General features: G+C 50.6%; 46 protein-coding genes and 1 pseudogene. 13 read left to right on the top strand and 34 right to left on the bottom strand.

Features of this window, described 5'->3' with window-relative positions:
* Positions 1-75: 75 nt before the first annotated feature.
* Entirely contained in the window at positions 76-1,275 is a 1,200-nt protein-coding gene (locus A6395_RS14100) for a multidrug efflux MFS transporter (RefSeq protein WP_071399531.1), read from the top strand.
* 28 nt (positions 1,276-1,303) lie between these two features.
* Here A6395_RS14100 and A6395_RS14095 read toward each other — a convergent pair whose 3' ends face one another.
* Both A6395_RS14095 and A6395_RS14090 read right to left on the bottom strand, forming a co-directional pair.
* Complete coding sequence (locus A6395_RS14095) at positions 1,304-2,620, bottom strand: PhoH family protein (RefSeq protein WP_071399527.1); 1,317 nt, start codon at positions 2,618-2,620, stop codon at positions 1,304-1,306.
* 32 nt (positions 2,621-2,652) lie between these two features.
* The gene (locus A6395_RS14090; protein WP_071399526.1) at positions 2,653-3,102 is read right to left on the bottom strand and encodes a PNPOx family protein; all 450 of its coding nucleotides are present in this window, start codon (positions 3,100-3,102) and stop codon (positions 2,653-2,655) included.
* A gap of 113 nt (positions 3,103-3,215) precedes the next feature.
* Between A6395_RS14090 and A6395_RS15805 the strand changes: the two genes are divergently transcribed.
* On the top strand, positions 3,216-3,416 hold the full coding sequence (locus A6395_RS15805) for a YlaI family protein (protein ID WP_083273976.1): 201 nt from the start codon (positions 3,216-3,218) through the stop codon (positions 3,414-3,416).
* 36 nt (positions 3,417-3,452) lie between these two features.
* On the opposite strand, the gene A6395_RS14085 is transcribed toward A6395_RS15805, so the two are convergent.
* Entirely contained in the window at positions 3,453-3,785 is a 333-nt protein-coding gene (locus A6395_RS14085; RefSeq protein ID WP_071399530.1) for a YlaH-like family protein, read from the bottom strand.
* Between the two features lie 102 nt (positions 3,786-3,887).
* Complete coding sequence (gene typA, locus A6395_RS14080; RefSeq protein ID WP_070327588.1) at positions 3,888-5,732, bottom strand: translational GTPase TypA; 1,845 nt, start codon at positions 5,730-5,732, stop codon at positions 3,888-3,890.
* A gap of 164 nt (positions 5,733-5,896) precedes the next feature.
* Here typA and A6395_RS16120 point away from each other — a divergent pair, with 164 nt between their 5' ends.
* On the top strand, positions 5,897-6,073 hold the full coding sequence (locus A6395_RS16120; RefSeq protein WP_167615659.1) for a DUF5325 family protein: 177 nt from the start codon (positions 5,897-5,899) through the stop codon (positions 6,071-6,073).
* A gap of 35 nt (positions 6,074-6,108) precedes the next feature.
* Here the strand turns inward: A6395_RS16120 and A6395_RS14075 are convergent, their stop codons facing one another.
* The 3 genes from A6395_RS14075 to A6395_RS14065 form a co-directional block, all read right to left on the bottom strand.
* Entirely contained in the window at positions 6,109-7,362 is a 1,254-nt protein-coding gene (locus A6395_RS14075; RefSeq protein WP_071399525.1) for an inositol monophosphatase family protein, read from the bottom strand.
* 78 nt (positions 7,363-7,440) lie between these two features.
* Complete coding sequence (locus tag A6395_RS14070) at positions 7,441-7,629, bottom strand: hypothetical protein (protein ID WP_015881266.1); 189 nt, start codon at positions 7,627-7,629, stop codon at positions 7,441-7,443.
* Between the two features lie 247 nt (positions 7,630-7,876).
* Positions 7,877-8,143 (bottom strand): UPF0223 family protein, encoded by a 267-nt coding sequence (locus A6395_RS14065; RefSeq protein WP_070327590.1) that lies wholly within the window; start codon positions 8,141-8,143, stop codon positions 7,877-7,879.
* A gap of 184 nt (positions 8,144-8,327) precedes the next feature.
* Between A6395_RS14065 and A6395_RS14060 the strand changes: the two genes are divergently transcribed.
* Positions 8,328-9,809, top strand: a complete 1,482-nt coding sequence (locus A6395_RS14060) for an aminotransferase class I/II-fold pyridoxal phosphate-dependent enzyme (RefSeq protein WP_071399524.1) — start codon at positions 8,328-8,330, stop codon at positions 9,807-9,809.
* A 106-nt stretch (positions 9,810-9,915) separates the two neighbouring features.
* On the opposite strand, the gene A6395_RS14055 is transcribed toward A6395_RS14060, so the two are convergent.
* Positions 9,916-10,236 carry a DUF3055 domain-containing protein gene (locus A6395_RS14055; protein ID WP_070327592.1) on the bottom strand — a complete coding sequence of 107 codons (321 nt, stop codon included), beginning with the start codon at positions 10,234-10,236 and terminating at the stop codon, positions 9,916-9,918.
* A gap of 75 nt (positions 10,237-10,311) precedes the next feature.
* Here A6395_RS14055 and aac(6') point away from each other — a divergent pair, with 75 nt between their 5' ends.
* Complete coding sequence (gene aac(6'), locus A6395_RS14050; protein ID WP_071399523.1) at positions 10,312-10,755, top strand: aminoglycoside 6'-N-acetyltransferase; 444 nt, start codon at positions 10,312-10,314, stop codon at positions 10,753-10,755.
* 16 nt (positions 10,756-10,771) lie between these two features.
* Here aac(6') and lpdA read toward each other — a convergent pair whose 3' ends face one another.
* The 4 genes from lpdA to pdhA form a co-directional block, all read right to left on the bottom strand.
* The gene (lpdA, locus tag A6395_RS14045; protein WP_071399522.1) at positions 10,772-12,184 is read right to left on the bottom strand and encodes a dihydrolipoyl dehydrogenase; all 1,413 of its coding nucleotides are present in this window, start codon (positions 12,182-12,184) and stop codon (positions 10,772-10,774) included.
* A gap of 4 nt (positions 12,185-12,188) precedes the next feature.
* Entirely contained in the window at positions 12,189-13,481 is a 1,293-nt protein-coding gene (locus tag A6395_RS14040; protein WP_071399521.1) for a dihydrolipoamide acetyltransferase family protein, read from the bottom strand.
* A gap of 76 nt (positions 13,482-13,557) precedes the next feature.
* Positions 13,558-14,535 carry an alpha-ketoacid dehydrogenase subunit beta gene (locus tag A6395_RS14035; RefSeq protein WP_070327596.1) on the bottom strand — a complete coding sequence of 326 codons (978 nt, stop codon included), beginning with the start codon at positions 14,533-14,535 and terminating at the stop codon, positions 13,558-13,560.
* Positions 14,536-14,538: 3 nt separating this feature from the next.
* A complete protein-coding gene (gene pdhA, locus A6395_RS14030) occupies positions 14,539-15,624 on the bottom strand; it encodes a pyruvate dehydrogenase (acetyl-transferring) E1 component subunit alpha (RefSeq protein WP_070327597.1) in 1,086 nt (361 codons plus the stop codon).
* 332 nt (positions 15,625-15,956) lie between these two features.
* Here pdhA and def point away from each other — a divergent pair, with 332 nt between their 5' ends.
* Positions 15,957-16,496, top strand: a complete 540-nt coding sequence (gene def / locus A6395_RS14025; protein WP_071399520.1) for a peptide deformylase — start codon at positions 15,957-15,959, stop codon at positions 16,494-16,496.
* Between the two features lies 1 nt (position 16,497).
* Entirely contained in the window at positions 16,498-18,123 is a 1,626-nt protein-coding gene (locus A6395_RS14020) for an alpha/beta hydrolase (protein ID WP_071399529.1), read from the top strand.
* Positions 18,124-18,295: 172 nt separating this feature from the next.
* On the opposite strand, the gene A6395_RS16030 is transcribed toward A6395_RS14020, so the two are convergent.
* From A6395_RS16030 to rnjA, 3 genes are all read right to left on the bottom strand, one after another.
* The gene (locus A6395_RS16030; protein WP_158625496.1) at positions 18,296-18,469 is read right to left on the bottom strand and encodes a hypothetical protein; all 174 of its coding nucleotides are present in this window, start codon (positions 18,467-18,469) and stop codon (positions 18,296-18,298) included.
* 43 nt (positions 18,470-18,512) lie between these two features.
* Positions 18,513-19,970: a phospholipase D family protein gene (locus tag A6395_RS14015; RefSeq protein WP_084813095.1), complete on the bottom strand. Its 1,458-nt coding sequence runs from the start codon at positions 19,968-19,970 to the stop codon at positions 18,513-18,515.
* Between the two features lie 61 nt (positions 19,971-20,031).
* Positions 20,032-21,699 carry a ribonuclease J1 gene (rnjA, locus tag A6395_RS14010; RefSeq protein ID WP_070327600.1) on the bottom strand — a complete coding sequence of 556 codons (1,668 nt, stop codon included), beginning with the start codon at positions 21,697-21,699 and terminating at the stop codon, positions 20,032-20,034.
* 208 nt (positions 21,700-21,907) lie between these two features.
* On the opposite strand from rnjA, the gene A6395_RS14005 reads away from it, so the two are divergent.
* Entirely contained in the window at positions 21,908-22,696 is a 789-nt protein-coding gene (locus A6395_RS14005) for a Cof-type HAD-IIB family hydrolase (protein WP_173647404.1), read from the top strand.
* Between the two features lie 29 nt (positions 22,697-22,725).
* Here the strand turns inward: A6395_RS14005 and A6395_RS14000 are convergent, their stop codons facing one another.
* From A6395_RS14000 to A6395_RS13980, 5 genes are all read right to left on the bottom strand, one after another.
* Positions 22,726-23,388: a potassium channel family protein gene (locus A6395_RS14000; protein WP_071399517.1), complete on the bottom strand. Its 663-nt coding sequence runs from the start codon at positions 23,386-23,388 to the stop codon at positions 22,726-22,728.
* A gap of 107 nt (positions 23,389-23,495) precedes the next feature.
* Positions 23,496-24,527: a cytochrome d ubiquinol oxidase subunit II gene (locus tag A6395_RS13995; protein ID WP_071399516.1), complete on the bottom strand. Its 1,032-nt coding sequence runs from the start codon at positions 24,525-24,527 to the stop codon at positions 23,496-23,498.
* A 14-nt stretch (positions 24,528-24,541) separates the two neighbouring features.
* Positions 24,542-25,930 carry a cytochrome ubiquinol oxidase subunit I gene (locus A6395_RS13990; protein ID WP_071399515.1) on the bottom strand — a complete coding sequence of 463 codons (1,389 nt, stop codon included), beginning with the start codon at positions 25,928-25,930 and terminating at the stop codon, positions 24,542-24,544.
* A 267-nt stretch (positions 25,931-26,197) separates the two neighbouring features.
* Complete coding sequence (locus A6395_RS13985; RefSeq protein ID WP_071399514.1) at positions 26,198-27,319, bottom strand: N-acetyldiaminopimelate deacetylase; 1,122 nt, start codon at positions 27,317-27,319, stop codon at positions 26,198-26,200.
* A complete protein-coding gene (locus A6395_RS13980; RefSeq protein WP_070327606.1) occupies positions 27,316-28,194 on the bottom strand; it encodes a transcriptional regulator CcpC in 879 nt (292 codons plus the stop codon). The genes A6395_RS13985 and A6395_RS13980 overlap by 4 nt, the downstream gene beginning before the upstream one ends.
* 110 nt (positions 28,195-28,304) lie before the next feature.
* On the opposite strand from A6395_RS13980, the gene A6395_RS13975 reads away from it, so the two are divergent.
* Positions 28,305-28,694 (top strand): disulfide bond formation protein B, encoded by a 390-nt coding sequence (locus A6395_RS13975; RefSeq protein WP_071399513.1) that lies wholly within the window; start codon positions 28,305-28,307, stop codon positions 28,692-28,694.
* Positions 28,695-28,745: 51 nt separating this feature from the next.
* On the opposite strand, the gene nadE is transcribed toward A6395_RS13975, so the two are convergent.
* The 7 genes from nadE to A6395_RS13940 form a co-directional block, all read right to left on the bottom strand.
* Positions 28,746-29,561 carry an ammonia-dependent NAD(+) synthetase gene (nadE, locus tag A6395_RS13970; protein ID WP_071399512.1) on the bottom strand — a complete coding sequence of 272 codons (816 nt, stop codon included), beginning with the start codon at positions 29,559-29,561 and terminating at the stop codon, positions 28,746-28,748.
* Positions 29,562-29,676: 115 nt separating this feature from the next.
* Complete coding sequence (locus A6395_RS13965; protein ID WP_233589608.1) at positions 29,677-30,522, bottom strand: BsuPI-related putative proteinase inhibitor; 846 nt, start codon at positions 30,520-30,522, stop codon at positions 29,677-29,679.
* A gap of 101 nt (positions 30,523-30,623) precedes the next feature.
* On the bottom strand, positions 30,624-30,818 hold the full coding sequence (locus A6395_RS13960) for a hypothetical protein (protein WP_035386520.1): 195 nt from the start codon (positions 30,816-30,818) through the stop codon (positions 30,624-30,626).
* Positions 30,819-31,058: 240 nt separating this feature from the next.
* On the bottom strand, positions 31,059-32,150 hold the full coding sequence (locus A6395_RS13955) for a virulence factor (protein WP_071399511.1): 1,092 nt from the start codon (positions 32,148-32,150) through the stop codon (positions 31,059-31,061).
* A 70-nt stretch (positions 32,151-32,220) separates the two neighbouring features.
* Positions 32,221-32,460 carry a hypothetical protein gene (locus A6395_RS13950; RefSeq protein WP_070327611.1) on the bottom strand — a complete coding sequence of 80 codons (240 nt, stop codon included), beginning with the start codon at positions 32,458-32,460 and terminating at the stop codon, positions 32,221-32,223.
* A 67-nt stretch (positions 32,461-32,527) separates the two neighbouring features.
* Positions 32,528-33,799 carry an alpha/beta fold hydrolase gene (locus tag A6395_RS13945; protein WP_071399510.1) on the bottom strand — a complete coding sequence of 424 codons (1,272 nt, stop codon included), beginning with the start codon at positions 33,797-33,799 and terminating at the stop codon, positions 32,528-32,530.
* Positions 33,800-33,801: 2 nt separating this feature from the next.
* Positions 33,802-34,368, bottom strand: coding sequence for a GNAT family N-acetyltransferase (locus A6395_RS13940; protein ID WP_070327613.1), 567 nt, complete (start codon positions 34,366-34,368; stop codon positions 33,802-33,804).
* 151 nt (positions 34,369-34,519) lie between these two features.
* Here A6395_RS13940 and A6395_RS13935 point away from each other — a divergent pair, with 151 nt between their 5' ends.
* Both A6395_RS13935 and A6395_RS13930 read left to right on the top strand, forming a co-directional pair.
* Positions 34,520-35,251 carry a hypothetical protein gene (locus tag A6395_RS13935; protein ID WP_071399509.1) on the top strand — a complete coding sequence of 244 codons (732 nt, stop codon included), beginning with the start codon at positions 34,520-34,522 and terminating at the stop codon, positions 35,249-35,251.
* Positions 35,252-35,523: 272 nt separating this feature from the next.
* Positions 35,524-35,811 carry a hypothetical protein gene (locus A6395_RS13930; protein ID WP_070327615.1) on the top strand — a complete coding sequence of 96 codons (288 nt, stop codon included), beginning with the start codon at positions 35,524-35,526 and terminating at the stop codon, positions 35,809-35,811.
* Between the two features lie 13 nt (positions 35,812-35,824).
* On the opposite strand, the gene A6395_RS13925 is transcribed toward A6395_RS13930, so the two are convergent.
* Genes A6395_RS13925 through A6395_RS13910 form a run of 4 tightly spaced genes read right to left on the bottom strand, consistent with a single transcriptional unit; the run spans position 35,825 to position 37,672 of the window.
* Positions 35,825-36,016, bottom strand: coding sequence for a hypothetical protein (locus A6395_RS13925; RefSeq protein ID WP_071399508.1), 192 nt, complete (start codon positions 36,014-36,016; stop codon positions 35,825-35,827).
* Positions 36,013-36,537: a hypothetical protein gene (locus tag A6395_RS13920; protein WP_159429468.1), complete on the bottom strand. Its 525-nt coding sequence runs from the start codon at positions 36,535-36,537 to the stop codon at positions 36,013-36,015. Before A6395_RS13920 ends, A6395_RS13925 begins: the two co-directional genes overlap by 4 nt.
* Positions 36,538-36,542: 5 nt before the next feature.
* Entirely contained in the window at positions 36,543-37,127 is a 585-nt protein-coding gene (locus A6395_RS13915) for a phosphatase PAP2 family protein (protein WP_071399506.1), read from the bottom strand.
* Positions 37,127-37,672, bottom strand: a complete 546-nt coding sequence (locus A6395_RS13910) for a phosphatidylglycerophosphatase A family protein (protein ID WP_071399505.1) — start codon at positions 37,670-37,672, stop codon at positions 37,127-37,129. Before A6395_RS13910 ends, A6395_RS13915 begins: the two co-directional genes overlap by 1 nt.
* Positions 37,673-37,846: 174 nt before the next feature.
* Here A6395_RS13910 and A6395_RS13905 point away from each other — a divergent pair, with 174 nt between their 5' ends.
* Entirely contained in the window at positions 37,847-38,356 is a 510-nt protein-coding gene (locus A6395_RS13905) for a YjcG family protein (RefSeq protein WP_071399504.1), read from the top strand.
* Positions 38,357-38,358: 2 nt separating this feature from the next.
* On the opposite strand, the gene A6395_RS13900 is transcribed toward A6395_RS13905, so the two are convergent.
* Both A6395_RS13900 and fabI read right to left on the bottom strand, forming a co-directional pair.
* A complete protein-coding gene (locus A6395_RS13900; protein WP_016510315.1) occupies positions 38,359-38,547 on the bottom strand; it encodes a hypothetical protein in 189 nt (62 codons plus the stop codon).
* Positions 38,548-38,630: 83 nt separating this feature from the next.
* A complete protein-coding gene (gene fabI, locus A6395_RS13895; protein ID WP_071399503.1) occupies positions 38,631-39,404 on the bottom strand; it encodes an enoyl-ACP reductase FabI in 774 nt (257 codons plus the stop codon).
* A 149-nt stretch (positions 39,405-39,553) separates the two neighbouring features.
* Between fabI and A6395_RS13890 the strand changes: the two genes are divergently transcribed.
* Positions 39,554-40,720, top strand: coding sequence for an FtsW/RodA/SpoVE family cell cycle protein (locus tag A6395_RS13890; RefSeq protein WP_071399502.1), 1,167 nt, complete (start codon positions 39,554-39,556; stop codon positions 40,718-40,720).
* A gap of 41 nt (positions 40,721-40,761) precedes the next feature.
* Here the strand turns inward: A6395_RS13890 and A6395_RS13885 are convergent.
* Positions 40,762-40,949: pseudogene (locus tag A6395_RS13885) on the bottom strand (RluA family pseudouridine synthase); the annotation flags it as partial.

The following is a 40,949-nucleotide window of genomic DNA, read 5'->3' as shown; positions in this document are numbered from 1 at the left end:
GGACTTTTTACTTCACAAAGTGTAACATGTGTGATATCGAAATATACTCTATGTAGAAAGGGCGTGACGCTTACGATACCTTTATGGAAAAAGAACTTGATCATCGTTTGGATCGGCAGCTTCTTGACGGCCGCCTCGATGAGCCTCGTCTTGCCGTTCCTGCCCTTATTTATCGAAGAGCTCGGCGTGACCAACCCTGACCACGTCGTCACCTGGTCCGCCGTCGCTTTCGGCGCCACTTTCCTCGTGGCCGCCATCGTCTCCCCGCTTTGGGGCCGACTCGCTGACCAGAAAGGGCGCAAGCTCATGTTGATTCGGGCGAGCCTCGGAATGGCCGTCGTCATGTTCTTGATCGGCTTCGTGCAAGACGTTTATCAACTCGTCGGTTTACGACTCATCATGGGTGCCGTCTCCGGATTCATCTCGGCCGGCATCACTCTCGTCATCTCACAGACACCAAAAGAGAAAAGCGGCTGGGCGCTCGGCACGTTGTCGACCGGTGGCATCACCGGCGGACTCCTCGGTCCATTGATCGGTGGATTGCTCGCAGACTGGATTGGGCTTCGACCCGTTTTTCTCTTTACCGGCAGCGCACTCTTCGTCACGTTTTTAATCACACTCTTGTTCGTGAAAGAAGATTTCGTCCCGGTGGCGCGCGAGCGACTTGATTCGACAAAGTCGATCATTGCCTCGCTCCGTCATCCTCAACTCGTCTTCAGCTTGTTTTTGACGACGTTTTTAATACAGTTTTCAACGCAGTCAATCGGACCACTGTTGACACTGTACGTCCGTGAACTGAACCCGTACACGACTTCCCTCGCGTTCATCGCGGGGATCGTCGCTTCAGCACCGGGGGTGGCCGCCCTCCTGTCCGCGCAACATCTCGGACGGCTGTCAGACCGGCACGGTCCGGAACGGATTTTGTTTTGGGCGCTCATCGTTTACACTGCGTTCTTGATTCCTCAGGCGTTCGTGACGTCGACGACGCAACTCGTCATGTTGCGCTTCGGCCTCGGTTTCGCGACCGCGGCACTCATGCCGTCGGTGCAGTCGCTGCTAAGGAAACATACACCGAGTCACGCGACAGGACGGATTTTTTCTTACAACCAGTCGGCCCAGTTCATGGGCAACCTGCTCGGACCGTTGTTCGGCTCACAAATCGTCGCCCACTTCGGCTTCTCCGCGCTCTTCATCGTGACCGGTTTGATCATGTTGACGAACGCGTTGCTTGAGAAAGCGAACGTCCAAGTTTTGCTCCACCCAAACACAAAATAGACGTCGAGCTTACGCTCGGCGTCTATTTCTATAGCAAATCGGCCGCCAACCGGGCGAGCGACGAGCGTTCGCCTTTGATGAGTTGGACGTGACCGAATACGTTTTGCCCTTTGAACCGCTCGACGGCGTACGAGAGTCCGTTCGAATATTCATCTAAATACGGATGATCGATCTGATATGGATCGCCGACGAGAACGATCTTCGAATTCTCCCCGACCCGGGTCAAAATCGTCTTAATCTCGTGCTTCGTCAAGTTCTGCGCTTCATCGATGATGATGAACTGATCCGGCATACTTCGCCCCCGAATATATGTGAGCGCCTCGAGCTGAATCGATTTGATGCCGGCGAGGATATTTCCGAGCTCGTCTTTCGAGTTGGCATTAAACAAGAATTCAAGATTGTCATAGATCGGCTGCATCCACGGACGAAGCTTATCTTCCATCTCACCCGGCAAGTATCCGATGTCGTTGCCCATCGGCACGACCGGACGCGCCACGACGAGCTTGTTAAAGCGACGTTCGTCCTCGACGAGGGCAAGCCCCGCCGCGAGAGCGAGGAGCGTCTTCCCGGTCCCGGCTTTCCCGAGGAGCGTCACGAACGGAACATCGTCACGAAGCAGTAAATCGAGCGCCATTCGTTGTTGCACGTTCCGCGGATGAATGCCCCAGACGTGCTCGGCGTCGAGCGATAACGGTCGAACGATCGGTTGTAACGGATCGACGACCGCGAGTGCGCTCGCTTTCGAAACGTTACTCTTTAAGATGACAAATGAGTTCGGGTACAGTTGGTTTTTTGAAAAAGCCGACGTCGGTAGCTGGCGAACTTGATAGAATTCATCAATTATCGCCTGATCGACCTCGATTTCTCGATAGCCGGCGTACAGATTCGTCGTGTCGACGATATGGTCTGTCAAATAATCTTCGGCTTCGATGCCGATTGCGTCCGCTTTGACACGGACCAGTATATCTTTTGAGACGACGACGACTTTCCGGTTGTGATCATGCTCATACTGTTTCATCAAGCCGAGTGCGACCGTCAAAATCCGGTTGTCATTCGTCATGACGTCAAACGGGAAGTCGACTGTATGTTCATGGCCGATTTCAACAAAGAGATGGCCGCCATTCTCGAGCGGCACCCCGTCATGAAGTTTGCCGGTCGATCGGAGCTGGTCAAGCACACGCGCCGTTTCTCGGGCGTTACGGCCAAGCTCGTCCATGTTTCGTTTTTTTCCATCGAGTTCTTCTAGGACGATGGCCGGGATGACGACGTCATGCTCATCGAATTGAAAGAGTGAGAGTGGGTCGTGTAGAAGTACGTTCGTATCGAGCACATACGTTTTTTTCATAAAGTTTGCCGCCCCTCGAAAATTGTTGGTGTTCAAGAGTTCAAGCTTTCCTTCACTTCTCGGTCCAATTTTTCCGCCGCTTCGATATCGTACGTCTTGACGATGTCCGGTTGCCCGAACGTCGCCCCGTAAAAGGAGATGTTGCGGACTTCTTCGACCGAACCTTTAAAAAAGCGAAGGTGCAGTCCAGGTTTCACAGTCGGTTCAAATTCATGGACGTGCGAGAGCGTCACACTGTAAGCGAGACCGTCCTCTAAAAAGATGAGCCCCGCCGTCTTTTCGCTTGTCAACAGCGTAATCAGATGCGAGTTTTTTGTCAGGGCAAATCGGACTGTCTGTCGATCGGTCGCCTGCACCCAACTGATGGCGTGGGTGGTCGGCCACCGCTTCGCTTCATCAAACGCGACGAGAAACGTCAACGGCATCTCGTTTAACGTTTCTTGTTGCGCCCGGGAAAGTTCGAACGTTGCTTTACTCGCCATGCACTCCCCTCCTTCTTAAACGGGTATATGAAATGGATTCGCCCTTAATGACTTCTTTCCCTGCTTTTCTATCTGGAAATCATGCTATAATCAACGGAGAGGAAGGTGAGACCATGCGCGTAAAGTGCTCTCTTTGTGATAAAGTCGATACGATTGATTCGTGGTCGTTCGAAGCGAAACGACTTCGCAATAAACCTGCTAAAACTTACATGTGCCAAGAGTGTCATGCACGCATTACGGAACGAACGGCTGAGCGTGCGGCAACAGGCCAATTCCACCTATATCCATCGTTTCGCCAAAAGCGAAGATGGTAACAAAAATGGACGTCCCGTCAACGGGGCGTCCATTTTTTAGGTTGGTTCATTGACTTGGTCTTGACGGCGGTTCCACCAGAGGCGGCCCCGATAAATGGCTAGGACGACCGCCATGACAACCAATACTTCCGGGATCGGCCACGTGAAGAAGACGAGCGCCATCGTCCCCGCTCCGAGCGCGAGAATGATGTAGACGATGAGCGCTTTCCACCACGCGAGTTGTTTGGCAAAACCTAATTTAAAGACGAGCAACGTCAATAAGATGACCGTGATGATCAAGGCGTTAAAGCCGACCGAAAAGTCGTCCGCGTCACTGCCGACACCTAATAGCGAGGCGATCCACGGAACGTCGATTTGGGTAATGTCCATCGTTTGAGAAGCTTTCAAGGCAAATAATCCCCCTTTGTTTCCTACACGTCTATTCTACACGAATCAAAATAAAAGGGAACGCCTCGGCGCTCCCTTTTCTACTTATTCTTTACCAAGTTTACGACGCTTGTCAGCTTTTTCACGTTCGTTCTTGTTCAAGACCTTTTTACGGAGTCGAATCGAGAGCGGTGTGATTTCGCAGTACTCGTCATCGTTCAAGAACGTAAGCGACTCTTCAAGCGAGAAGACGCGCGGACGTTTCAAGACTTGTGTCGAGTCTTTCGATGATGCACGCATGTTCGTCAACTGTTTCCCTTTGACGGCGTTGATCGCGAGATCGACGTCACGGTTACATTCACCGATGATCATGCCTTCGTATACATCTGTACCTGGTTCGATGAAGATCGTCCCACGGTCTTCGAGTGCACCGATTGAGTAAGCCGTTGACTTACCAGCTTCGATACAAACCATGACACCGCTGCGGCGACCGCCGATGTCAGCAGGAATGAACGGACGATACTCTTCGAACGTATGGTTCAAGATTCCGTATCCGCGTGTCGCCGATAAGAACTCGTTACGATATCCGATGAGACCACGTGAAGGAACGATAAATTCCATACGAGTTTGACCGTTATCGTTCGTGTTCATGTTCGCGAGTTCACCTTTACGGAGACCGATCGATTCCATGACTGAACCTGTGTACTCTTCCGGTACGTCGATGATGACGCGCTCGAAAGGCTCAATTTTCGTACCGTCTTCAGCTGTACGGATGATAACTTGTGGTTTCGAAACTTGGATCTCGTACCCTTCGCGACGCATGTTCTCGATCAAGATACCGAGGTGAAGTTCACCGCGTCCTGATACGACCCATTGGTCAGGCGAGTCTGTGTTTTCGACACGGAGCGAAACGTCCGTCTCAAGTTGTTTCATCAAACGCTCTTCGATTTTACGCGCTGTCACGAAATCGCCTTCGCGTCCTGCAAATGGAGAGTTGTTCGTCATGAAACGCATTTGAAGCGTTGGCTCATCGATGCGAAGAAGCGTAAGCGGCTCTTCTTTACCGACCGGTGTGACCGTTTCACCGACGTTGATGTCTTCCATCCCGGCGATGGCGATCAAGTCACCAGCTTTAGCTTCTTCGATTTCAACACGTTTGAGTCCGAAGTAACCGAATAGCTTCGTGACGCGAAGTTGTTTGATCGATCCGTCCGTTTTGCAAAGTGAGACTTGGTCTCCGACTTTGATTTTCCCACGGAAGACGCGACCGACTCCGATACGACCAAGGTAGTTATCGTAGTCGAGCATCGTGACTTGGAACTGAAGCGGCTCATCCGAGTTGTCGATTGGTGCCGGTGTGTTCTCAAGAATCGTATCGAGTACGTGCGTGATTGTATCTTCTTGCTTCTCAGGATCAGGATCGAACGAACTTGAACCGCTGACTGCAGACGTATAGACGACAGGGAATTCAAGTTGATCTTCATCTGCTCCGAGGTCGATCAACAAGTCTACGACTTCATCGACGACGTCGAGCGGACGGACCATCGCTTTGTCGATTTTGTTGACGACAACGATTGGGCGAAGTCCTTGGTCAAGTGCTTTCTTCAATACAAAGCGTGTTTGTGGCATACAGCCCTCACGTGCATCGACAACAAGAATAACGCCATCAACCATACGCATGATCCGCTCAACTTCACCACCGAAGTCGGCGTGTCCTGGCGTATCTACGATGTTGATGCGAGTATCTTTATAATCGATTGCCGTGTTTTTAGCGAGGATTGTGATCCCGCGCTCACGTTCGATATCGTTCGAGTCCATGGCGCGCTCTGCTACCATTTCGTTTGTCCGGAAAGTACCAGACTGTTTCAATAGTTCATCGACTAACGTTGTTTTACCATGGTCAACGTGGGCGATGATGGCTACGTTACGGAGGTTAGTTCTTAAATTCATGTAGTTATTCCTCTCTTATTTGAAAAGTTTCAACTTTGTATTCAACTTAAAGAGTATAGCACAGGTGCTACCACCTTTGTCACGTTATATAGTCTGTTACCGTTTCCAATTGCGCTGATTTTGCTTACAATGGGATAGAGCCAAGAAAAAAAGGGGGAATCTCGATGCAACTCATGTTCGTCTTGATCGCAATCGCCGTCGTCGCCGGTTTTGTCGGTATCGGCATCGGTGTCGCCGAAGCGAGTACCGCCATCATCGTTGGCAGTCTCGCGTTGAGCGCGGTCGCTACATTCTTCGGCATCAACTTGCGCCGCCGTGTCCTAGCAGACCGGCGTCCATAACGAACAGGCCCGAGGCGAGCGCCTTGGGCCTTGTTTTATAGTTCTCGCGTCAAGCAGATGCGGTCTCGCAACACGAGGCCGTCTTCTTCGATCGCCTCGTAGCCATGGTTCGAAAAATAATCGCGTTCGACAGAAGCAAAACGGAATCCGGCTTGTTGATAGAAGCGTAACTGGACGATGCTTGAGTTGCCCGTGCAGACGAGCAGTTCGCTCGCACTTCCGCTAGCCGCCCGACGGATGGCGTCTTGGAGCATCCGTTGCCCGATCGTTTGGTTTTGACGATCCGGTTTGACGGCGATGTTGACGAGTTCGACCGATTCCGCACTGCGACGGACGAGCATATACGCCCCGACGAGTTCCCCGCCGAGTAAAGCCTCAAATGTCGTGCCCTGTGCGTATTGCGCTTGCACCATCGCCTCGTTCGGATTCGCCAAGACGAGCAAATCACGCACACGGTCGTACGTTTTGTTCGGTTCGATCGCAAGGTCTGGCCTCACTTCAGGCGTCACGTTTTTGGCGATGACGTAATGTTTGATGACGTCCTTGACGAACGTCTCGCTCCCGCCGAGGACCGATGTCTTCCCTTTATAGCTGACGGGTTCACCGTATAAAGAGACGACGCGGCCCCCGACTTCTTCGACGAGTAGTTTTCCGGCCGCGTAGTCCCACGGCATATTGCGCATCGTGATATAGCCATCGACCCTTCCGGCCGCAACCCAAGCCAGTTCGAGTGAGGCGGCCCCGTGCGCTCGTGTCCCGACAGCGTCACGGACGATCGGTGCCAACACTTCCGGTGCAATCTGTTGGTTCGGAGTCACCCACGTCGCATTCATACTCAAAAATGCGTCACGGACGTGATGTTCATGAAGCTGCGGCAACTTCCGTCCGTTGAGCGTCGCCCCATAACCACGCCGTGCAACGAACAGCTCGTCAGCCATCACATCATAGACGAATCCATACTCGACGACCTCATCGACCATAATCGCAATCGAGATGGCGAACATCCGTTTTTGATGAATAAAATTGAGCGTCCCGTCAATCGGATCGACAAACCAAACCGTCCCTGTCAACTTGTCAGGCTGTGTCGAGATGCCTTCTTCTCCGACAATCTGATGCTCCGGATACGCCGCTCGGATACGGTCGACAATCAGTTGTTCGACCGCTCGATCGATTTCAGTGACCAAGTCCCCTTTACCTGTCTTCCGCTCGATCCGATAACTTTCATCGATTTGTTGACGGATATATTCCCCTGCTTGTTTGATTAGATCAATCGCAAACCATTCCAACATATTTATCACCTCTCTATGTATTATAGCAAACAAAAACCAGCATTCGCGTGGAATACTGGTTGAATGAGAGGTTGTGGGTCAGGCTTCGAGACGCAAAAGTTCTTGGCGGTACTTCTCTAACCGATGCTTGCTAGCCTGGACAGTGGCATCGTCTTGTGACGCCATTGCATCGAAGAGTGTTGCCAATTCATAATCAATCTCTAGGCGCAGCACCGGAATCCGTTTTTCTGCGTCTTTTCTTTTGAATGCCTCAATCACTTGTTTCATGAGATGCCACACTCCTTTTTGTTGGGCTACAAGTTACGGTTTAGTAAGTTGAATTGAGTATATCAGATGAGATTCAAAAAAGAAGAAAATTGTCTGACTATTTTGAATTTTTTATCTTAGTGGATATATTCCCACTTCAACCGGTCCTAAACCTTAAATAACCTTTAGTGATATGTACCCTATTTCTTAAGGTACTAACTAAAAAAAGCAGCAACCGACAGATTCGTCGGTTCCTGCAATTCATTTGTTACAACCTGATAATCTTAGTATTTGATTTCAAGGCCGCTTGGACCGTACGATAGGTAGAGTATCCGGTCTGCTCATCGTGGACAGCGCTCAGTTGCTTCTCTTCTGACTTTGATGTCACGATTTGTTTGAACGACCGATACGTTGCTAAAAATTCTTCCCGATCGACGCCGCCTTCGTTGGCGAGTGCGACTTGATTATAGAACTCGACGACTTCGATCAGTTCTTCTGTCGTCCAGTCCGGATTGATTGGATAGTTGATTTGCATATTCTTCACCTCGACAACCATTGTATCAACAAAAAAAACTATTGCAAGTTGACTTGGAAATCTCTATAGTTTTTTTGTTGCATCGTTTTTCTGCATAGCAGACCAATCATTCATCGGGTAAAGAAACTTAGTATACGTAAACGACCGATCCCATACAAACGCTGACTTCAAGGAGGGCTTACTATTGAAAATTAAAGGGTCTACACAGCTCGACACGCCGCTATTTGAGACGTTGCTCAAACACGTCAACACAAATCCGATTGCGTTCCATATTCCTGGTCATAAAGGCGGAAAAGGAATGGATCCCGAATTTCGTGACTTCATCGGCGAAAACGCTTTAAAAATCGATTTGATCAACATCGCTCCACTTGATGACTTGCATCATCCGAAAGCTTCGATTGCTGAAGCCGAGCGTCTCGCTGCTGAAGCGTTCCGTGCTGACGAGACATTTTTCTCGGTCCAAGGCACATCGAGCGCCATCATGGCGATGATCATGGGCGTCGTCGGGCCGAACGAAAAAATTATCGTCCCGCGTAACGTGCATAAATCCGTCATGTCAGCGCTCGTCTTGACCGGAGCCCATCCTGTATTCATTCATCCTGAATATGATGAAACGTACGGGATCGCACACGGCATCACGGCAAGCGCTGTCGAGCGCGCGCTCGAGCTGCATCCTGACACGAAAGCCGTCCTCGTCATCAACCCGACGTACTTCGGTGTCGCTGGTGACCTCGAACGTATCGTCGCCGTTGCTCACGCTCAGGACGTCCCTGTACTCGTTGACGAAGCGCACGGTGTCCACTTGCCATTCCACGACGAGCTCCCTCTGTCGGCGATGCAAGCGGGCGCAGACGTCGCTGCGACGAGCGTGCATAAGCTCGGTGGCTCGATGACAGGTAGCTCGATTTTGAACGTACGCCGCGGTCTTGTCTCTCCAGAGCGGATCCACGCGATGCTCTCGATGATTACGACGACGTCGACGTCTTACCTACTTCTCGCCTCGCTCGACGCAGCCCGGCGCCAATTGGCGACAAAAGGTGAGGCCATGAACGAACGCGCCCTCACGCTCGCACGAATGGCACGCGTCGCCATCAACAACATGCCGCATTTATCGGTCTACGGCCACTCTGAGCTCCATTCTGAGTCGACGTACGCCTTAGATGAGACGAAAGTACTCGTATCGGTTCGTGAGCTTGGAATTACCGGATTTGAAATCGAGAAATATTTGCGCGAACATCACCGCATCGAAGTCGAGATGTCCGACTTATTGAACGTCCTCTTCATCGTGACGAGTGCCGACGATGAGTCGACGATTCAAGCACTTGTCGATGCGATGCACGATGTCGTATCGGTGTATAAGCAGTCTGGGAACGATTCTTTATCGATCATGCTCCCCGAGATCCCACCACTCGCGCTCAGCCCACGCGACGCGTTCTACGAAGAGACGGAAACGATTCCGCTCGAGAACGCTGTCGGACGAATTTCGGCTGAGTTCATCATGGTGTATCCACCAGGGATTCCGATCATCATTCCAGGAGAATTGATCACGGCGTCCACTCTCGAATACATCACGGCCAACATCGAAGCCGGCTTACCGGTCCAAGGCCTTGAAGACGAGTCGCTGCAAATGATTAAAGTTATCCAACAAACGAAAGCAATCCGCTAAACGAAAGCGAGCCGGTCAATTTGACCGGCTCGCTTTCGTACCATCAGAAGAAAAGATGCTTATGATGATCGAATTGCTTCCCCTACTATTCATTATAAGAAAACGCTTACATTTTTTCAAGAGGTGACTCTGAAGTTTTTTCGTCTTTTGTCCCTTCCTCGAGACAAAGACGCAAAAATTCAGCCACATGGTCCGTGTCGTACAAATTGATTCCAAGCATCGGGTAAAGCTGCCTTGGTTCTTCGAGCGCATGCATATCGAGAAGGGCTGACTGTCCGGTCTGCATGCAGACCACGAGTACTTTCCCCATGAACTGGTGCGTGTAGACAAATCCGAAATCATAACGAGACGTCTCGGTTTCAATGCCCGTAAAACGAACGCGGCTCGTCTCGGAAACGGTATATAATAACTCTTCATCAAACGCCATGATTATTCCCTCCTTTCTGACTTCATAAGTTATTTTCCTTTATACTGAACTTATGAAACCTAGGGAGGACGATGCATGCAGATTAGAAAAGCAAACGCACGGGACGAAGCGGCACTATTGAAACTCATGCAAGCGCTCTGGCCCGACGCCCCGTTGATCGAGTTGACGGCAGAACTACGGCTCGGATTGCGTTCCGGCAAGATGCATTATTTTTTGGCGACCGACAACACGGCGGTCGGATTTTGCCAGCTCAGCTTCAGGCACGACTACGTCCCCGGCGCCACCTCTTCCCCGACCGCGTTCTTAGAAGGCATATACGTTGACGCGTCCTTACGTGAACAGGGCGTTGCGACCCGGCTCGTCGAGGCTGCCGCATCATATGCTCGCTCAAAAGGCTGTGATGAACTCGCCTCCGATACGGAGATTGACAATAATGGTAGTCAACATTTCCATGAACGAATCGGTTTTCAAGAAGTCGAGCGCACGGTTCACTACATGAAAAAACTCTCTCGCGAGTAGCGAGAGAGTTTTTGTGTTACTTGACGACGTGGATTGGCATACCCATTGCGATTTCTGCCGCTTCCATTGCCATCTCACCGAGTGATGGGTGAGCGTGGATTGTAAGCGCGATATCTTCAGCTGTCATGCCTGCTTCGATGGCGAGACCAAGCTCGGCAATCATATCAGAAGCGCCTGTACCCGCGATTTGAGCACCGATCAAAAGACCGTCCTCTTTACGCGTGATGAGCTTCATGAAGCCGTCTGGCTCGTCGAGAGCGAGGGCACGACCGTTCGCTGCGAATGGGAATTTCGATACTGTGAAATCGAGTCCTTCTTCTTTAGCGAGCGGTTCTGTGTAACCGACTGTCGCAAGTTCAGGGTCAGTGAAGACGACCGCTGGGATTGCTGAGTAGTCGAGGTAAGCCGGCTTACCTGCAGCTGCCTCCGCTGCAACTTTTGCTTCGTAAGAAGCTTTGTGTGCGAGCGGTGGTCCTGGTACGATGTCCCCGATTGCATAAATGTTTTCGTTCGACGTCTTGCACTGGTCGTCGATCTCGATGATGCCGCGGTCGCTGATTTTAACTTCAGCATTCTCGAGGCCGATGTCGCCAGTGTTCGGACGGCGTCCGACTGTGACGAGGACGTAGTCCGCTTCAACAGTCTGTTCTTCGCCGTTCACTTCAAACTTCACGATAACGCCATCTTCCGTTTCCTCGACACCTTTTGCAAGAGCGTTCGTGTGAATCGTGACGTTGCCTTTTTGTTTGAGTTTCTTTTTGACGATTTGCGTCATTTGTGGCTCGAAGCCAGACAAGATGTCGCTTGCGCCTTCAACGACTACGACTTCAGTATCGAAGTTCGCATACGCTGTCCCAAGTTCCATTCCGATGTAGCCGCCACCGATGACGACGAGCTTTTTCGGAACTTCTGGAAGAGCCAATGCGCCAGTTGAAGAAAGAACGCGTTTTGACCATTTGAACGATGGAATCTCGATTGGTGTCGAACCAGTCGCGATAATCGCTTTCTTGAACTTGTAAGGAGTTGAGCTATCTTCTGTGATGACACGAACTGTGTCTTCAGCTGCGAAGAACGCTTCACCTTGAACGATCTCGATCTTGTTGCCTTTCAAAAGACCTTTGACGCCTCCAGTCAATTTGTTGACGACCGACTGTTTCCAGTCTTGGACTTTCGTGAAGTCAACTGACACGTTGTCAGATGTGATTCCCATTGACGAGTGACCTTTAGCGTGCTGGAAGTTATGTCCAGCCGTAATCAAAGCTTTAGATGGGATACAACCGACGTTCAAGCAGACACCGCCAAAGTTGCCTTTTTCAACGATTGTAACTTTGAGTCCAAGTTGTGCGCCGCGGATTGCTGCGACGTATCCACCAGGACCGGCGCCGATGACAAGTAAATCAGTTTCTTGTGCGAATTCTCCTACTACCATGTTATTATCCCTCCATCATTAGAAGTGCTGGATCTTGAAGCAAACGTTTGACCATGTTGAGCGCGTTTTGAGCAGTCGCACCATCGATGAGACGGTGGTCAAAGCTGAATGAAAGTGCGAGCACTGGTGCTGCGACAATTTCGCCGTCTTTGACGACAGCTTTTTCAGCAATGCGGCCAATACCGAGAATTGCAACTTCCGGGTGGTTGATGACAGGTGTGAACCATTGTCCACCAGCTGAACCGATGTTCGTGATTGTGATCGATCCGCCTTTCATGTCGTCCCCAGCAAGTTTGCCTTCACGGGCTTTGCCAGCAAGCTCATTGATGTTGTTTGCAAGTGCGTAGACTGATTTACGGTCCGCATCTTTGACGACAGGAACGACGAGGCCGTTATCCGTGTCAGCTGCGATACCGATGTTGTAGTAGTTTTTGTAGACGATTTCTTCGTTTACATCGTCGATTGACGCGTTGATCGTTGGGTAAGCTTTCGCTGCCGCTGTCAATGCTTTGACGACGAATGGCAAGTACGTGAGTTTCACGCCTTGGTCAGCCGCGACTTGTTTGAACTCTTTACGGAGTGCGACAAGTTTCGTGACATCGACTTCGTCCATGAGTGTTACGTGCGGAGCCGTATGTTTCGAGTTGACCATCGCTTTCGAGATCGCTTTACGGATACCACGGATTTTCTCGCGCGTTTCGAGTTCAGGTGTAGCTGACTCGTAAGGCTTGATTTCCGTCTTCGCAGCCGAGGCCGTCGCTACAGATTCTGTTTTCTCTGTTGTAGCTTCCGCTGTCGGTGCTTCACCGTTTGCGAACGCATCGATGTCTTCTTTAAGAACGCGACCGTTGTCGCCAGTTCCTTTGACTTCGCGGATGTCGACGCCTTTTTCACGAGCGTACTTGCGAATCGAAGGCATGGCGATGACGCGCTCAGACTTGTGAAGTTGAACTTCACGTGGACCGTCTTCTTTCACGTCTTCTTGAATGTCTTCTGTCTTCTCTTCAGCTTTTGGCTGTTCAGGAGCTGCTTCTTCTTCACCGGCTGGTGCGTCACCTTCGATGTCGAACGTGATGAGGACGTCGCCGACGATAGCAACTGTTCCTTCAGAGACTTTAACTTCCTTGACTGTTCCGTCGACCGGAGCAGGAATCTCAACGACGGCTTTGTCGTTTTGAACTTCGAGGAGGATGTCATCCTCTTTCACTGTATCCCCTGCTTTGACGAACCACTTGACGATCTCACCTTCGTGAATTCCTTCACCGATGTCTGGTAATTTAAATTCAAATACTGCCACTGGTTTTTCCTCCTATCGAATAATCATGTAAACACGACAAGGGAGACAATTCTCCCTCATCGTTAAATGAACACGATCAGAAGTTGATAACTTCTTTAACTTTTGCAACGACATCTTTATGGTCAGGTAACCATGCATCTTCACCTTGTGCGAAAGCGAAGACCGTGTCTGGTGCAGTTACACGAAGCACTGGTGCTTCGAGGTGAAGAATCGCGCGTTCTTGAATTTCAGTTACGACGTTAGCCGCAATCCCTGCTTGACGCTGTGCCTCTTGAACGACGATCGCGCGGCCAGTCTTTTTAACTGACTCGACGATTGTGTCAATATCAAGCGGGCTGATTGTCATGAGGTCGATTACTTCGACGTTGATGTTTTCTTTTTCGAGCTCTTCAGCTGCTTTGAGTGAAGTATGAACCATCGCACCGTATGTGATGATCGAAACGTCGGTACCTTCGCGTTTCACGTCTGCTTTTCCAAGCTCGATCGTGTAGTCGCCTTCTGGTACTTCGCCACGGAACGAACGGTAAAGTTTCATGTGCTCGAGGAATACGACTGGGTCGTTGTCACGGATTGACGCGATCAAAAGACCTTTTGCATCGTACGGTGTTGACGGGATGACGACTTTAAGACCAGGTGTCTGAGCCATCAATCCTTCAAGGCTGTCCGCATGAAGTTCTGGTGTTTTAACGCCGCCACCGAACGGTGAACGGATTGTAACCGGCTGGCTGTAAGCGCCGCCTGAACGGTAACGCATACGTGCCATTTGGGCAGCAACTGAGTCAAACACTTCGAATACGAATCCGAAGAATTGAACTTCCATGATTGGACGGAAGCCTGTGAGTGCAAGACCAATCGCGAGACCACCGATACCAGACTCAGCGAGTGGCGTATCGAAGACGCGGTCTTCGCCTAGCTCGTCTTGGAGACCTTCCGTTGCACGGAAGACCCCACCGTTTTTACCAACGTCTTCTCCGAAAAGAAGTACTTTCTCGTCGCGCTTCATTTCAACGCGCATCGCATCAGTAATCGCTTGGATCATTGTCATTTGAGCCATAACTTACTTCGACTCCTTTGCTGTATATTCTTCAAGCTGCTCTTTCAAGTTTGAAGGGAGTGTTTCGAACATGTTGTTGATGAAGTCCGAAACTTTTTGTTTTGGTTCTTTGTCCGCGAGGCTGATCGCTTCTTTCACGTCTGCTTTCGCTTGTTCGATCACTTCGTTCTCCATGTCTTCGCTCCAAAGCTTTTTGCCTTCGAGGAAAAGACGGAAACGTACGAGTGGATCTTTTTCTTGGTACTCTGAATCGAGTTCTTTCGTACGGTAACGTGTTGGGTCATCCCCAGCGAGCGTATGTGGTCCGTAACGGTATGTGAGTGCTTCGATGAGCGTCGGTGTCCCGTCAAGTGCGTCTTTACGCGCTTGTTGTGTTGCGGCGAAGACAGCAAGTACGTCCATACCGTCAACTTGGATTCCGTTGATGCCCGCTGCTACAGCTTTTTGCGCGATCGTTTTAGCTGCCGTCTGCTTCTCAACAGGTGTCGAGATTGCGAAGCGGTTGTTTTGAACGACGAAGATAGCTGGTGATTTGAATGCACCTGCGAAGTTCATACCTTCGTAGAAGTCACCTTGTGACGATCCGCCGTCACCCGTGTAAGTAATGGCGACGTTCGTGTTGCCGTTGCGTTTGAGACCCATGGCCACACCCGCTGTTTGAATGATTTGTGCACCGATGATGATTTGTGGCATTAAGACGTTAACGTCTTCTGGGATGCGGTTTCCTGCCACGTGACCACGTGAGAACAAGAACGCTTGATAAAGCGGAAGTCCGTGGAATACGAGTTGCGGGATATCGCGGTAACCCGGGAGAATCCAGTCTTGCTTGTCGAGCGCGTATTGCGTCCCGATCATCGTTGCTTCTTGCCCTGCCACTGGCGCGTAGAAACCTAGGCGTCCTTGACGGTTAAGCGAGATGGCACGCTGATCCCAAATTCGAGTATAGACCATGCGGCGCATAAGCTCCTGAAGTTGCTCGTCCGTTACATCTGGCATCGCGTCTTGGTTGACGACCTCGCCCTTCTCGTCGAGAATACGGAACGTTTGGAAGTTTTCTTCCACGTTTTGAAGTACCTGAACGTTGTTCATTCGTTTCACCTCATCCTTTCAACTATGAGACAATTGTCTTTTTTTGTGATCAAACACTACCTCAAATCTTAAGTGTATCTGTCCAAAAAAGCAATCTGTATTAACGTGATTCAGGAAAGTATGACTTCTCCTGCCGTTTCCTTGTCAGTATAAAACGGGTTGTTACAATAACGCAAAAAATATGCTCACTCCATAAAAACGCTTACACGAACACATTTTTCGAATATTTTACGCTCTGTATCATTTTCATTTCACCTTCTGTACCATCAGAGCGATTCGTTCATTAAATATGATATAATTGGACATATCGCAATTGGAAAGGAAGTTTACCCATGTTAACAATGATAGACGTGATTCGTGAAGGAGATGAGCGGCTCCGTAACCGTTCAAGTGAAGTCTCGCTTCCACCTACAGCAGAAGACCTCGCCCTGCTCGACGAGATGGAAACATTCCTCGTCAACAGCCAAGACCCTGAGATTAGTGAGAAATATGAGCTTCGCGGCGGTGTCGGGATTGCTGCACCACAACTCGGTGTCAATCGCCGGTTCTTCACCGTCCTGCTAAAAGAAGAGGAAGAGACGTTCAAGCTGTCGATCTTCAATCCGAAAATCACGAGTCATTCGCTCGAACAGACGTATTTGAACGGCGGTGAAGGCTGCTTATCTGTCGACCGCATCGTCAAAGGCAACGTGCCGCGTCACCGTCGCATCACCCTCGAAGGATTTGACCGTGATGGCAATCCGATCAAGTTACGCCTTCGCGGGATGCGAGCCATCGTCTGCCAACACGAACTCGACCACTTGGACGGCATCCTGTTTTATGACCGCATTAATACGACCAATCCGCTAGAAACATACGGTGAACCGATCTGAGGTGACGAGCGTGAAAAAAAAGACACTGTTGTTCCTATTCCCATTCTTGTTTCTTTTAATCGGTGGATGCGTCCGAATCGAATACGACGCCACTGTCCACTATGATCAGTCTGTCACTCTCGAGACGACGTATGCGTTCCGCGATCACCCGGTCATGAAGCTATTAAACTTACGGCTCGACTGGGAAACGTGGAAACAACAAGCGAACGATAACGGCTATGCGACTCGAGACTATTCGAGCGAAGACGATTACGAGGGTATGGTATTAAAGAAGACGTTCAAAAACGTCGATGAGCTGCAAAACATTAAACAGGAATGGAAGACCGGACCGGCCGGTATCCTCGTTCCCCCCGACGTGAAATTTGACGTTCAAAAGGAAGACGGCATTTGGTTCGATTCATATGTGTTGAAGACGAACTTGGATCTACGTCTCGATCGCGTCGACTTGCCTGGTGTCAACTTGAGCGGTTCCCCGAAAGAACTCGCCGAACGTTACATCCGCCAAGCCGACATCCGTTTCAATTTGACGGTACCGACCGGTGTGTTCGTCGAGGACGGGACTGGCCTTGATGCTCGTTCGATGAAACAAGTCGAGTGGCAAGTGTACGGCGGACGCCAAAACAATATGACGCTTGTCGCGCACGTACCGAACGTCAAAGCGTGGATCATCACGATCGTTGTTGCTGTCATCGCTAGTGTGACTGCTTTCTTTGTTTGGCGGAGATCTCGGAAAAACGTCGGAAACCCCGACCGGACATCGATTCGTTCGCGTGTGCTCGGTACGTTGATCATCCTGTTAGCGTTAGCCATCATTATCGTGAGCATTCGTGAAGAGCTGACGAACGACCGAAAAGTCGAAGCCATCCGTCAAGCCGCTCAAACCGATGAGTTCATCCCGACGTTCGCCGTCCACGGCCTACTCGGGACCGACCGGACGTTCCTCCGCTTCTCCCAATACATGGAGCAGCGCGGACTCGCCAAAGACGGTGCGCTTTGTACGGTGACAGTGAAAGGGGCGGTCGACTGCGTCATCAATGATTACAGTTCGAACCGCCCGATCGTCCGGATTGAATATGAGGATGCAGAAGCGTCCTTGAACAACCAGACGAAATGGTTGAACCTCGCCATCGAAGAGTACAAATCGGAACGAAACCGTTCGTTCGACCGCATGTATGTGATCGGTCACAGTATGGGCGGTGTCGCCGCAGCCAACTACATCTTGAACCAAGACGAGTATATCGTCGATAAGTTCGTTACGTTTGATAGCCCGTTCGCCGGGACGCGACTAGCCAACTTCGGTTTATCTGCCAGCAACTTCGGTGTGAACACGGGCAGTCCGGCCATCCGCGACTTGTCGCCGAGTTCCGATGGGCTCAAGTCGTTCCAGGCCAAGCTTGAGACGTGGCCCCGTTCGGTCCAAGTGTATTCGTTCTCAGGACGAGGCGGCGAATTCAACTTGATTGAACCGTCGAGCTCGCTCTTGCTCGAGGAATACACGAACAACATCGGTACCGAGACCGTCCCGTACGATCACTTCTCGCTTCATCGGAAGACGGACGTGCTCCGTGAGACAGGCGAGTTTTTATACGAGTATTCAAATGAGTTCAATCCAGTCGAAACGCAATAAAACAAGCCCGCCCTTTGATGAGGGCCGGCTTAGGCTGTTGACGAACCAATTCGCTTTTCGCGAATTGGTTCGTCTTTTTTATGTTCGATGACCTCGAGTCACTCTGCTCGGCACAAGATTGAAAAAATGGTATGTATACGGCCTCTCCAGGCCAATAAACTGGTCAGCTTCTTCATGTTTTGTGCAGTGACCGCCGCCAGATGGGACCGTGTGCGTTGCTCGTCCGATGGCGCCCCGACTCCTGCAGGATAGCCCCAGCAGCGACACGAGTCGCGATGCGGCTCCGGAATCGCCTGCGGAAAGCGTGGGCGTCGAAAGGACGAGCGATATCAATCATGTTAGTCAACAAGCTGAAGCCCGCCCTCTGATGAGGGCGGGCTTGTTTTAGGTCAGTAGGTCATCGTCCACGTCAACTTCTGTAACCAGTAGAGCAAGTACTTGCCGATCGGCAAGTCGGTCTGAATCTCATCATAAGCGACGGTGTACGTCCCGTCCTCGTTGTTCCAAAGCCGTTTGAAATAGCTATCGACTTCACGCATGAACTCGGTCTCGGTCGCAGTCGTCACTTCGACGTCCGCCTCGAGGTTATAGTCGTTCATATTCCGGGTCGTATAGTTGCCTGACCCGATCACAACGACACGCTGCTCGCCTTCGACGTAGAGCATCTTCGGATGATATTGTTCTTTCCCGACTTCGTACCAACGGACCTCGATCTGTTCCGGATTGACTTCGACGAGCTCAGCCGTGACCGGCAAGTTCGGGAGACCCGACTTATCACGCCCGAACGCGTTCGTGTTCGGGTCAAGGATGAGCTTGACGAACACGCCGCGCTCGGCGGCATCGTGGATTGCTTGGATGATGTTCCGATCGGCCAAATAGAACATCCCGATCCAAATCGTCTCGCCCGCTTCCGCCTCGTCCATCGCTTTCACGACGGCTTCTTGAATTTTCGACTCGGTGACGTAACGAACCTGCATCGGTCCGTCCGAATCCTCGTCACGTAAGGCGCTGAGCTTTTCTTCACTCGGGAAACGGCTCGCGTCCCCTTTCGAGAACCGGGCGATCGCCTCTTCCCCTTCAAGAATGTCAGCTAGGATCGGACCGTCGAGTCGGACGCCGACATTTGAATGGTAACCGGACGCGTCATGCGGATTCGCCGAGAGGACGAACCCGTCGTTCTCCGTCACCATGACTTTGCGATGGTTCGCTTTCACGTTCAGTAACCGTAAATAAGAACGAATCGTGATGTCCGGTGCCGATTTCGCCATCGGGTTCGGGAGCCAACCGTTTTGGCTGTCCCCGAACCATTGGAATCCGATGCGATACAACGTCGAGTACAAGATATTCGGGTCACGTAACGCGTCGAGGTTCGTGTAGACAATCTCCGCGCCGGCTTCCTTGAGCACGTCTAAATGGTCAGACGCGTGACCGTTATACGTCGTGTTGATCTCGTCTGTGATCAAGACGACGTTCAAGTCCGGATATAGCTCCATCTGTTCTATGAGTGCTGACGACAGGCGGGCCGTGATGTCCGGATATTGTCGATCTTCATTTGAATATGGATTGAATAAGAAAAAGTCCATGACGATATACTCCCGGGCCTCGCGGATCGATCGCTCGACATCTTGGAAGATCTCTTGCTCATTGACTTCGGTGTCTTCTCCTTGGTATGTCAAATCAGACAAAAAATCGATTTGGTCATCCGAGATGTTTACCGGTTCGGATGCTCGAGACACCCCTTCTGGCAGCGGTTTTACTTGATGATAAATCATCGTGACTAAAAATAAGATCGCAAATGCTGCAAGTCCCCACTTGAGCCAACCTGTCTTACGCTTCTTCCGTTCCATACGCACCGCCCCTTTTTTCATTCTCTAAAAAACGGGCTGTAGTCACCTACAGCCCGTTCGTTTATACTTCCATAATGATCGGAAGAACCATTGGGTGTCTTCGTGTTTTTTGAGCCAAGTATGGCGTGAGTGTATCCGAGACAAGTTGCTTCATCTCTGACCATTTCATCTGCTTGTTCGATAAGCCTTGTTCGACCGTCTTCTTGAGCAAGCGCTCACCGTCACGAATCAGGCTGCCCGATTCACGCATGTACACGAATCCGCGCGAGATGATATCGGGTCCGGAGACGAGTTTTCGCGTCTTGCCGTCGATGCTGATGACGACGACGACAAGTCCATCTTCTGACAAGATTCGGCGATCGCGTAAGACGATATTGCCGATGTCACCGATGCCGTTTCCGTCAACATAGACGGCGTTCGCCGAAATTTTGCCTGTAATGGCAGCCGAATCGGCATCGACGGCGAGCACTTCGCCGTTGTCCATTACGAACGTGTTCTCTTTCGGGATCCCGACCGATTGCGCGAGCTCGGCATGTTTCACTAACATGCGGTACTCTCCGTGAATCGGCATGAAGAATTTCGGGTTGAGCAACCGGATCATGAGCAGCTGCTCTTGTTGCGATCCGTGACCTGACGTATGGATGTTCGTGAGTTTACCGTAGACGACGTCAGCGCCCGCTTTGTACAGTTGGTTGATCGTTTTACCGACCGACACGGCGTTACCAGGAATCGGTGACGATGAGAAGATGACCGTGTCGCCAGGGATGATCGAAACTTGACGGTGTGTCCCATTCGCAATCCGGCTGAGCGCAGCCATCGGTTCACCTTGTGATCCGGTACAGAGAATCGCCACTTCATGTGGTTGGAAGTTGCGCATCTGGTTCGTCTCGATAATCATTCCTTTTGGTACGTTGATAAAGCCGAGATCTTGTCCGATCGTCATGACTTTTTCCATCGAGCGACCGAAGATGAGCAAGTGGCGTCCCGTCTCAGCACAAGAGTCGATGACTTGTTGCAGACGATAGATGTTCGAGGCGAACGTCGCGAAGATGATGCGCCCTTCCGCTTTACGGAACGTCTCACTGATCGTCCCACCGACGACTTTTTCACTCATCGTGAACCCTTCGATTTCTGCGTTCGTCGAGTCTGACAAGAGACAAAGGACGCCTTCTTTCCCGATTTCAGCCATTTTGGCGATATCAGCCGGCTCGCCGACCGGTGTGAAGTCGAACTTGAAATCGCCGGTATGGACGATGTTGCCTTGTGGCGTCTTGACGACGACACCGAGCGAGTTCGGAATCGAGTGAGTCGTCCGGAAGAACGAGATACTCGTCTTTCTGAACTTGACGATCGTATCCTCATCGATTTCATGCAATTCGGCCTCACGAAGCAAGCCGTGCTCCTCAAGTTTCACTTTGATCAACCCGAGGGCGAGCTTTGTCGCATAGATCGGCAGTTTGACTTGTTTCAACAAGAACGGGATTCCACCGATATGGTCTTCGTGACCGTGGGTGATGAACACCCCTTTTACTTTTTCTTTGTTTTTGATCAAGTATGAGTAATCTGGAATGACGTAGTCGATCCCAAGCAAGTCATCCTCTGGGAACATAATCCCGGCGTCGATGACAATGATCTCATCTTGAAATTGAGCGACATACGTATTCTTCCCGATTTCTCCGAGTCCGCCTAATGCGAACACAGCGGTTTGATGGTTCTTTACAAACTTCATTTAATCTCTCCTTACTTCTAGTTAGTTGATTTTCATCTATGTGATACATAAGTGATTCTCGTGATAAAGTTATGTCTCCGTAAGATTCTTTCTTCATTATAGCTCATATTGTGACAAAATTTCACTAATGACGTCAGATTGAGGGCGGTTTCTTGATTTCGTGGTATGCTTTTCTGTATAGAAATACCCTAAACAAGACAGAGAAAGCATGGTGATTCGAATGGAAGATAAAAAAGTAGTCTTTTTTGATATTGACGGCACGCTTCTCCACGAAGGGACGTATATTCCACCTTCGACGATTGCGGCGATCGAACAACTTCGTGCGAACGGAGTCGAGACGTTCATCGCGACGGGACGAGGCCCGGCGATGCTCTCAGACATCCCGCAGCAACTTGGAATCGAGAGCATGGTGTGCTACAACGGCCAAATCGTCGTCCACCGTGGGGAAATCGTCTATCGGAACACGCTACCGACTCATGCGCTCAGCCGTTTGACGGACCATGCGGGAACGTTTGACCACACACTCGTCTATCTCGGACAAGACCGTGGCGGCGCGACGAAGCCGAACGACCACGTCGTCGAACAGTCGCTCGGTGAACTCGATATGCCGATCCCGACGTACGCGCCAAACTTCCACATTGAACAGGACGTCTATCAGACGTTGCTCTACTGCACGCCTGAAGAAGAGCATCATTATCTCGACGCTTATAGCGAATTCGATTTTATCCGGTGGCACCCGCATGCGATGGACGTCATCAATCGCGGGGCGAGCAAGGCGGACGGCATTCGCCACTTCATCGAGACGAACGGCTATCGCCTCGAGAACACATACGCCTTCGGTGACGCGTTAAACGACTTGGCGATGCTCCGATACGTCGGTACAGGCATCGCGATGGGCAACGGACGAGCCGAGGCAAAAGAAGCGGCCGACTTTGTGACGAAATCGATTCTTGAAGACGGGATCGAGTACGGACTAAAAACTATGAAGCTAATCTAAAAACAACGAGAGGCGCGCGCCTCTCGTTTTTATCTTGACCGAAGCGAGCGTTCGAGCCGGTCGAGGTCAGTATCTTTTCCGATGATGATCAAGATATCTTCCGGCAGGATCATCTCGTCGGCTTGAGGGGAAATCAAGACGTCGTCACCACGACGGATGGCGACGATGTTGACTCCGTATTTGGCACGAAGGTCCAAATCGATCAGTGATTTATTCGATAGTTTATCAGAAGCCTTGATCTCGACGATCGAATGTTCATTTGAAAGTTCGAGGTAGTCCAAGATACTTTGGCTCATCAATCCGTTGGCGATCCGGACGCCCATATCGCGTTCCGGGTGGACGATGTTATCCGCACCGATTCGACGTAGGACTTTTTCGTGATAGTCGTTCGTCGCTTTCACCGTGATGATTTGGACACCGAGCTCTTTCAAAATCAACGTCGTCAAAATCGAGGCTTGAATGTTTTCTCCGATTGCCACGATCACATGTTCGAAGTTACGAATCCCAAGACTCTTTAAGACGTTCTCATCGGTCGTGTCGGCGATGACCGCGTGCGTGGCTAGGCCCATGAACTCATTGACGCGTTCTTCATCTACGTCGATGGCGAGCACGTCATATCCGTTCGACGACAACTCCCGCACGATCGACCCACCAAACCGACCTAACCCGATGACTGCAAATTCACCTGTCATATTCAAAACATCCCTTTCCATACAGCGGTTTCTGTTCCCGATTCTTCGTACAGTGTAACCGATTCGCCCTAAAAAAACTATACAAAAAAGACCGGGAAATCCCGGTCTTATGCTTTACCGCTTGAACGTGTTCCACGCACATAATCATTGTCGAACAAGAACAGACGAAGCAATAAATACAACGCTGGTACGAGTAAGAGCAATCCTAGAATGAACACGATGACGAGCGCGATCGCCATCGACTCGTTGACGACGCTTCCGTTAATGTCGATATACGGATAGAGGATATACGGCAAATGCGTATAGCCATATCCGAACCACGCCATGAAGAACTGACCCATGACCATTAAGAAAGCGATTCCGTAGTTGCGTTTCAAGTAGACGAACGATACGGCGATGATGAAGAAGACGAAACTCGCGGCGAACCACCACCAGTTACCCGCTAAAATGCTTTCATAGTGCCATGCCGCCTGCGATTTCAAGCCGAAGAAAACGAGGCCCGAAGCGAGGATCGTCGGAACACTCCAGAAGAGCGCCCATTTGCGTACGAGGCCGACTGCTTCGACATCACGTGCCTTGTCCGCATAGAACAAGAGGAACATCGCACTAATATAGAGCACCGACACGATTGCAAGGATAACGACTGTCCACGAGTAAAAGTTTGTGAACAATTTCAATCCGTCAAAGAACACACCCGACTCTGTCTCGTTAATGAATCCGCCTTGGCTGACCGTGAGCACGGTCGACATCGCCGCCGGAATCAATAAACCTGTCGCCCCGTACAAGAACACGTAAAACGTACTCTCTTTCGAACCGTAGTTCGCGAACGCATAAAAACTTCCGCGAATCGCGAGCAAGATCAACACGACAGAGGCTGGTACTAACAAGGCCGTTCCATAATAGTAAGCCGTATCCGGGAAGAACCCGACGATTCCGACGAAGAAGAAGACGAAGAAGACGTTCGTCACTTCCCATGTCGGTGACAAATACCGTTGAATCAGGCGATTGATTTTTTGGTCTCGCTTCGTGTACTTACTATAGAAAGCGAAGAAGCCGGCACCGAAATCAATCGATGCAACGATGAGATAGCCGTATAAAAACGTCCATAATACGGCAATCCCTAATTCTTGAATTTGCATGTCATATCCTCCGATCACACTTCATCCGCAAACATCGCTTCGCCGCGATGTTCCGATTGTTTTAGTTCTTTCCCGACTGGGTTGTCCTTGAACAGACGTGTCAAGACGAGCACTGTGACCACGCCAAGAACCGCATACAGGATCGCGAAGGCGATGAGCATCCAACCTACGTTAGCCGACGTCGTCGCTGCCTCACTCGTGCGCATCAAATCATAGAGCGCCCATGGCTGACGGCCAAACTCGGCGAAGAACCACCCGAACTCGATCGCCATCATGGCGAGAGGGCCTCCCGCCGCAATCGCAATCAGCATCGGTTTACTGAATTGAGGCAATCGCTTAATATAGCGTCCGAGGACGAACAGGAATGAGATGAGCGCAAGAAGCATCCCGATTCCGACCATCGCATCAAACAGATAGTGGATGAACAGTGGCGGTTGATCCTCTTTCGCAAATTCATCGAGACCCGTCACTTCATAGTTCGGGACACCGCCCGCTAAGATTGACAACGCATAAGGGATTTTAATGGCCCCTCGTACTTCGTAACCACCTTCACCATCATCTTCAAGCCAACCGCCCAAAATGAGTTCGGCTTCGGAGGAGGTGTCAAAATGCCACTCTGCCGCCGCCAACTTATCCGGCTGGTACTTCGCCAAGTATTTACCTGAGAAGTCCCCGACGAGCGCAGTCGCAATCGCAAAGATGAGCGCGACGGTCATCGTTAAACGAAGACCCTTTTTGTGATACTCGATAGACAATTTGTCGAGCTGGTTACGGCGTTGGCGCAATAACTGCACGGCCGCAATCGCCGCCAAGATGAACGCCGATGTCAAAATGGCCGACGTTAATACGTGAGCCATCTTCGTCGGCATCGCCGGACTGAACATCGCCTCGAGCGGACTCACGTTCGCAAGTTTCCCATCGACGATATCAAATCCGACAGGTTGGTTCATGAAACTGTTGACCGTTGTAATGAAGAAGCCTGAGAACAGCGCACCAACGGCGACTGGAATCCCAATCAACATATGGTGCCACGGGTTTTTAAACCGATCCCACGTGTACAAATAAATGCCGAGGAAGATCGCTTCGAAGAAGAACGCGAACGTTTCCATGAACAACGGCAACGCGATCGTCTGACCGGCGACGCGCATCAAGTTTGGCCATAGCAATGATAACTGCAGCCCGATGGCTGTACCGGTGACGACACCGACCGCGACGGTCACGACATAGCCCCGCGACCACCGACGAGCCATCAAGGTGTATTTCGGATCTTTCTTTTTAATACCTAAAAACTCTGCCAATAAAATTAATAGTGGAACCCCGACGCCGATTGTGGCAAAAATCACATGAAAGCCTAACGTGAGTGCCGTTAACGCCCGACTCATCAGGACAGGATCTTGAAACATCTATTGATTACCTCCTATCTCTCTCTAGCGCTTCACACCGATGCGTGAAACGAAACATCACAGATGATTTCCTTTGGATACCCCTATCATAATGATTTTATATAGCGCTGTAATGTCTCAATGCTTGAGTTCGCAAAATGTTCACATTTGAACAAGCTTAACAATATTGACGCTTTACAATCATAGTAAATTCCCTTTCTTCTCACATCGGAAGCATAATTCAACACATTTCAACAAAAAAAGCGGACAACAACGTGTCCGCTTCGTTCACTTCACAATGACCGTTCTAAAGAAATGATCGAACAGTTCGACCGCGACATCGATCGCCCGCTCATCCGGATTGAGCGTTGCTTGATGAAGACCTGAACCCATATCGTTCACCCCGAGCCATACCATGAACCCCGGCACTTGTTTCAACATATAGCCGAAATCCTCACCAGTCATGGCCGGAACGCACGTCTTATACGAATATCCGACGTCTTCGACCGCTTCCTCGAACTGGAACAAATATCGTTCGTCGTTCACCACTTCATGGTACCGGTTACCAAACTCGAGGTCGATATGGACGTTATACGTCATCTCGACACCGGCGATGACTTGACGGATCCGACGCTCAAGGACGACCATTTCTTTATCCGACAGGGCCCGGATCGTCCCATCGAGCTTGGCCGTCTCGGCGATGATGTTCTCTTTCGTGCCGGCAGCGACTTTACCGATACTGATCACGGCGCTCCCCATCGGGTCGATATTGCGAGAGATGATCGTCTGCAGCTGCATGATCAATGCCGCCTGAACGATGACAGCGTCAATCCCGGCATGCGGGAAAGCGCCGTGCCCACCCTTGCCGTGAATCGTGAGGTGGAGCTCACGCGCACTCGCGAACAAGACGCCCGGTCGTGAGGCAATCGTGCCGACCGGGTATTCCGGCGCCACGTGGAGACCGAACATCGCGTCAGGACGGAAATGATAGAACAACTCCGACATCGCCATCGGTTCCGCACCGCCCGGTCCTTCTTCGGCCGGTTGGAAAAAGACGACGAGATGATGATCGAGCGGCTCTTCGATCGCGCGTTTGATCAAGCCGAGCGCGATTGCCATATGGACGTCATGGCCACACGCGTGCATCATGCCTTCATGGACCGAGGCGAACTCAAGTCCGGTCTCTTCCGTAATCGGCAATCCGTCCATATCGGCCCGATACCCGATCGTCTTGTCGCCGACAAGACCGTCGACACGCACGAACAGTCCGGTGCGCCAATGCGAGATGTGGACCCGTGACGAGTTAAACGAACGAATCAACTCTTCAAGTGTCGCTTGTGTTTTAAACTCCTCGTAACCCGGTTCTGGAATCAAATGTAACTGTCTTCTAGCTTCTATGGCCCAACTCATTCCACACTCTCCTTTGTCACTTCTTCAACGATTTCCCAAAACGCTTTCACTTGCGCGAGCTCGAGCATCGAGTCGGTCGACAACATCCACGTGTCACGCACGAGCGGTGTCCCGTTCGACGACGTGAGCGGAATCTTATTGATCGCCTCGACATCGCGAATCGTCGACTCCGGCAAGATGGCAAAACCAATCCCATGCAGCGCCATCTGTTTGCACGTCTCGATCTGATCGACGACGAGTGTCGTGAGCGGAGGACTCGAGAACCGCTCTTGCCACCACTCAAGGATTTCTTGATAATAGGTCGAGTCACTCTTAAACTGAATGAACGAGCGCTCGTTATTTTTCAACTGCTTTAAATCGGTCATCCGCATATCAACGAGGTGAAGCGAATCTGAGAACAGTTTCATCTTTTCTCCGCGCCAGTCCGGGTTACCGCGAATGATCCCGATATGGAAACTCTCTTCGAGCATATAGCGCATCATCTCGCTCGACCAGCCCGTCACGAGTTTGACCCGGACGGACGGATACCGTTCCATGAACCGTTTCAAGACGCGGGGCAACCAATACTGTCCCATGATCGAGGCGACCGCGATTTTGAGCGTCCCGTACACTTCGCCTTGCTTGGCCGTCAACTCTCCCCGAAGTTCTTGCTCTTCGCTATACATCTTTTTCGCGAAGTCGATGATTTTCTCACCATCCGGGGTGAGGGCGAGGCCTCGCGTCGAGCGGACGAAAATCTTCTTGCCCCACTGATGCTCGATCGTGACGAGACGTTGGCTTAAAGCCGGTTGGGAGACGAACAACCGCTCGGCGGCTTTCCTCATATTCAACTCTTCGGCGAGGACGATCAACACTTCTACTTCTGATACTTGCATGACGTCACCTATTTCTATATCGTTTCTAAGACTGTATACTAAATTCATTATTGCTAACCTGTATCATATCATGTTCATTCGCACTTTTTGAGTCGTCAGGAGGAAATCGTATGCAACGTCATCATTTTGCCTTTATTGTCGCGACCGTCGCGACGCTCGGAAGTTTGTACTTCTCCGAAGTCATGCTCTATCTGCCCTGCAAGCTGTGCTGGTTTCAGCGCATATTCATGTACCCGCTCGCGATTTATTACTTGACTATCATGTTAACGAACCGTGAAGTCAACCGTCTCTTCATCGGACTGATGGCCGGTGCCGGCTGGCTGATCAGCCTATATCACGTCGTGCTCGAACGGGTTCCGAACGGGGATGCGTTTTGCAGCAACGACTGTCTCATCCGTTGGGTGAATTACTTCGGGTTCGTCACGATCCCGCTCTTGAGCTTCATCGCGTTCACGCTGATTTTAGTCATTCAATTCGTTCCAAAACGTACTACTCGTTGAATGGAAAGAGGAGACACGGTCAATTTCGACCGCGTCTCCTCTTTCTTTCGCTCATCGCCACCACTCGTCATAGAGCGACGCCGGCATATGGTGCTTATGGCGCGACCGTTTAAAGATCGTCTCGATCCGCTCGGCGATAGCCGGATCGACGGCTTTTCCTTCTAAGTAATCGTCGAGCTGGTCATACGTCATCCCCAGTGCGACTTCATCGGGAAGACCCGGCTTGTTATCCTCGAGGTCAGCCGTCGGCACTTTATAGATCAGACTCTCGTGCGCTTCGAGCTCATGGAGCAACGCTTTTCCTTGGCGCTTGCTCAGTCCCGTGAGCGGCGTCAAATCGGCTGCCCCGTCCCCGTGCTTCGTATAAAATCCAGTCACATACTCTGCCGCATGGTCAGTCCCGACGACAAGCGCCCCGAACGTCGCCGCGATGTCGTATTGGACTTTCATCCGTTCACGCGCTTTCGTGTTCCCTTTATGGAAATCGCCGAGTTCGAGCGTCGTCGCTTGTTTGAACGCCTCGACCGAAGCATCGACGGCAGGCTTGATGTTGACGGTGAACGTCTTGTCAGGCCGGATGAAATCGAGCGCTCGCTTGGCGTCGTCTTCGTCATGTTGTTCGCCGTATGGGAGGCGCACCGCATAAAACGTATAGTCGCCGCCGGTCTCAGCCCGCAACTCTTCCATCGCGTGTTGGCATAACTTGCCCGCGAGTGTCGAGTCTTGCCCACCTGAAATACCGAGAACGAGTCCTTTCGCCCCCACACGTTTGACGTACGTTTTTAAAAAGTCGATTCGTCGACGGACTTCTTGAACTGGATCGATGTGCGATTTCACATGAGTCGACTCGATGATGTGTTGTTGCATCTTTCATTTCCTCCTTGTTTGTAAGTCGGTTTGCCCTATTGTCTGACAATCTGGTTTTGTCGTCAATACGTTTGGTTATCAAAAAAAGACGGAAACGTGAGTTTCCGTCTAACGGTTATTGAACGCGGAACGATGCGACGTCTCCGCCGATCGGTGTCATCTCTAGGAAGAGCGACTGTCCTGATGTCGGCTCCTCATCTAATAACACACCGAACGTGAAGCCGCCGGCCGTCGGTTGCGACGCGCCTTGTGCAAACACGTTATGCCCGTCCGAGACGCTCCATTCGAACTCCTCGACGTTCGTGTACCCAGCCACTTCAATCAAATTCCCGTTTCTCTTAATCGAGACATCGCTGAACGCACCGTCCGTCTGGACCGGCTGCTCGCTCGACTCATCCTTCGGTTCTTCAGAAGGTTCTTCTGAAGACTCTTCTGAAGACTCTTCTGAAGGCTCTTCTGCCGGTTCTTCCGCAGGCGGTGCCTCTACCGCTTCAACTGATAACGCCTTTTGATCGGTGGCTGCCATCTCTGGTGCGCCTTCGACTTGAGCGAGGCTGACGAAATCAACCGTATACTCTCCGCTCTCGAGTGTGAGCGGGAACACTTCGTCAAACACTTTCGTCTCACCTGGTTCCCACGTCTCTTCGATAATTGATTCAGTGAACATATATTCGCTGCCGTAATCAAAAACGGTCGTTTCTCCGTTCATGACCGTCAACTGAAAACGTTGCGACGAATTGAAGGTCACCTTGACCGGCTCTTCATTCGGGTTCGTCATCGAAACCGTCGCCGATAATTGTTTTGTGTCGGCATTGTAGCTCGCGTCCGTCTCAAGCGTCAATAAAGCAGGAGCTGCCGACGAGTTCCCGTCCACATCGCTCGGAGTTGCTTCTTCTTTACCACACGCCGCTACCACGAGCATCATCGCAGCGACCACGACTAGCAACCAAGTTTTTTTCACGTATTCCACTCTCCTCAACAAAATAAAAAAAACGTCTATAGCACTAGTGTATACGTTCGTGCAGACGTTTGTAATGGATTTCCCTATATTATTTACCTTTTTTAAGAAACTTTTAAGTTTTCCACGTATTGCTGCCAACCGGTCACGAACAACGAGTCAGCGACATCGATGTCAGAACGAACTTGTGCAGAGATTGAGAACGTCTCACTATGAATCGTCTCAAAAATGACGGTGATCATGCCATCGACCACTTCTTTGTAAGCTACGAGTTCAGTTGTTTCTGCAAAAAGAATCATGAGTGTTGCTCCTTTGTCCAAATAAGATACTTTCAGTGTACCAACGTTATTCAAATAAAAACGTCCTATCGTTCGACAGTCCCGCTCCGAGCTCGACTTGTCTGTCGAATAACTGGTACCGATTGTTAGTCGGTTGGTTGAATTATGTAAGGACAAATGAAAAAGAGAGGGTATTCGCCAAGCGAACTCCTCTCACTTCCTATAACTGTAAAATTGAACAAACCTGACTTGTCGAATGGTTTATTTCGAACGGTTCGAAATTTGTTGCCACACCGTTCCGAGTGCCGTTTCTCCGCTCGTAATTCGCTCTTTGGCGAGACGTGCTTGGAGAGAAACCTCGAACTCACGGTCGTCCTCGGCGATTTTCAAAGCCGGTACGGCCTGCTCGTCACCACAGTCGAACAAGAAGCGGGCGGCCCGCCAGCGGACAAGCTTGCTCTTGTCTTTAAGCGCCTCGATCATCGATGGCTGAGATTTTGACAACGCCCAATCAGAGACGGTGTCCCCCGCGGTCCGTCTCACGATCGGTGACGGATCGACAAGTGCCTGCTCGATATAAGTGACGTACTGTTCTCGATTTTCTTCGAACATACCAATCATGACGACCGCTTGACGCCGGATGGCCATAACTTTGTCCTCGAGTGCCCGGCGAAAATAGACCATATTCTCCGGAACAATCTCAAGTTCGTCCAAGAACGCCAGTCGCGCTTTCCAATCATCTGACTGAAGCTGATTCGCGTTCGTCTCGTAGTCGGCCTCACGTCCAAACGCACGAGCGACGATGCGGATGACCCGCTCCTCTGGGTACGCCGCTTCAAGTTCTTCTTGGGCGACAGCACTCACGTCTTCGAGTTCCCCGTAACGCGGGGCTTGTTCGACCCAGCGGCGATCTTGAATGACGTTTTTCACTTGCTGCTGTACCTGCATCGCTGCGTCGACAAAACGTTTAGACAAACCGACCCGTTTCTCCTCGTCGCCTTTGACGAGTTTCAGCTGCATCGGGACGTCTAATACGAACTGAACCGATACGTGGACCGGCTCATAGTCTGCCGTCAACTGGCTCGCTTCTCCTTCAGCGACGTCTTCGCCGAACGCACGACGGATGTCGTTCATGACGTCGTGCCAATCGTGTTTCGGATGCCGTTCGACCGCTAAAAAATCAGAGACGGCGTATACCGATTTGACGCCTCGTAATGCGATGATGTCTCGGATCGTCTCCGGGACGTCCTGACTCGCCTTGTCATATGTGATCCCGCGGCCAGAAAAAGCCGGTTCGACAATGATCTTTAAATTGTTCGGACTTGGTGTTGGTTCAATTGCTACAAGTTTCATCTTCATCACCTCACACCAATCGTGACGAAAACAACAAAAAAACGCAAGCGAGTCGCTTGCGTCGTGAACATCAAAATAGGGCGATGAACTGTTGGAGGGAATAGCGCTCTCCTTCGACGTCGAACGTGTCATCTCCAGCGATCGGTTCTAGGAAGAAGCGTTTCTCCCCGTCCGCTTTCACGTAACCGAAGATGTGGTTCGTCTGATAAAATAATTCCACAATCGTGACCCGGCCGAACGTCATCCCGTCATTGATGACTGCCTGGTCCCCTAACTCGCCGCCGTTGTACAGTTCGATATACGTTTCCATGTGTTGTCGCTCCCTTTGTGTTTGTTTTCACAATTCATTTCTATCAGACAAAGGTCGTGACTTCAAGTTATTTTTTTGCGTTACGCTTCCAAAAATCAATCCAATTGTAATACTCAGATAACACTCTATCAATTTGTTGGATTGATGGTTCATGTTCAAGTCCTTTAGCACCAATCTTCTCTTTGCAATGCGTGATAAAGATTTCGTTTCCTGGTAAAACGTTTGCCCGATTTGTGGCAAATACTTGTCGGAGGTGGACTTGGCACCTTACCGTCCCGAGCATGCCGGGTGAGGCGCCGGCAATCATGACCGGTTTATCACGAAGCGGCGTTCCCGGTTCGAGCGATAGCCAGTCGATCGCATTCTTTAAGACGCCGGGTATGCTGTGATTGTACTCCGGGGTAACGACGAGCAGACCGTCCGCTTCTCTGACCACTTGCTTGAACGCGACAACGACGTCCGGTTCATCCGGGTCAATCAAGTCGTCATTATAGAGCGGCAATTCGATTGATGCGACCTCCACGTCAAACCGATCACGACCGAGTTCGATGATCGAATGAAGTAGCGCCGTATTGAACGATGCTTTACGCAAACTGCCTGATACGGCGATCAGTTTGAACTTATGCACCGAGCGCACTTCCGCGTCGAGCCAAGCGTTAATGAGTTGCGCTTCGGTTTCTGGCGCCTCCATCATCCCCATATGACTGGCTTGCACCGTCTGTTTTGTATGACGCTCCGCCCCCATGAAAGCTCGTTCCGCGTCCATGTTCGGATCTTTCGAGCCGTAAATAAACAATCCGGGCAGGTTCGTCTCGCGCATCGTTCCTGTCTCATCATTCCGGTCCCGAATCGCTTCTTGAGCTGAGATGATTCCTTCTTTCGACATGTTGAAGCCGATCCGTTTAGCACGTTCGATGAGTGTCTGATCAGAATCCGGGGCGAACACGCCTGGGATCATCTCGTCGATGAACGGATGGACACCTTCTTCAATCACTTTCTCAATCGCGGCATTTCGTTTCGCCTTCGCTTGATCCGAATCCGCGCCGGCCGTCGAATGAATCAACCCGAAGCCCGATAATTCATCCGGATAGCGTCGAACAAGGTTCGTCGTGATGTATCCGCCGAACGAATGTCCCAGTACGACCGGACGATCGAGCTCGCGCAAACGAATCTCTCTGATCACCCAATCCGCGAATTGATCGATCGTCTCGGGACCCGATTCGGTGTCATCATGTCCCGGAAGCGTCAATGCGTAAACATCCGCTTCAAGCATCGGGACAAGCTCGTCAAAATAATCCGGTGACCCACATAGGCCATGAAGCAATACAACTTGTCTCATCGTCATCTCCCTCTCTGTGACCATTCGTCTTTTAGTAAACGGTACATCGTCAAGTCCATAAAACGGCCGTGACTGTAAGCATAGTCGTGCAGCAAGCCTTCCTCGGTGAAGCCGAGCTTTCGTACTAACCGATTTGACCCATCGTTCTCTGGTGCGACGAGCGCCGAGATCCGGTGAAACTTGAACTCGTCGAACCCGTACCCGATGACGGCTGTCGCCGCTTCATAGGCGACACCTCTGCGCCAATGACTAGGCGCGACTTCAAATCCGATTTCAGCCCTGAAATATTGGGGCGTCCAGTTATGAAAGCCGATCGTCCCGACGAGCTCATCGGTCACACGGTCACATATCGCCCATCGAATTGCTTTCCCTTGTTGAAATTGATCTTTAAAATAGGCGATGACATTCTTCGCCTCATACACGGCAAGCAACGGATCAGATCCGTAATAGCGCATGACTTCCTCGGTCGAGAGGATCACGTAGAGTGCCCGCGCGTCCCTAGGCTCGAGTTCTCTCAGGATAAAACGATCTGTAGCGAGCTCTGGAAAACTCTTCTTCAACCCCCACATGCTGAACCCGCCTTTCTTCTACCTTTTCTCTAATTATACCTAGTTTTCCTCAAAAACCATCATCTCAATCATCTCGACCGCTCCAATATGGCACACTCGGGACGGATTTGCTAAAATCAAATTGTAGTGACTTCGAACTGAGGGGATTAATATGTCAAAACAGTTGTTCTACATTAAACAAGACCGGGAACTACAACGTTTTACCCTTCATGGGGTGACACTGACGGATGTCGTCGAAGCGTTATCAATCGCCCGACCGATGATCATCTGTCGAACAGACATTAAAGGGATGAGACAATCATCCCGGACGAGGTTTCGCTATATCGAGGCACACGAACTCTCAACGTTCTCGACGAAATACTTGAACAACCAGACGAGTTTCACCGCCATCGACTTTCCCGACTATAATTTACTCGAGTCATTGTCAGACCATGAGATTGCGGAAATCTTGTTTTTGAGCCACATGGAACGAGGGCTGAAAGCGCCGTTCCTCAACTCGATCCAAAATGAGATCGCTTATTTCAACGAGTCGAACGATCGTCACAGTAGCCTCTACATAAAAGACTGGTCGACGATCAATCAGTTCCTGCAAAGCGTGCTTCAAAGTAAACTCGACCGTGACATCCGTAATATCAGCTTCGTCCCGATCCCGCTGCCTGTCATCGATGAAATCTTGGCTTTATCCCCACAAGGGCTGATTATCGATTTCGACCACACGAAACGCAGTCTGTTCAATCGACAAGTCGCCATCTCGTTTTACGTCGCCGGACGATACGAGGACATGTCTGTGCTTGAAGAAGACTTTGACGCCAAAAAGGAATCGATCGCCTTAAAAGGGCAATTGACCTATCGCCGCCGAGCATGGGAAATCGAACGATTTTAAGTTCATACGTGTATGAAAGCCAAAAGAGCCTGTAAAATTCAGGCTCTTTTTTGCTATCGCGTTCGTCTTTATTTCGTTCCAAATCGCTTTGTCTAACGACTTTATCGTTATTTTTAAAAATTGATAACAAATTGTCTTAATTTTTCGTTAAATTAAGTCTTTTCTTTTCACGATAGGACGGTATACTAGGAATAACCTTCTGGAGGGACGGAAGGCAATATAGAGAAAGCGAGGTGAAAATCTATTCATCTGTCGATGGATAGATCTACGAAATGGAACAACTGAAAGTACAGGGAATTTCTTCGTTCACCAAGTTTGCGACGAATGGAAACATGCTGAAATTAAAAGACGCAATTGCCGGCGAGCAGCGGATTTCGCTTCAAGAAGCGACCGATATACAAGTCTCGATGCTCGACGAGGACCATTCGCGCTTCACTATATTTGGTCAGTCGCGCCCACTCGTGGAACTGACCCTTCCTCACCATTCTTGTGAAGTGTTATATGCATGGCTGCTTCACAAATTAAAACGACAAAAAATCAAATTGGCTTCAAACGCTTAATAAAAGCGCGTCCTCATGAGGGCGCGCTTTGTTCATTCCTCCGATAGATGGTGACGCCCCCATGTTTGGCGGCGCCCACGACTTGGAACAACCACTCTTTCTCGATCAACAGTGACCGTACTGTCAAAAAGTCGTCTTTCGGTACGATTAACTCATCGATTGAGCCGTCGAGTAACGCTTTGACCTTTTGTTCCCACTCGTTCATTTTGCTTCATTCCTTTCCTTCTGTGCTTCGTTCGCCCAGGCAAATAAGTACTCACCCGTTTTAATCGCGTCTCCCGGTACGAACAGTTCCATCGGCACGTGTGCATGCGACGGAATCTCTCGATTGATTGCGAGCACGACCGGTTCATCGAGTGCTGCTTCAATGTAGTCGGCAGCAAACGTGATCACTTCATCCGCAGACATTGTTCCCTCGTTCGCAAGAGCCGCTGCATAGGCCGCGTCCACCTCATTATCTTTCAACAGAACACGTCCGTGCTCGAGCAGCGTGAACGGTGGCTTCGCGTCGACGTGAAACACCTCATAGGCGCGATAGCCCGTTTCATCACACGATAGGAGCGGAACGAAGCGGCGTTGTCCCGTCCATTTCTTCAATTGAAACAACGTCCGCATCGACGCAAATGACTTCGCACCAGTCGCATCTTTTTCGACCAAGATCGTCGGCGAACTCGCCGCATCCGCTTGATCCCTTCCCATAAACAACCAACTTTCAACTTCAGACACGAGTATCAACGATTTTTCCTCCCCACGATCCATTCTGATCCGGCAATCACGGTGAACGCGACGAGCCATCCACCCACGACATCACTGAAATAGTGAACGTTCAAGATGACCCGACTGAACGAGACGGCCACGAGCAGCACGACGAGCACCGCGACCCAAACGGGCGAGTACTTTCGCCGGTACAAACTAAAAGCGAGCAAACCGTACAAGGCGAGCGAACCCGAGGCGTGCCCGCTAGGAAAACTATACGTCGTCGCATCGAGAGCGGCATCGACGAGCGGCCGGTCGATCTTGTACATACGTTTCAATAGTTGGGTCAAAACTAACGTCACGATGACGACGAGCGGTAATCGAAACGCTTCAAGTTTGTCCCCGCGCCATAACCAATATAGCATGCCGACAAAGGAGAGGCCGATCAACACCGTCACACTGCCGAGTTCTGTCACATAGACGAACAACGGGCCAGACAACGGCGCGACAATCCGATAGACGAACCCGTCGAGCGAAACCGCCCCACCTAAAATGACAATCACCGAGACGATGGCGAAGCCAAGCGTCCCGGCGATTGTCAGTGTTTTTGCGCGATGCATCAATATAATCCTTTGCGTTCACGCATCTCGTCTTCACCGAAATCGTTCATGTCGCGCAACCGGTGCGCGAGACGGCCCGATGCGTTAGCCGCGATCGCACCGACAAGGTCGTCCATGAACGTATGAACTTGACCATCGTCCATCTTCGTATCGAGCTGCTTGATGATCCCGATCTTCGCTTTATCTAAGTAACCGAACGTCGTGACGGCAATTGATCCGTACGTGTTGACGGCCCCGATCGCGATCGTTTCATCGACGCCGAATAAGCCTTCATCTGAAGCGACGATTGAAAGGAGCGGTTCTGACAACTGCCCTTTTTCGGCTAAAATATCGAGCTCTGAACCGACGAGGATCGCGTGTTGGAGTTCGCGTTTCTCAAGGACGGCCTCAACCGACTCGATGCAGTCTTTTAATGATAAGTGCGGTGAATAAGGCGCCTGCATTTGGTAGACGATCTCTGCAATCGATTCAATCGATACGCCCCGTTCAATCAAGCGGGCCCGTGCAGCCTCTGTTACGTCTCGTGAGTGTGGTACTTGTTTCATAATTATTGCGGGCAATTACCCGCGTCACATCCCTTCATCTCGAGAACAGCATGTCTCGAAGTACTCATTCTCTATTATACTGAAAACTTTAAAAAAAACACTAAGCCCACTTTGACTTCATTCGATAAATCGGTCATCATAAACTAGTAGACCATTCATAAAGGGGGAACTGGAATGAAGATTGGGGTAGTCTTATTTCCATCAAAACAAGTTCAAGACTTCGCCAACTCGTATCGAAAACGGTACGATACGAAGTACGCTTTGATTTCGCCACACGTGACGATCAAAGAACGTACCGAAGTCGACGAAGCCGAGTTACCAAAAGTGCTCGAGTATTTACAACAAATCGCTGAGACGACGAAGCCGATTCAGTTGAAGATCGACGGTGCCCGCTCGTTCGCGCCGACGAACAACGTCCTTTACTTAAAAGTGTTGCCGACGCGCGAACTCGAAGCGCTACAAACTCGCTTACACGAAGGTGCACTCGATCAGCCTCCGAAGTACGAGTTCCTCCCGCACATCACGATCGGACAAGATCTGACCGACGCCGAGCTGTTCGATGTGCTCGAACGGATGCGGATGGAACAAGTCCATTTTGAAGAGACGATCAACCGTATGGCCGTCATGTATGAGCTCGAAAACGAAACATGGAACGTCTATGAGACGTTCCGGTTCCGAGGTTAATATTATACGCTCCGGTCGACGAAACGACCGGGGCTTTTTTCTTGTTCAGCTTCTAACCATTCTTCTTGACGCGGAATAATCCGCTGGACCCGCTGGATGCGAGTGACCGGTTCGATGTTCGCCCGTTCTGTCGGTTGGACCTGGCGATTCCCATATTGGACGACCGTAAAATCAATCTGATAAGGACCCATGATCTTCCCTCCCTCACAAGTCCTTACCCCAAACGGTTACGCTATAATACAAAAAGAGCGCATTTACGCGCTCTTTCCCAAACTTATAAAATATGGTAGCCGCTGTCGACGTGGATGACTTCTCCCGTGATGCCACTCCCCATGCCCGATAACAAGAACAGACCGGTCGAGGCCACTTCTTCAGCCGAGACGTTCCGGCGCAGTGGTGCCTTTTGCTCGAGCTCAGACAAGATGCTGTTAAAGTCGCCGACGCCTTTCGCCGACAACGTCCGAATCGGTCCAGCGGAAATCGCGTTGACTTGCACGCCTTGCGGGCCGTATTCGTTCGCCAAATATTTGACGCTCGAATCGAGCGCGGCCTTAGCGACACCCATCAAGTTGTAGTTCGGTACGACCCGTTCCCCTCCGAGATACGTGAGCGTGATGACCGAAGCGTTCTCTGCGAAGTAAGGTTTTGCCGCCTTGACGACCGCCGTCAAACTGTACGCCGAAATATCGAGTGCTTGTGCGAACTGACCGCGCGTCATCTCCGAGAATTCACCGCGCAACGCTTCTTTATCCGCGAAAGCGATTGAATGCGCAATCCCTTGAATCAGACCGACTTGCTCATGGATCGAACGGAACGTCGTGTCGATCGCTTCATCGTTCGTCACATCACACTCAAGCAACAGTGCTTCTTGGCTCAACTCAGCAGCGAGTGATTCGAGACCTGACTTGAAACGTTCAGACGCATAAGTGAGAACGAGCTTCGCTCCTGCCGCGTCGAGCGTTTTCGCGATCGCCCAAGCAATCGAGCGTTTATTGGCAATCCCCATGACGACGTACGTCTTGTTCGTTAACGTTGGATAAATTGACATTGTGAACTCCCCTTTTTAGTACCTGGTTATAACATCTGTTATCAGATTACAGAATGGTGTCTGTTTTGTCAACCGCCTCGTAACGTATTGCGATTTTTTATAGTTACGGTAAGATAAAATACGTATAGAAAGGGTGAGACGACTTCATCATGAACCGCATTCAATCTTATTTAAAAAGTTTAGACACGACACTTCTGACAATCGTCTTCTTCTTGATGGTCATTAGCCTAGGTGCCATTTACACGGCACAACCGATGTTGCCAACACGATTACAACATATTAACTTCGCCTTCGATCAAGGAATCCGTTACATCATTGGATTCGTCGCCATGTTTGCCATCATGACAATCGAATACGAGCAGTTGCGAAAAATTCATTGGTATCTCTACTCCTTTGGTTTATTGCTTTTAGTTGGCTTAATTCCGCTCCGGGATACCACACTCGTTCCAAATATTAATGGGGCGTATGGATGGTATAATGTGCCTGGTTTCAGTTTTCAACCAGCTGAATTTATGAAGTTGTTTTTACTGATTTCCATGGCCACAATCGTCTACGACCACAATAAACGTTACGGTTCGTCTCAACAGGATGCGTGGCTGTTAATGAAACTAGTATTACTCGCCATCCCGCCTCTTGGGCTGATTGTCACGCAACCAGACTTAGGGACCGGGCTTGTTTTAATCACGATGCTCGGTGCGATCATCATCGTGTCAGGGATCGGTTGGAAGTGGTTGCTCGGCCTGTTCAGCGCCGCCGCCGTGACAATCGGTGGGTTCATGTACTTGTTTTTCTCGCATTTCGAGGTGCTTCAAAGCTTCGTTCCGGGCCACGCCTTGAATCGTTTCCAAGCATGGATTTACCCATATGAATACTCTGACGATTTAGCGTTCCAGTTGATCAAATCGCTTCAAGCCATCGGTTCTGGCCAAATGTTCGGAACTGGCTATGGTCAAGGTTTAGTCTATCTACCAGAGTCGCAGACCGATTTTATTTTTGCCGTCATCGCTGAGCATTATGGTTTTATCGGTGCAGCAATCGTGATCATCGTCTTCTTCTTGTTCTTGTACCGGATGATTCATATCGCGCTCGAAGCGAGCAGTCCATTCGGAAGTTACATCGTGACCGCCGTCATCGCCATGTTCACGTTCCAGATCTTCCAAAATATCGGAATGACAATCGGTGTCCTCCCGATCACCGGTTTGACCTTGCCGTTCATCAGTTACGGGGGTACCGGGATCATCATGAACATGATTGCCATCGGGCTCGTCATGAACGTCGCCTCAAAATCAAAAACGTATATGTTTGACGACGATTAAACATAGCCCCGCACTCATTTGAGCGCGGGGCTATGTTTTGTTCACTCGTGTTCGAGTTGAAAGTCGACGGGGTAAGCCGCTTCGATTACGATACTCTCCCCTGTCAACGGATGATCGAACGCGGCAGACGAGCTGTGAAGCGCGTGACGGGCGAGCACGGGACGTCCGCCATACATCGTATCCCCGAGTAATGGATGACCAATGTGGCGCATGTGGACGCGTATCTGAT

Origin of the sequence: Exiguobacterium sp. SH31 (assembly GCF_001816105.1) — a bacterium.
GTDB classification, from domain to species: Bacteria; Bacillota; Bacilli; order Exiguobacteriales; family Exiguobacteriaceae; genus Exiguobacterium; species Exiguobacterium aurantiacum_A.
Note: the sequence above shows the minus strand (reverse complement) of the source record. Positions and strands in the feature narration are given on the sequence as shown.

What these genes read in the sequence shown, in the direction of transcription:
- A6395_RS13890 (WP_071399502.1), top strand. Translation starts at nt 39,554, where the DNA reads ATGAACCGCATTCAATCTTATTTAAAAAGTTTAGACACGACACTTCTG.
- A6395_RS13995 (WP_071399516.1), bottom strand. Translation starts at nt 24,527, where the DNA reads ATGCAAATTCAAGAATTAGGGATTGCCGTATTATGGACGTTTTTATAC.
- A6395_RS14035 (WP_070327596.1), bottom strand. Translation starts at nt 14,535, where the DNA reads ATGGCTCAAATGACAATGATCCAAGCGATTACTGATGCGATGCGCGTT.
- A6395_RS13985 (WP_071399514.1), bottom strand. Translation starts at nt 27,319, where the DNA reads ATGAGTTGGGCCATAGAAGCTAGAAGACAGTTACATTTGATTCCAGAA.
- A6395_RS13945 (WP_071399510.1), bottom strand. Translation starts at nt 33,799, where the DNA reads ATGAGACAAGTTGTATTGCTTCATGGCCTATGTGGGTCACCGGATTAT.
- A6395_RS14015 (WP_084813095.1), bottom strand. Translation starts at nt 19,970, where the DNA reads ATGGAACGGAAGAAGCGTAAGACAGGTTGGCTCAAGTGGGGACTTGCA.
- A6395_RS16120 (WP_167615659.1), top strand. Translation starts at nt 5,897, where the DNA reads ATGCAACTCATGTTCGTCTTGATCGCAATCGCCGTCGTCGCCGGTTTT.
- A6395_RS13915 (WP_071399506.1), bottom strand. Translation starts at nt 37,127, where the DNA reads ATGCATCGCGCAAAAACACTGACAATCGCCGGGACGCTTGGCTTCGCC.
- nadE (WP_071399512.1), bottom strand. Translation starts at nt 29,561, where the DNA reads ATGCAACAACACATCATCGAGTCGACTCATGTGAAATCGCACATCGAT.
- A6395_RS14075 (WP_071399525.1), bottom strand. Translation starts at nt 7,362, where the DNA reads ATGTTGGAATGGTTTGCGATTGATCTAATCAAACAAGCAGGGGAATAT.
- A6395_RS13910 (WP_071399505.1), bottom strand. Translation starts at nt 37,672, where the DNA reads ATGAAACAAGTACCACACTCACGAGACGTAACAGAGGCTGCACGGGCC.
- A6395_RS14005 (WP_173647404.1), top strand. Translation starts at nt 21,908, where the DNA reads ATGGTGATTCGAATGGAAGATAAAAAAGTAGTCTTTTTTGATATTGAC.
- A6395_RS14055 (WP_070327592.1), bottom strand. Translation starts at nt 10,236, where the DNA reads ATGGCGTTTGATGAAGAGTTATTATATACCGTTTCCGAGACGAGCCGC.
- A6395_RS13940 (WP_070327613.1), bottom strand. Translation starts at nt 34,368, where the DNA reads ATGTGGGGGTTGAAGAAGAGTTTTCCAGAGCTCGCTACAGATCGTTTT.
- A6395_RS13975 (WP_071399513.1), top strand. Translation starts at nt 28,305, where the DNA reads ATGCAACGTCATCATTTTGCCTTTATTGTCGCGACCGTCGCGACGCTC.
- A6395_RS13900 (WP_016510315.1), bottom strand. Translation starts at nt 38,547, where the DNA reads ATGGGTCCTTATCAGATTGATTTTACGGTCGTCCAATATGGGAATCGC.
- A6395_RS13960 (WP_035386520.1), bottom strand. Translation starts at nt 30,818, where the DNA reads ATGATTCTTTTTGCAGAAACAACTGAACTCGTAGCTTACAAAGAAGTG.
- A6395_RS14065 (WP_070327590.1), bottom strand. Translation starts at nt 8,143, where the DNA reads ATGCAAATCAACTATCCAATCAATCCGGACTGGACGACAGAAGAACTG.
- fabI (WP_071399503.1), bottom strand. Translation starts at nt 39,404, where the DNA reads ATGTCAATTTATCCAACGTTAACGAACAAGACGTACGTCGTCATGGGG.
- A6395_RS14095 (WP_071399527.1), bottom strand. Translation starts at nt 2,620, where the DNA reads ATGAAAAAAACGTATGTGCTCGATACGAACGTACTTCTACACGACCCA.
- A6395_RS13990 (WP_071399515.1), bottom strand. Translation starts at nt 25,930, where the DNA reads ATGTTTCAAGATCCTGTCCTGATGAGTCGGGCGTTAACGGCACTCACG.
- def (WP_071399520.1), top strand. Translation starts at nt 15,957, where the DNA reads ATGTTAACAATGATAGACGTGATTCGTGAAGGAGATGAGCGGCTCCGT.
- A6395_RS13925 (WP_071399508.1), bottom strand. Translation starts at nt 36,016, where the DNA reads ATGAACGAGTGGGAACAAAAGGTCAAAGCGTTACTCGACGGCTCAATC.
- A6395_RS14000 (WP_071399517.1), bottom strand. Translation starts at nt 23,388, where the DNA reads ATGACAGGTGAATTTGCAGTCATCGGGTTAGGTCGGTTTGGTGGGTCG.
- A6395_RS14085 (WP_071399530.1), bottom strand. Translation starts at nt 3,785, where the DNA reads ATGGACATTACCCAAATCGACGTTCCGTGGATCGCCTCGCTATTAGGT.
- A6395_RS14070 (WP_015881266.1), bottom strand. Translation starts at nt 7,629, where the DNA reads ATGAAACAAGTGATTGAGGCATTCAAAAGAAAAGACGCAGAAAAACGG.
- A6395_RS13930 (WP_070327615.1), top strand. Translation starts at nt 35,524, where the DNA reads ATGGAACAACTGAAAGTACAGGGAATTTCTTCGTTCACCAAGTTTGCG.
- A6395_RS15805 (WP_083273976.1), top strand. Translation starts at nt 3,216, where the DNA reads ATGCGCGTAAAGTGCTCTCTTTGTGATAAAGTCGATACGATTGATTCG.
- A6395_RS13980 (WP_070327606.1), bottom strand. Translation starts at nt 28,194, where the DNA reads ATGCAAGTATCAGAAGTAGAAGTGTTGATCGTCCTCGCCGAAGAGTTG.
- A6395_RS13950 (WP_070327611.1), bottom strand. Translation starts at nt 32,460, where the DNA reads ATGGAAACGTATATCGAACTGTACAACGGCGGCGAGTTAGGGGACCAG.
- A6395_RS14090 (WP_071399526.1), bottom strand. Translation starts at nt 3,102, where the DNA reads ATGGCGAGTAAAGCAACGTTCGAACTTTCCCGGGCGCAACAAGAAACG.
- A6395_RS13935 (WP_071399509.1), top strand. Translation starts at nt 34,520, where the DNA reads ATGTCAAAACAGTTGTTCTACATTAAACAAGACCGGGAACTACAACGT.
- A6395_RS13905 (WP_071399504.1), top strand. Translation starts at nt 37,847, where the DNA reads ATGAAGATTGGGGTAGTCTTATTTCCATCAAAACAAGTTCAAGACTTC.
- rnjA (WP_070327600.1), bottom strand. Translation starts at nt 21,699, where the DNA reads ATGAAGTTTGTAAAGAACCATCAAACCGCTGTGTTCGCATTAGGCGGA.
- A6395_RS13955 (WP_071399511.1), bottom strand. Translation starts at nt 32,150, where the DNA reads ATGAAACTTGTAGCAATTGAACCAACACCAAGTCCGAACAATTTAAAG.
- pdhA (WP_070327597.1), bottom strand. Translation starts at nt 15,624, where the DNA reads ATGAACAACGTTCAGGTACTTCAAAACGTGGAAGAAAACTTCCAAACG.
- typA (WP_070327588.1), bottom strand. Translation starts at nt 5,732, where the DNA reads ATGAATTTAAGAACTAACCTCCGTAACGTAGCCATCATCGCCCACGTT.
- lpdA (WP_071399522.1), bottom strand. Translation starts at nt 12,184, where the DNA reads ATGGTAGTAGGAGAATTCGCACAAGAAACTGATTTACTTGTCATCGGC.